49 protein-coding genes, 2 tRNA genes and 2 pseudogenes are annotated in these 55,992 nt (G+C 49.5%); 42 read left to right on the top strand and 11 right to left on the bottom strand.

Annotation, left to right across the window (positions count from 1 at the left end; all coding sequences use genetic code 11):
- Positions 1–419 precede the first annotated feature (419 nt).
- On the top strand, positions 420–761 hold the full coding sequence (locus ACY2VT_RS07320) for a nucleotidyltransferase domain-containing protein (RefSeq protein WP_441140551.1): 342 nt from the start codon (positions 420–422) through the stop codon (positions 759–761).
- A gap of 552 nt (positions 762–1,313) precedes the next feature.
- Complete coding sequence (gene uvrB / locus ACY2VT_RS07315) at positions 1,314–3,296, top strand: excinuclease ABC subunit UvrB (RefSeq protein ID WP_461879433.1); 1,983 nt, start codon at positions 1,314–1,316, stop codon at positions 3,294–3,296.
- Between the two features lie 209 nt (positions 3,297–3,505).
- Here the strand turns inward: uvrB and ACY2VT_RS07310 are convergent, their stop codons facing one another.
- On the bottom strand, positions 3,506–3,724 hold the full coding sequence (locus ACY2VT_RS07310) for a helix-turn-helix domain-containing protein (protein ID WP_055218399.1): 219 nt from the start codon (positions 3,722–3,724) through the stop codon (positions 3,506–3,508).
- A 160-nt stretch (positions 3,725–3,884) separates the two neighbouring features.
- Here ACY2VT_RS07310 and ACY2VT_RS07305 point away from each other — a divergent pair, with 160 nt between their 5' ends.
- The gene (locus tag ACY2VT_RS07305) at positions 3,885–4,262 is read left to right on the top strand and encodes a hypothetical protein (protein WP_461879430.1); all 378 of its coding nucleotides are present in this window, start codon (positions 3,885–3,887) and stop codon (positions 4,260–4,262) included.
- Between the two features lie 77 nt (positions 4,263–4,339).
- Here the strand turns inward: ACY2VT_RS07305 and ACY2VT_RS07300 are convergent, their stop codons facing one another.
- Positions 4,340–4,558 (bottom strand): helix-turn-helix domain-containing protein, encoded by a 219-nt coding sequence (locus tag ACY2VT_RS07300; RefSeq protein ID WP_055218403.1) that lies wholly within the window; start codon positions 4,556–4,558, stop codon positions 4,340–4,342.
- Between the two features lie 285 nt (positions 4,559–4,843).
- Between ACY2VT_RS07300 and hrcA the strand changes: the two genes are divergently transcribed.
- From hrcA to ACY2VT_RS07235, 13 genes are all read left to right on the top strand, one after another.
- Complete coding sequence (gene hrcA / locus ACY2VT_RS07295) at positions 4,844–5,902, top strand: heat-inducible transcriptional repressor HrcA (protein ID WP_461875064.1); 1,059 nt, start codon at positions 4,844–4,846, stop codon at positions 5,900–5,902.
- Positions 5,903–5,951: 49 nt separating this feature from the next.
- Complete coding sequence (gene grpE / locus ACY2VT_RS07290; RefSeq protein WP_461879432.1) at positions 5,952–6,563, top strand: nucleotide exchange factor GrpE; 612 nt, start codon at positions 5,952–5,954, stop codon at positions 6,561–6,563.
- A gap of 66 nt (positions 6,564–6,629) precedes the next feature.
- Complete coding sequence (gene dnaK, locus ACY2VT_RS07285; protein WP_461875062.1) at positions 6,630–8,504, top strand: molecular chaperone DnaK; 1,875 nt, start codon at positions 6,630–6,632, stop codon at positions 8,502–8,504.
- A gap of 225 nt (positions 8,505–8,729) precedes the next feature.
- Positions 8,730–9,938, top strand: coding sequence for a molecular chaperone DnaJ (gene dnaJ / locus ACY2VT_RS07280; RefSeq protein ID WP_117761695.1), 1,209 nt, complete (start codon positions 8,730–8,732; stop codon positions 9,936–9,938).
- Between the two features lie 167 nt (positions 9,939–10,105).
- Complete coding sequence (gene hisA, locus ACY2VT_RS07275; RefSeq protein ID WP_461879429.1) at positions 10,106–10,882, top strand: phosphoribosylformimino-5-aminoimidazole carboxamide ribotide isomerase; 777 nt, start codon at positions 10,106–10,108, stop codon at positions 10,880–10,882.
- A 219-nt stretch (positions 10,883–11,101) separates the two neighbouring features.
- A complete protein-coding gene (gene hpf / locus ACY2VT_RS07270; RefSeq protein WP_055218411.1) occupies positions 11,102–11,629 on the top strand; it encodes a ribosome hibernation-promoting factor, HPF/YfiA family in 528 nt (175 codons plus the stop codon).
- A 189-nt stretch (positions 11,630–11,818) separates the two neighbouring features.
- Positions 11,819–14,389 (top strand): preprotein translocase subunit SecA, encoded by a 2,571-nt coding sequence (gene secA, locus ACY2VT_RS07265; RefSeq protein ID WP_461879428.1) that lies wholly within the window; start codon positions 11,819–11,821, stop codon positions 14,387–14,389.
- Between the two features lie 141 nt (positions 14,390–14,530).
- Positions 14,531–15,638 (top strand): peptide chain release factor 2 gene (gene prfB / locus ACY2VT_RS07260; protein WP_117509617.1). Its coding sequence is split into 2 segments (ribosomal slippage): positions 14,531–14,581 and positions 14,583–15,638, totalling 1,107 coding nucleotides; the frame shifts between segments, so codons are not numbered across the junction.
- A 97-nt stretch (positions 15,639–15,735) separates the two neighbouring features.
- On the top strand, positions 15,736–16,989 hold the full coding sequence (locus ACY2VT_RS07255; protein WP_461879427.1) for an SPFH domain-containing protein: 1,254 nt from the start codon (positions 15,736–15,738) through the stop codon (positions 16,987–16,989).
- Positions 16,990–17,047: 58 nt separating this feature from the next.
- Positions 17,048–18,139 (top strand): TFIIB-type zinc ribbon-containing protein, encoded by a 1,092-nt coding sequence (locus tag ACY2VT_RS07250; RefSeq protein WP_461879426.1) that lies wholly within the window; start codon positions 17,048–17,050, stop codon positions 18,137–18,139.
- Positions 18,136–18,984, top strand: a complete 849-nt coding sequence (locus ACY2VT_RS07245) for a TPM domain-containing protein (protein ID WP_461879425.1) — start codon at positions 18,136–18,138, stop codon at positions 18,982–18,984. The genes ACY2VT_RS07250 and ACY2VT_RS07245 overlap by 4 nt, the downstream gene beginning before the upstream one ends.
- Positions 18,985–19,077: 93 nt before the next feature.
- Positions 19,078–19,524: an ACT domain-containing protein gene (locus ACY2VT_RS07240; protein WP_022461318.1), complete on the top strand. Its 447-nt coding sequence runs from the start codon at positions 19,078–19,080 to the stop codon at positions 19,522–19,524.
- Positions 19,525–19,554: 30 nt separating this feature from the next.
- Entirely contained in the window at positions 19,555–20,772 is a 1,218-nt protein-coding gene (locus ACY2VT_RS07235; protein WP_055228305.1) for a homoserine dehydrogenase, read from the top strand.
- A gap of 89 nt (positions 20,773–20,861) precedes the next feature.
- Here the strand turns inward: ACY2VT_RS07235 and ACY2VT_RS07230 are convergent, their stop codons facing one another.
- Positions 20,862–21,680: a DUF975 family protein gene (locus ACY2VT_RS07230; protein ID WP_461879424.1), complete on the bottom strand. Its 819-nt coding sequence runs from the start codon at positions 21,678–21,680 to the stop codon at positions 20,862–20,864.
- Between the two features lie 19 nt (positions 21,681–21,699).
- Entirely contained in the window at positions 21,700–22,176 is a 477-nt protein-coding gene (locus ACY2VT_RS07225) for a DUF4190 domain-containing protein (protein WP_022461315.1), read from the bottom strand.
- A gap of 209 nt (positions 22,177–22,385) precedes the next feature.
- Here ACY2VT_RS07225 and ACY2VT_RS07220 point away from each other — a divergent pair, with 209 nt between their 5' ends.
- From ACY2VT_RS07220 to ACY2VT_RS07205, 4 genes are all read left to right on the top strand, one after another.
- Entirely contained in the window at positions 22,386–24,530 is a 2,145-nt protein-coding gene (locus tag ACY2VT_RS07220) for a Tex family protein (protein WP_461879423.1), read from the top strand.
- Between the two features lie 66 nt (positions 24,531–24,596).
- The gene (locus ACY2VT_RS07215; RefSeq protein WP_461879422.1) at positions 24,597–25,361 is read left to right on the top strand and encodes a YlmH family RNA-binding protein; all 765 of its coding nucleotides are present in this window, start codon (positions 24,597–24,599) and stop codon (positions 25,359–25,361) included.
- A 164-nt stretch (positions 25,362–25,525) separates the two neighbouring features.
- Positions 25,526–26,611, top strand: a complete 1,086-nt coding sequence (gene trpS / locus ACY2VT_RS07210; RefSeq protein WP_461879421.1) for a tryptophan--tRNA ligase — start codon at positions 25,526–25,528, stop codon at positions 26,609–26,611.
- 102 nt (positions 26,612–26,713) lie between these two features.
- The gene (locus tag ACY2VT_RS07205) at positions 26,714–27,409 is read left to right on the top strand and encodes an anaerobic ribonucleoside-triphosphate reductase activating protein (RefSeq protein WP_118641115.1); all 696 of its coding nucleotides are present in this window, start codon (positions 26,714–26,716) and stop codon (positions 27,407–27,409) included.
- 8 nt (positions 27,410–27,417) lie between these two features.
- Here ACY2VT_RS07205 and ACY2VT_RS07200 read toward each other — a convergent pair whose 3' ends face one another.
- A complete protein-coding gene (locus tag ACY2VT_RS07200; protein ID WP_461879420.1) occupies positions 27,418–28,599 on the bottom strand; it encodes a DUF6128 domain-containing protein in 1,182 nt (393 codons plus the stop codon).
- Between the two features lie 108 nt (positions 28,600–28,707).
- Between ACY2VT_RS07200 and tadA the strand changes: the two genes are divergently transcribed.
- From tadA to ACY2VT_RS07170, 6 genes are all read left to right on the top strand, one after another.
- On the top strand, positions 28,708–29,256 hold the full coding sequence (gene tadA, locus ACY2VT_RS07195; RefSeq protein WP_461879419.1) for a tRNA adenosine(34) deaminase TadA: 549 nt from the start codon (positions 28,708–28,710) through the stop codon (positions 29,254–29,256).
- A 317-nt stretch (positions 29,257–29,573) separates the two neighbouring features.
- Positions 29,574–29,659: transfer RNA gene (locus ACY2VT_RS07190), tRNA-Ser, on the top strand.
- Between the two features lie 114 nt (positions 29,660–29,773).
- A complete protein-coding gene (locus tag ACY2VT_RS07185) occupies positions 29,774–31,207 on the top strand; it encodes an RsmF rRNA methyltransferase first C-terminal domain-containing protein (RefSeq protein ID WP_461879418.1) in 1,434 nt (477 codons plus the stop codon).
- A gap of 229 nt (positions 31,208–31,436) precedes the next feature.
- Positions 31,437–32,699 (top strand): PcsB-like coiled-coil domain-containing protein, encoded by a 1,263-nt coding sequence (locus ACY2VT_RS07180; RefSeq protein WP_461879431.1) that lies wholly within the window; start codon positions 31,437–31,439, stop codon positions 32,697–32,699.
- Between the two features lie 236 nt (positions 32,700–32,935).
- A tRNA-Pro gene (locus tag ACY2VT_RS07175) sits at positions 32,936–33,009 on the top strand.
- A gap of 145 nt (positions 33,010–33,154) precedes the next feature.
- Positions 33,155–33,940 (top strand): Cof-type HAD-IIB family hydrolase, encoded by a 786-nt coding sequence (locus ACY2VT_RS07170; protein WP_461879417.1) that lies wholly within the window; start codon positions 33,155–33,157, stop codon positions 33,938–33,940.
- A gap of 567 nt (positions 33,941–34,507) precedes the next feature.
- Here ACY2VT_RS07170 and ACY2VT_RS07165 read toward each other — a convergent pair.
- Positions 34,508–34,633, bottom strand: a pseudogene (locus ACY2VT_RS07165) (IS91 family transposase); the annotation flags it as partial.
- A gap of 93 nt (positions 34,634–34,726) precedes the next feature.
- Here ACY2VT_RS07165 and ACY2VT_RS07160 point away from each other — a divergent pair.
- The 3 genes from ACY2VT_RS07160 (at position 34,727) to ACY2VT_RS07150 (ending at position 37,125) form a co-directional block, all read left to right on the top strand.
- Positions 34,727–35,191 carry a MarR family winged helix-turn-helix transcriptional regulator gene (locus ACY2VT_RS07160; RefSeq protein WP_461879416.1) on the top strand — a complete coding sequence of 155 codons (465 nt, stop codon included), beginning with the start codon at positions 34,727–34,729 and terminating at the stop codon, positions 35,189–35,191.
- The gene (locus ACY2VT_RS07155; protein ID WP_461879415.1) at positions 35,175–36,524 is read left to right on the top strand and encodes an MATE family efflux transporter; all 1,350 of its coding nucleotides are present in this window, start codon (positions 35,175–35,177) and stop codon (positions 36,522–36,524) included. The genes ACY2VT_RS07160 and ACY2VT_RS07155 overlap by 17 nt, the downstream gene beginning before the upstream one ends.
- A gap of 163 nt (positions 36,525–36,687) precedes the next feature.
- Positions 36,688–37,125: a MarR family winged helix-turn-helix transcriptional regulator gene (locus tag ACY2VT_RS07150; RefSeq protein ID WP_461879414.1), complete on the top strand. Its 438-nt coding sequence runs from the start codon at positions 36,688–36,690 to the stop codon at positions 37,123–37,125.
- A gap of 88 nt (positions 37,126–37,213) precedes the next feature.
- On the opposite strand, the gene ACY2VT_RS07145 is transcribed toward ACY2VT_RS07150, so the two are convergent.
- Positions 37,214–37,855 (bottom strand): endonuclease III domain-containing protein, encoded by a 642-nt coding sequence (locus ACY2VT_RS07145; protein WP_055265078.1) that lies wholly within the window; start codon positions 37,853–37,855, stop codon positions 37,214–37,216.
- Between the two features lie 45 nt (positions 37,856–37,900).
- Positions 37,901–38,776 carry an AraC family transcriptional regulator gene (locus ACY2VT_RS07140; RefSeq protein ID WP_461879413.1) on the bottom strand — a complete coding sequence of 292 codons (876 nt, stop codon included), beginning with the start codon at positions 38,774–38,776 and terminating at the stop codon, positions 37,901–37,903.
- A gap of 167 nt (positions 38,777–38,943) precedes the next feature.
- Here ACY2VT_RS07140 and ACY2VT_RS07135 point away from each other — a divergent pair, with 167 nt between their 5' ends.
- The 3 genes from ACY2VT_RS07135 to ACY2VT_RS07125 all read left to right on the top strand — a co-directional run bounded on the left by ACY2VT_RS07135 (position 38,944) and on the right by ACY2VT_RS07125 (position 42,985).
- On the top strand, positions 38,944–39,894 hold the full coding sequence (locus ACY2VT_RS07135; RefSeq protein ID WP_461879412.1) for an MraY family glycosyltransferase: 951 nt from the start codon (positions 38,944–38,946) through the stop codon (positions 39,892–39,894).
- 277 nt (positions 39,895–40,171) lie between these two features.
- Positions 40,172–42,490: an alpha-xylosidase gene (gene yicI / locus ACY2VT_RS07130; RefSeq protein WP_461879411.1), complete on the top strand. Its 2,319-nt coding sequence runs from the start codon at positions 40,172–40,174 to the stop codon at positions 42,488–42,490.
- Positions 42,491–42,691: 201 nt separating this feature from the next.
- Positions 42,692–42,985, top strand: a complete 294-nt coding sequence (locus tag ACY2VT_RS07125; protein ID WP_461879410.1) for a hypothetical protein — start codon at positions 42,692–42,694, stop codon at positions 42,983–42,985.
- Positions 42,986–43,033: 48 nt separating this feature from the next.
- On the opposite strand, the gene ACY2VT_RS07120 is transcribed toward ACY2VT_RS07125, so the two are convergent.
- Together ACY2VT_RS07120 and ACY2VT_RS07115 are read right to left on the bottom strand one after the other, a co-directional pair.
- A complete protein-coding gene (locus ACY2VT_RS07120) occupies positions 43,034–44,620 on the bottom strand; it encodes an AAA family ATPase (protein WP_461879409.1) in 1,587 nt (528 codons plus the stop codon).
- A 66-nt stretch (positions 44,621–44,686) separates the two neighbouring features.
- Positions 44,687–44,923, bottom strand: coding sequence for a kinase (locus ACY2VT_RS07115; RefSeq protein ID WP_461879408.1), 237 nt, complete (start codon positions 44,921–44,923; stop codon positions 44,687–44,689).
- 262 nt (positions 44,924–45,185) lie between these two features.
- On the opposite strand from ACY2VT_RS07115, the gene ACY2VT_RS07110 reads away from it, so the two are divergent.
- From ACY2VT_RS07110 to tnpA, 10 genes and pseudogenes are all read left to right on the top strand, one after another.
- Complete coding sequence (locus tag ACY2VT_RS07110) at positions 45,186–47,852, top strand: glycoside hydrolase family 3 protein (RefSeq protein WP_461879407.1); 2,667 nt, start codon at positions 45,186–45,188, stop codon at positions 47,850–47,852.
- A 107-nt stretch (positions 47,853–47,959) separates the two neighbouring features.
- On the top strand, positions 47,960–48,223 hold the full coding sequence (locus tag ACY2VT_RS07105) for an IreB family regulatory phosphoprotein (RefSeq protein ID WP_022461716.1): 264 nt from the start codon (positions 47,960–47,962) through the stop codon (positions 48,221–48,223).
- A gap of 12 nt (positions 48,224–48,235) precedes the next feature.
- A complete protein-coding gene (gene ruvX, locus ACY2VT_RS07100) occupies positions 48,236–48,679 on the top strand; it encodes a Holliday junction resolvase RuvX (RefSeq protein WP_118719618.1) in 444 nt (147 codons plus the stop codon).
- Between the two features lie 15 nt (positions 48,680–48,694).
- Complete coding sequence (locus tag ACY2VT_RS07095; RefSeq protein ID WP_118719616.1) at positions 48,695–48,955, top strand: DUF1292 domain-containing protein; 261 nt, start codon at positions 48,695–48,697, stop codon at positions 48,953–48,955.
- Positions 48,956–49,095: 140 nt separating this feature from the next.
- A complete protein-coding gene (locus ACY2VT_RS07090) occupies positions 49,096–50,760 on the top strand; it encodes a ribonuclease J (protein WP_461875021.1) in 1,665 nt (554 codons plus the stop codon).
- A gap of 5 nt (positions 50,761–50,765) precedes the next feature.
- Positions 50,766–51,101 (top strand): YlbF/YmcA family competence regulator, encoded by a 336-nt coding sequence (locus tag ACY2VT_RS07085; protein ID WP_461878166.1) that lies wholly within the window; start codon positions 50,766–50,768, stop codon positions 51,099–51,101.
- Positions 51,102–51,127: 26 nt separating this feature from the next.
- Positions 51,128–51,541, top strand: coding sequence for an endolytic transglycosylase MltG (locus ACY2VT_RS07080; protein WP_461879406.1), 414 nt, complete (start codon positions 51,128–51,130; stop codon positions 51,539–51,541).
- A gap of 30 nt (positions 51,542–51,571) precedes the next feature.
- Positions 51,572–52,237 (top strand): O-methyltransferase, encoded by a 666-nt coding sequence (locus ACY2VT_RS07075; RefSeq protein WP_461879405.1) that lies wholly within the window; start codon positions 51,572–51,574, stop codon positions 52,235–52,237.
- Positions 52,234–53,463 carry a peptidase U32 family protein gene (locus tag ACY2VT_RS07070; RefSeq protein ID WP_461879404.1) on the top strand — a complete coding sequence of 410 codons (1,230 nt, stop codon included), beginning with the start codon at positions 52,234–52,236 and terminating at the stop codon, positions 53,461–53,463. The genes ACY2VT_RS07075 and ACY2VT_RS07070 overlap by 4 nt, the downstream gene beginning before the upstream one ends.
- A gap of 239 nt (positions 53,464–53,702) precedes the next feature.
- Positions 53,703–54,026: pseudogene (gene tnpA / locus ACY2VT_RS07065) on the top strand (IS200/IS605 family transposase); the annotation flags it as partial.
- 499 nt (positions 54,027–54,525) lie between these two features.
- Here tnpA and ACY2VT_RS07060 read toward each other — a convergent pair.
- Positions 54,526–55,527 (bottom strand): alpha/beta hydrolase, encoded by a 1,002-nt coding sequence (locus ACY2VT_RS07060; protein ID WP_461879403.1) that lies wholly within the window; start codon positions 55,525–55,527, stop codon positions 54,526–54,528.
- Positions 55,528–55,992 lie beyond the last annotated feature (465 nt).

Genomic DNA, 55,992 nt, shown 5'->3' with positions numbered 1-55,992 from the left:
ACCCGAAAATAATGCAAAAAAGGCAGTGCTGCAGAGCGCGAATTGCAAGGAACAGATTTGAAGGCGTACCGGGGTACGACGAAAATCTGTGACGCAGTAATTCACACTCTGCGGTGCTGAATTTTTTGCATTATTTTCGGGGATTGCTATAGTATCTTGATATTAATTTGCATACCATATATTGATTTGGAAAGGTAAAATAATACTATATAAAGCATAATAAACGATGCGTTAAAAGTAAATGGACATGATGGATTGGCTATAACGGTGAACAAAATTCGTCGAAGAAAGTAGTAAAATTGATACATGGAAAATACTGATTGAGAAACGAAGGTAAACTGGTTATAATAAAATCAAGAAGAAAGATTTGTGAATCGAGAAACTTATAGTATTATCAGCAGAAAATGAGGTGATGATGTATGCCAAAGATTATGCAGGATTTAATTAAACAGTATGTGGAAGAGGTCAAGAAGATTTATGGTTCCCATGTACGTCAGATAATCCTTTATGGTTCTTATGCAAGGGGTGACTTCCGTCCGGATTCTGATGTGGACATTATGATTCTGGTAGATATGTCAGATCTGGAATTAAAGGCATATGCACAACAGCTCTCGTACATGACCTATGACTTTAATATGGATTATGACACGGATATTAAGCCTATTGCAAAAAGTGAAGCACATTTTAACAAGTGGATTGTGAACTATCCCTTTTATTCCAATATTCATAAAGAAGGGGTAGTTTTGTATGGAGCAGCATAATCAGGAAATCGGTACTAGACGGGATCTGGTGTTATATTGTATGGAACAGCTTGAAAAACAAAAGGAAAATTGAAATGAACGAGGATGCCCCTCAGGGTTTGAAGCCCTGAGGGATATTTTTATGTAAAAGTATATTATTCTAATAAGCGCAACGGATGATCCCCATACCACAATGGAAATATTATAGCTGAGGAGATTCCGCCGGAATTGCTTTCTTATATGGAAGAAGTATTACCGGAAGAGAAGGAGCTGGATACGGAAATTGTTCTGGATACAATGATAAATGTAAATGAATTTTTGAAGAACTAATGTTCGCATCATATATACAATTTTAAATTTCCATGATATAATATCTCTTGCATTTGAGTGTTAATTCGTCCACGTTAGTTTTACTACTTTTTATCAGTCTATAAAATATCGGGTGGTGAACAGAATTCGTCGAGAGGCATATTCGGCTAAAATCAGAGAATGTGCTTCGACGAATTTCTGACTGATAGACGAACTTTTTTGATATAAAAACCAGGAGGTGCTTTTTTGCAGAATTCACAACAAATATTCAAATTACACTCCGAATACCAGCCTACAGGCGACCAGCCCCAGGCAATCGAAAAACTGGTCAAAGGCTTTCAAGAAGGCAATCAATGCGAGACTTTGCTGGGCGTTACAGGCTCCGGCAAGACCTTTACAATGGCAAATGTTATTGCACGGTTAAATAAACCAACATTGATCATAGCGCACAATAAAACACTTGCAGCGCAGCTGTACGGTGAGTTTAAGGAATTCTTCCCTGAGAACGCAGTAGAATATTTTGTCTCCTACTACGACTACTACCAGCCGGAGGCTTACGTGCCGTCTTCGGATACGTATATTGCGAAGGACTCTGCGCGGAACGATGAGATTGATAAGCTGCGGCTTTCCGCGACTTCTGCACTGAGTGAGCGGAACGATGTCATTGTGGTTTCCAGTGTTTCGTGTATCTATGGAATCGGAAGCCCGAAGGACTACATGGAGATGATTATTTCGCTCCGCCCGGGAATGGAAAAGGACCGGGACGATGTGATCCGGCAGCTGATTGATATTCAGTATGACCGGAACGATATGGATTTCCACCGCGGTACGTTCCGCGTGCGCGGGGATGTACTGGAGATTTTTCCGGCGGAGGAGACGGACAAGGCGGTGCGCGTCGAGTTCTTCGGGGATGAGATTGACCGCCTGGTGCAGATCGATACACTGACGGGAGAAATCTTATGTGAACTGAACCACATTGCAATCTTCCCGGCCTCCCACTACGTTGTGCCGATGGACACGATCCTGAAAGCAACGGGCGAGATTGAAAAGGATATGGAAGACCAGGTGAAGTTCTTTAAGCGCGAGGGAAAACTGATTGAGGCCCAGCGCATCGAGGAGCGGACCAATTTCGATATCGAGATGCTCAAAGAAACCGGCATCTGTTCCGGCATTGAAAACTATTCGCGCTATCTCTCCGGATTAAAGCCGGGCGAGCCGCCCTACACGCTGATGGACTACTTTGGAGATGATTTCCTCATCATCGTCGATGAGTCGCACAAAACCGTTCCGCAGATCCGCAGCATGTATGCCGGCGACCAGTCGCGGAAATCGACGCTGGTGGACTATGGATTCCGTCTGCCGTCCGCCAAGGACAACCGCCCGCTGAACTTCGGCGAGTTCGAGGACCGGATCGATCAGATCCTCTTCGTATCTGCCACGCCGGGCGACTACGAGGCAGACCACGAGCTGCTGCGCGCCGAGCAGATCATCCGCCCGACCGGCCTTCTCGACCCGGATGTCGAAGTGCGCCCGGTGGAGGGACAGATCGACGATCTGATTTCGGAAGTAAAGAAAGAAACCGCAAAACACAACAAAGTTCTCGTGACGACGCTGACGAAGCGTATGGCAGAGGATCTGACCGACTATATGAAAGAGGCCGGCATCCGCGTGCGCTACCTGCACTCCGATATCGACACCCTGGAACGGACCGAGATCATCCGTGATATGCGTCTCGATGTATTCGATGTGCTCGTCGGCATCAACCTTCTGCGTGAGGGTCTCGACATCCCGGAAATCACACTCGTGGCGATCCTGGATGCCGATAAAGAAGGTTTCCTGCGTTCCGAAACCTCCCTGATCCAGACCATCGGTCGTGCCGCACGAAACAGCGAGGGCCATGTTATCATGTACGCCGATGTGATGACCGATTCCATGCGCCTGGCCATCGACGAGACGAAGCGCCGCCGTGCCCTGCAGGAAGCCTACAACAAAGAACACGGCATCACTCCGACCACCATCAAAAAAGCCGTCCGCGATCTCATCAGCATTTCGAAAGAAGTGGCAAAGACAGAAGAAAAGATGGAAAAAGACCCGGAGTCCATGAGCCGCGAAGAACTGGAAAAACTGATCGGCCAGGTACAGAAACAGATGAAAGCCGCTGCCGCCGAACTCAATTTCGAAATGGCCGCCGAGCTGCGTGACAAAATGATCACACTGAAGAAGAGCCTGGATGACATGGAAGAATAAAAAATCAGAAATAAAAAAGAAGAAAAGAGCATGAAAAAAGCGTGCCGGAAAAGCGACAGAAAACTTTCCGGCACGCTTTTTTGCGTCCGATTTTGATTCCTTCTTGTTCAGAATTGACGCAAAATAAGAATACCATTATAATATAAAATACGACCAAACAGTCGTATCAAAACGCAAACACAAAAATAAAAAAGACAACAATAAAAAAATCAATCGCCGAATTTTCTCTTTTTACTGGAGACACCCAGCAGATAGTCGACCGAGCAGTCATAGAACCGTGCAAGCTGGATCACATAGTCGATCGGGATGTCGCGGATTCCTTTTTCGTAGCGGGAATAGACGTCGCGGTTGCATTCGAGCAGGGCAGAAATCTCTTTGATGGTGAGATCCTGATCGATCCGCATATCTTCAATTCTCTGGTATTTCATACGTTGTACCATCCTTTCAGATTCAAACCCATACTACCAAACGGTTGGATGGACAAAGTTAAATCAGATCATATGGTCGCAAATTGGAGAATGGGGCAGGAGAGAGAAATGGCGGGTGAAGACAGCCTGTGCAGAAAACAGAAAAATATGTACGGCAGAAATGGGGGAACGAATGGGAAAAGCAGAAAGAATAGAAATAGAAGATTTTGTCCAGAATATAGTGGAACGGATGGAGACGCCGGAAGCGTTTGAAAAAATGATCAGCCGGGAGGAAAGCTGTGAAGCGCAGGGGCAGGAGAACCGTCTGAGGGATGTGCTGAAGAAGGAATGGCCGGTGGACGAAAAGGGAGAGCGCATCTATCAGATCACTAATATATATGAAGAAAAAGCGGAAGAACTCCTCATTGTAGAACTGTATACCGGCATCCACCTGGAAAACGGAGTCCCGTGCGGGCATTTTACGCTGTATCTCTGCGGGGAGCCGGACGGATGGAAACTCAGCGAAACGCGGATGATGGAATATCTGCAGAATCTGTAAACGAAAAAGCAAAACAGGGAGGACAGGGAAAAGAAAAACTGTCCTCCTGCTTTTGCTGCGGCGGAGACACCGGAAAGTCAGGATCCATACGGTCGCTTCTCATCGCTGATGCCGACCAGATAATCCAGACTGACCTGATACAGCTCCGCCAGACGGATGGCAATGGAGATCGGCAGCTGCCGGACGCCTTTTTCATATCGGGTATACACATCGCGGTTGCAGCCGAGATAGTCGGCAACCTGGCGGATCGTCAGATCGTGGTCCGTGCGCAGATCCTCCAGTCTCTGATATTTCATGATTCATCACCTCTGAGAAAATGCTACTAAATGGTCGCATCGAAATGGCGGAATCCTACCATACGGCTATAGCGCCTTTGAAACAGCAGAATGCAATAAAAAAGAAAAGTCAGATTCCTTTTCAGAAAGAAAACGGTTTATACTTTTTTCACAATTTCTTCATAGAAAAACCGGGAAAAGGTGTTGACAAACAAAAGGCGGAGTGCTATCTTAAGAGCATAGATGTTAGCACTCCACTGAAACGAGTGCTAACAGGACTATACAACAGGAAGGAGCTTATCGTAAGTGGATACAGAATTGGATGAAAGAAAAAGAAAAATATTAAAAGCGATCATCCAGACGTATCTGGAAACGGGCGAGCCGGTCGGCTCAAGAACGATTTCCAAATACACGGATTTGAATTTAAGCTCCGCCACAATCCGGAATGAAATGTCCGATCTGGAAGAGATGGGTTACATCTTACAGCCCCACACTTCCGCAGGACGCATTCCTTCCGATAAAGGCTACCGCCTCTATGTAGATGAGCTGATGCGGGAAAAAGAACAGGAAGTTGCAGACATCAAAAACATGGTCATTGAAAAAACGGACCGCATGGAGAAAGTTCTGCAGCAGGTTGTCAAAGTCCTCGCTTCATCTACCAACTATGCAACGTTGATTACAGGACCGGAATATCACAGAAATAAAGTGAAATTCATCCAGCTCTCAAAAGTCAATGAAGAGCAGCTCCTGGCCGTCATCGTCGTAGAAGGCAACCTGGTGAAAAACCAGATGATCGACCTCGACGAGACCATCAACGATGAACAGATATTAAAGCTGAACCTGCTTCTGAACACACAGCTCAATGGTCTGACCATTGAAGAAATCAATCTTGGCATGATCAGGAAAATGAAAGAGCAGGCAGGCATCCACTCCGGCATCATCAGCAAAGTGGTCGATACCGTAGCGGAAGCCATCGCAGTCAGCGAAGAAGATGTGCCGGTGTACACCAGCGGCGCAACCAACATTTTCAAGTACCCTGAGCTTTCCGACAGCAGCAAAGCCAGCCAGCTGATCTCCACATTCGAGGAACGGCAGAAACTGGTCGATATGATCAAAGGAGCTGCCGAGGAGCAGGACGGAGAGGAAAATACCGGTATTCAGGTATACATCGGAAATGAATCTTCGATGGAACCCTTACGGGACTGCAGCGTGGTCACCACCACATACGATATGGGAAACGGTATGCGCGGAACAATCGGTATCGTGGGACCAAAGCGGATGGATTACGAAAATGTGGTAGATAACCTGAAAACATTAAAAGTTCAACTGGACGCCGTCTTCAAAAAGCCGGACACAGGTGAGTAGAAAGGTGGAATGATCCGTGAGCGAAGAAAATAGAAAGAAAGAGGAAACCATGGAAGAACCTACACGCGAGATGGAAAAAGAAACCGGAGCAGAGACCGATCTGCCGGAAACCGAACCGGCTGCGGAGCAGGAAGAAGCAAAGAGAGCAGCAGAGGCAAAAGAAGCGGAAGCTGCAGAAGAAACTGCTGAGGATGGCAAAGAACGAAAGTTCTTCAAAAAGAAAAAAGATAAAAAAGATGAGAAAATCGAAGAGTTGACTGACCGCCTGACCCGTCAGATGGCAGAGTTCGATAACTTCCGCAAACGCACCGAAAAAGAAAAAGCAAATATGTATGCCATTGGAGCAAAAGACATCATCGAGAAGATTCTTCCGGTTGTTGACAGCTTCGAGCGCGGACTTGCAACGGTGGAAAACCCGGAGGAAGATCCGTTCGCAGAAGGCATGAATAAAGTATACAAACAGTTTACCACAGCACTCGATGAACTCGGTGTAACCGTGATCGAGGCCGTTGGAAAGGAATTCGATCCGAACCTGCACAACGCGGTGATGCATGTGGAGGATGAGGAAGCCGGCGAGAACATCGTCGTAGAAGAATTCCTGAAGGGCTACATGTACAAAGGTTCCGTAGTCCGTCACAGTATGGTCAAGGTGGCTAACTAAGCCTTGAAGATAAATAAATAGAAATTAAACCATTTTTTAGCATAATTCATTGAGGAGGAAACAACAATGGGCAAAATTATTGGTATTGACTTAGGAACAACAAACAGCTGTGTAGCCGTTATGGAAGGTGGAAAACCAACCGTTATCGCAAACGCAGAAGGTGAAAGAACAACTCCATCTATCGTAGCATTCACAAAAACAGGTGACCGTCTGGTCGGCGAGCCGGCAAAACGTCAGGCTGTAACAAACGCAGACAGAACCATCCGTTCCATCAAACGTGAGATGGGTACTGATTATAAAGTAGACATCGAAGGAAAGAAATACTCTCCGCAGGAGATCTCCGCTATGATCCTTCAGAAACTGAAAGGTGATGCAGAGAACTACCTTGGTGAGAAAGTAACAGAAGCAGTTATCACAGTTCCGGCTTACTTCAATGACGCACAGCGTCAGGCAACCAAAGATGCCGGTAAAATCGCAGGTCTTGATGTAAAACGTATCATCAACGAGCCTACCGCAGCAGCTCTGGCATACGGACTGGATAACGAGAAAGAGCAGAAGATCATGGTATACGACCTTGGCGGCGGTACTTTCGATGTTTCCATCATCGAGATCGGTGACGGTGTTATCGAAGTTCTTTCCACAGCAGGAAACAACCGTCTGGGCGGCGATGACTTCGACCAGAAAGTAACAGATTACATCCTCGCTGAGTTCAAGAAACAGGAAGGCGTCGATCTTTCCAACGATAAGATGGCTCTGCAGAGAATCAGAGAAGCAGCAGAGAAAGCAAAGAAAGAGCTTTCCAGCGCAACCACAACCAATATCAACCTGCCATTCATCACAGCAACGGCAGATGGCCCGAAACATCTCGATATGAACCTGACAAAGGCTAAATTCGATGAGCTGACTCACGACCTGGTAGAGAAAACCGCAGAGCCGGTACAGAGAGCACTCTCTGATGCAGGCCTTCAGGCATCCGAGCTTTCCAAAGTCCTTCTGGTAGGCGGATCTACCCGTATCCCGGCTGTACAGGATAAAGTAAGACAGCTGACCGGACACGAGCCGAGCAAGAGCCTGAACCCGGATGAGTGCGTAGCACTTGGTGCTTCCGTACAGGGCGGTAAACTTGCAGGAGATGCCGGCGCAGGCGACATCCTTCTTCTGGATGTAACTCCGCTGTCTCTGTCCATCGAGACCATGGGAGGTATTGCAACTCGTCTGATCGAGCGTAACACCACAATCCCGACCAAGAAGAGCCAGATCTTCTCCACCGCAGCTGATAACCAGACAGCAGTAGATATCAATGTAGTACAGGGTGAGCGTCAGTTCGCGAAAGACAACAAATCCCTCGGCCAGTTCCGTCTGGATGGAATTCCGCCAGCAAGAAGAGGCGTTCCGCAGATCGAGGTTACCTTTGATATCGATGCCAACGGTATCGTAAATGTATCTGCAAAAGACCTGGGAACAGGAAAAGAGCAGCACATCACCATCACCGCAGGCTCTAACATGTCCGACAGCGAGATCGACAAAGCAGTCAAAGAAGCTGCTGAGTTCGAAGCTCAGGATAAGAAACGCAAAGAAGCAATCGACGCAAGAAACGATGCAGACTCTATGGTATTCCAGACCGAGAAAGCAATCGAGGAAGTCGGCGACAAGCTGGATGCAAACGATAAGACAGCAGTAGAAGCTGACCTGAACGCACTGAAAGACCTCATTGCAAAATGCAATCCGGAAGAGATGACAGATGCACAGGTAGCTGACCTGAAAGCAGCTCAGGAAAAACTGATGACAAGCGCTCAGAAACTGTTCGCAAAACTGTATGAGCAGCAGCAGGGCGGCGCAGCAGGTGCCGGAACAGCTGGTGCAGGCCCGGATATGGGAAATGCAGGAGCAGCAGGCGGCCATGACGACGACGTCGTAGATGCTGACTACAAAGAGGTTTAATTTTCGGCATGTCACACTCCGTGAAAATACCGACTGTGAGTTGAAACAATAAGTAAATAAACGCAAAAAGCCCTGTGAGGCGAATGTTTGCAGGGGACGGAAAACACATTCCGCCCCCTGTATTTATGCTGGTATTGCTTTCGGAAAAGTGCTATACTGGAGCGTGCGGAAAAACATTTCTGCAAAGATGAAATTTGTGGAACAGAAATGAAAAGGTGAACATAAATGGCAGAAAAAAGAGATTATTACGAGGTCCTCGGCGTAGACCGCGGAGCGGACGATGCAACATTAAAAAAAGCATACCGTAAACTGGCCAAGAAATACCATCCGGATATGAACCCGGGCGACAAAGAGGCCGAGGCAAAATTTAAAGAGGCGACAGAAGCCTATGGCGTGCTGAGTGATCCGGACAAACGGCGTCAGTACGATCAGTTTGGCCACGCTGCATTTGAAAACGGCGGTGGCGGCGCAGGAGCCGGCGGATTCGGCGGCTTCGACTTTGGCGGCGGAGATATGGGTGATATCTTCGGCGATATTTTCGGCGACCTGTTCGGTGGCGGCGGAAGCAGAAGAAGAGCAAACAATGGACCGATGAAGGGAGCAAACCTCCGCGCTGTTGTCCACATTACGTTTGAGGAAGCTGTTTTCGGATGCCAGAAAGAGCTCGAGATCAACCTGAAGGATACCTGTACAACGTGCCATGGAACCGGCGCAAAACCAGGAACTTCACCGGAGACATGTTCCAAGTGTAACGGAACCGGTCAGATTACGTACACGCAGCAGACCATGTTCGGCTCTGTGAGAAACGTGACGACCTGTCCGGACTGTAACGGAACCGGAAAGATCATTCGCGATAAATGTACCGCATGCCACGGCACAGGATACACATCCAGCAGAAAACGCATTCAGGTCAACATTCCGGCCGGAATCGACGATGGACAGAGTATCCGGATCCGTGAAAAAGGTGAGCCGGGTGTAAACGGCGGACCGAGAGGAGATCTGCTTGTCGAGGTTCAGGTAACCCGTCATCCGATCTTCCAGAGACAGGATATGAACATCTTCTCCACTGCACCGATTACGTTTGCCCAGGCAGCACTCGGCGGCGATGTGAAGATCAGCACCGTTGACGGAGACGTTCTCTACACTGTAAAACCGGGAACCCAGACCGATACGAAGATCCGTCTGAAGGGAAAAGGCGTTCCGTCCCTTCGCAACAGCAATGTGCGCGGTGATCACTACGTAACACTCGTAGTCCAGACTCCGACGAAACTGAATGAGAAAGCAAAAGAAGCCCTCCGCGCCTTCGATGAAGCCTGCGGAAACCGCCCGGCAGCAGAAGAAAAAGCAGCCGACGGCGAAACCGCAGAGCAGCCGAAGAAGAAAAAAGGCTTTATGGATAAAGTGAAAGAGGCCTTTGAGGACATCGATAAATAAAGAACGGCGGTAAGCCGGAAAAGAAAGAAGAATCTGTGGAAAAAGCAGGTTCTTCTTTCTTTTCTATGAAAGAACCATGAAAATTTGGTGAATTTATACACAGAATGGTCGGATTTTGATATAATGTGGAAAACTTAAGGGGAGAGAAAAGAAAGGAAACGGGGAAAATGAGATTTCGACCATGTATTGATATTCATAACGGAAAAGTAAAACAGATTGTCGGGGGATCGCTGAAGGATCAGGGAAATCAGGCGAGCGAGAATTTTGTCTCGGAGCAGGATGCGTCGTACTATGCGCAGCTGTATGGAGAGCAGGGCATTACGGGGGGCCATGTGATTCTGTTGAATAAGAAAGGCACCGAGTTTTATGAGGAGACCAAGCGGCAGGCTTTACTGGCACTCTCGACGTATCCGGGCGGACTGCAGGTCGGGGGCGGCATTGATGCGGAGAATGCGTGCGAGTTTCTGACAGCGGGGGCAAGCCATGTGATTGTGACTTCGTATGTGTTCCGCGACGGCCATGTGTTCTATGAAAATCTGGACAAGCTGGTGACGACGGTAGGAAAGCAGCGGCTGACACTGGATTTAAGCTGCCGGAAGCGGGACGGAAAATACTATATTGTGACGGACCGCTGGCAGAAGTTCACGGACGAAGAAGTGACGGAGGAACTGCTGCATCACCTGTCAGAATACTGTGATGAGTTCCTGATCCATGCCGTGGATGTCGAGGGAAAGGCTTCCGGCATTGAGACGGAGCTGGTGGAACTGCTTGCGAAGATGAAAGATTTTCCGGTGACGTACGCCGGCGGTGTGGGAAGCTTTGAAGACCTGGAGCTGCTCAAAAAACTGGGAAACAACCACGTCGATGTGACAATCGGCAGCGCACTGGATCTGTTCGGCGGCAAAATGAAGTTTGAAGACGTGCTGGCAGTATGCCGCCGGTAGTGGAAACGGACGTTCACCCGCGCCATTCGCAAAACCGCGCTTTCAGCGATCTCCGCTGCTGCGCAGCTCCTTTTTGTTCATAAGTAACAGAAAAAACTCTAAAATATTCATGAATTTTCTAAATACTATTGCAAATAGAGACAACTATTGCTATAATTAGAGTTACTTACAGGGGAAGTGAAAAACCTGTAAAATTTGAAAGCAAAGGGGTTGGGCATAATGAAAATTACCATCAGCGGAAAAAATATTGACGTGACAGAGGGATTAAAAGCCGCGGTCAATGAAAAACTTGGCAAACTGGAGAAATATTTTACGCCTGACACAAATGTCATTGTAACCTTAAGTGTAGAGAAAGAAAGACAGAAAATTGAGGTTACCATTCCGGTAAAAGGAAACATCATCCGTTCCGAGCAGGTAAGCAACGATATGTACGTATCCATCGATCTGGTCGAGGAAGTCATCGAACGCCAGCTTCGCAAATACAAAAACAAAATTGCCGACAAACAGCAGGAAGCAGGAAACTTCCAGAAAGAATATCTGGAGCATGACTATCTGGAGGACGAAGATATCCAGATCATCCGTACCAAAAAATTCGGCATGAAACCAATGTATCCGGAAGATGCCTGCGTACAGATGGAACTTCTTGGACACACCTTCTTCGTATTCCGCAATGCAGAGACCGACGAAGTAAACGTTGTTTACAAGAGAAAGAACAACACCTACGGTCTGATCGAGCCGGAGTGCTAAAAGTAAATAAAGAGTGAACAGTCACCCTGTTTCCAGCTTGGAAAAGCTGCGAAACAGGGTGATTTTTTCGCATCCCGGCCGGGCGGGGAAATGTTTACGAAAAATTCATTGTTATCTTGTGCCAGAAGTGGTAGAATAATACCATATGTTAATATGGCAATTAATAGAGAAAGCAGGAGCAAACATTCTATGAAATTCACAGAAAAACTTTTTGGTACGCACAGTGAGCGCGAGCTGAAACGAATCTATCCAATCGTAGACAAAATCGAAGCTCTCCGCCCGACCATGCAGGCGCTGACCGATGAAGAGCTGCGTGCCAAGACAAAGGAATATAAAGACCGCTACAACGGAGGCGAATCCCTGGATTCCATTCTCCCGGAAGCATTCGCAACCGTCCGCGAGGCAGCAAAACGTTCCCTCGGTATGGAGCACCACCGCGTACAGCTGATCGGTGGTATTATCCTCCATCAGGGACGTATCGCCGAGATGAAAACCGGTGAAGGAAAAACACTTGTTTCCACACTTCCGGCTTACTTAAACGCGCTGACCGGACGCGGTGTCCACATCGTTACCGTCAACGACTACCTGGCAAACCGAGATGCTGAGTGGATGGGCAAAGTTCACAGATTTCTCGGCCTGACCGTCGGTGTTGTCTTAAACGATATGAAGAACGATGAGCGCCGCCAGCAGTACGCATGCGACATCACCTACATCACCAACAACGAACTTGGTTTCGATTACCTGCGTGACAACATGGTCATCTACAAAGAGCAGCTCGTACAGAGAGAGCTTGCTTACTGCATCATCGACGAGGTTGACTCCGTCCTGATCGACGAGGCAAGAACACCTCTTATCATTTCCGGACAGAGCAGCAAATCCACGAAGCTGTACGAGACCGCGGATATTCTGGCACACCAGATGCAGCGCGGTGAGGCAAGCGGTGAGATGACCAAGATGACCGCCATCATGGGCGAGGAGATCGAGGAGACCGGAGACTTCATCGTCAACGAGAAGGACAAATTTGTTACCCTGACCGATGACGGTGTGAAGAAAGTCGAGAACTTCTTCCATATCGAGAACCTTTCCGATCCGGAAAACCTGGAGATCCAGCACAATGTGATCCTGGCGCTGCGTGCCAACTATCTGATGCACCGCGACAAGGACTATGTAGTCAAAGATGACGAGGTTCTGATCGTCGATGAGTTCACCGGACGTATCATGCCGGGCCGCCGCTATTCCGATGGTCTGCATCAGGCAATCGAGGCAAAAGAGCACGTAAAAGTAAGAAGGGAGAGTAAGACTCTGGCAACGATCACGTTCCAGAACTTCTTTAACAAATACGAGAAAAAAGCCGGCATGACCGGTACTGCCCTCACCGAGGAGCAGGAGTTCCGTGATATCTACGGTATGGACGTTATCGAGATCCCGACCAACCGTCCGGTCATCCGTGTGGATATGGACGATGCCGTATACATGACGAAAAAAGAGAAATTCCACGCAGTCGTAGAGGAAGTCAAAGAGGCACATGCCGTGAACCAGCCGGTTCTGGTCGGCACCATCACCATCGAGACTTCCGAACTGCTCAGTAAAATGCTGCGCCGTGAGGGAATTCCGCATCAGGTTCTGAATGCAAAATTCCATGAACTTGAGGCCGAAATCGTGGCTCATGCCGGAGAGGCAGGAGCTGTTACGATCGCAACCAACATGGCCGGCCGTGGTACCGATATCAAGCTGGATGATGTGGCAAAGGCAGCCGGCGGCTTAAAGATTATCGGTACCGAGCGTCATGAGTCCCGCCGTATCGATAATCAGCTCCGCGGTCGTTCCGGCCGTCAGGGAGATCCGGGTGAGTCCCGTTTCTACATCTCCCTGGAGGATGATCTGATGCGACTCTTTGGTTCCGAGAAGCTGATGGGTATTTTCAAATCCCTTGGTGTACCGGAAAATGAGCAGATCGAGCACAAGATGCTTTCTTCTGCAATCGAAAAGGCGCAGAAGAAGATCGAGGGCAACAACTACGGAATCCGTAAAAACCTTCTTGACTACGACCAGGTCAACAACGAGCAGCGAGAAATTATTTATAAAGAGAGACGCCGCGTGCTGGACGGCGAGAGCATGAGAGATACCATCTTCAAGATGATCGCCGATACCATCGACAATATCGTAGATCTCTGCATCGGCGAGAATACCGAGCAGTCCGAATGGGATCTGACGGAACTGAATGAGATGCTGCTTTCCGTCATACCGGTGAAGGCAGTGACAAAAGAGCGCGTAGAGAAGCTGTCAAAAAATGAACTGAAGCAGAAGTTAAAAGAGGAAGCTGTCAAGCTCTATGAGGAAAAAGAAGCAGAATTCCCGGAGGAGGAGCAGATTCGTGAGCTTGAGCGTGTCGTTCTCCTGAAAGTAATCGACCAGAAGTGGATGGATCATATCGATGATATGGATCAGCTCCGCGAGGGTATCGGCTTGCAGGCATACGGTCAGAGAGACCCGAAGGTTGAGTACAAGATGGCAGCTTACGACATGTTTAACGAAATGCTCGAGTCCATCCAGCAGGATACCGTCCGTCTCCTGTTCCATGTACGTGTTGAGCAGAAAGTAGAACGTGAGCAGGTGGCAAAAGTGACCGGAACCAACAAAGACGAGTCCGGCCCGAGAAAACCGGTACAGCGCGCAGAGCGTAAGATCTATCCAAACGATCCATGCCCGTGCGGAAGCGGCAAGAAGTACAAACAGTGCTGCGGAAGAAAACCGGTTTGATAAAAGCAGAACAGCAGTGAGACGGATGAGCACGATCCGTTTGACAAAGCACGCAGCTTCCCTACCAGAAGCTGCGTGTCATACAAAATATAAAACAGAAAGCAGGTGAAGCTTGTGGTAGTTGAATTAGACCAGTTCAAAATGGAACTTGGCACATACGATAAACCATTAGTGGAAGTGAGGGATTCACTTTGACCTCGCTAACAAAGAGCAGAGGATCGAAGAATTAGAGCGTAAAATGGAGGAACCCAATTTCTGGGACAATCCGGAAGAAGCGCAGGAGCAGATGAAACAGCTGAGCAGCATGAAAGAGGACAGAGATACGTATCAGAAACTGGTATCCGCCAAAGAAGATATGGAAACTCTGATCGAGATGGGACAGGAGGAGGATGACGATTCCGTTGTTCCGGAAATCGCGGAAATGATGGAAGAGTTCAAGGCATCCTTCGATGCCATCCGCATCAAAACCCTGCTGTCCGGCGAATTTGACAAGGACAATGCGATCATCAAACTGAACGCAGGTGCAGGCGGAACCGAGGCGTGCGACTGGTGCGGCATGCTGTACCGTATGTACACCAGATGGGCAGAACGCAAAGGCTTTACGATCGAGGAACTCGACTTCCTGGACGGTGATGAGGCCGGTGTGAAGTCCGTGACATTCCAGGTCAACGGCGAAAACGCTTACGGTTATCTGAAATCCGAAAAAGGCGTTCACCGTCTCGTCCGTATTTCTCCGTTCAACGCGGCAGGAAAACGCCAGACATCGTTCGTATCGTGCGATGTTATGCCGGATATCGACAAAGAGATCGATGTTGAGGTTCGTGATGAGGATATCCGTATCGATACGTACCGTTCCAGCGGTGCCGGCGGACAGCACATCAATAAGACGTCATCGGCGATCCGAATCACGCATATGCCGACCGGCATCGTGGTTACATGCCAGAATGAGCGTTCCCAGTTCCAGAATAAGGACAAGGCAATGCAGATGCTGAAAGCAAAACTGTATATGCTGAAACTCCAGGAGCAGGCAGACAAGCTGAGTGACATCCGCGGCGAAGTAACCGAGATCGGCTGGGGCAACCAGATCCGTTCTTACGTTATGCAGCCATACACCATGGTCAAAGACCACCGTACCAACGCAGAGACCGGAAATGTCGATGCAGTTATGGATGGCGGAATCGACCTGTTTATCAACGCATATCTGAAGTGGATTGCACTCGGAACCGGAGCGAAAGAGGAAGAAGCATAATTCGGCTGTGGGCAGAGCACAGTGACAAGTAAAATAAGGAGCATTTTCACCAATGGGGACGGAAATGCTCCTTTCATGTTTACAGGAGGTAAAACATATGGGTATTATCAGAGCAGCAGTCAACGCAGTGCACGGCGGTCTCGCCGATCAGTGGCTGGAGACCGTGGAGCCGTATGAGATGGGGGAGCATACGGTATTTACAGAAGGAATTCTGGTCAGAAAAGGCCAGAACAGAAAGGGAAGCCAGACGATTTCCAACGGATCGGTGATCCATGTCTATGACAATCAGTTCATGATGCTGGTGGACGGCGGAAGGATTATTGATTACACCGCAGAGCCGGGCTACTTTACCGTAGACCAGTCATCGTCTCCGTCGATGTTCAGCGGATCGCTTGACGCAGCCGTAAAAGATACGTTTGAGCGCCTGAAATTCGGCGGCCAGACCCCGCATGAGCAGAGAGTTTTCTATATTAATCTGCAGGAAATCAAGGGAATCAAATTCGGAACGAGAAATCCGGTCAACTATTTCGACCAGTTCTACAATGCCGAGCTGTTCCTTCGGGCACACGGTTCCTATTCCATCCGCATCGTCGATCCGCTCCGCTTCTACGCAGAGGCTGTGCCGAGAAACGCATCCCGCGTGGAGATCGAGGATATCAACGAGCAGTATATGAACGAATTTTTAGAGGGCCTGCAGTCCTCGATCAATCAGATGGCAGCCGACGGCATCCGCATTTCGTTCGCAGCATCCAAGAGCGCAGAGCTGTCCCGCTACATGGCAGATGCGATGGATGAGAGCTGGCGGGCAATGCGCGGCATGGAGATCCAGTCCGTGGCAATCGCAAGCCTTTCCTACGATGAAGCCTCCCAGAAACTGATCCAGATGCGCAACGAAGGTGCGATGATGTCTGATCCATCGATCCGTGAGGGCTATGTACAGGGAGCGATGGCACGCGGTATGGAGAAAGCAGCAGCCAACCCAAACGGAGCCATGAACGGCTTTATGGGTGTTCAGATGGGCATGAATGCCTTCGGTTCCTCGTTTGCATCGGCGTCCGCTTCGAATCAGCAGCAGATGCAGCAGCAGGCGGCAGCCAAGGCACAGCAGGAAGCTGCAAAAGGAGTATGGAAATGCGCATGCGGAACGGAGAACACCGGCAATTTCTGCTCAAACTGCGGAAGTGCAAAGCCGATGGTGTGGATCTGCGGCAAGTGCGGAACCGAGAACAGCGGTAAATTCTGTTCGAACTGCGGCAGCCCGAAACCGGAAGCGGCAGGAAAATGGGTCTGCGCATGTGGAACTGAGAATACCGGCAATTTCTGCTCGAACTGCGGAAAACCAAGACAGTAAAAGAAAAAACAGATAACCATCCAATACAACAGCGGCTCCGGGGAAGGAGGGATAGAATATGGAGGTTATTACATACAAATGCCCGAACTGCGGAGGCGATCTGACCTTCGATCCGGCAAGCGGAAAGTATAAATGCGAGTACTGCCTGTCCTCGTTTACACAGGAAGAAGCCGAAAAGGCGAACCCGAAAGCAGCGGAAGCGCTGAACGGGGAGGACGATGCTGCCGGTGCACAGAAGGAAAGCAGTACGGAGGAAACAAAAGGGGAAACAGAGCAGGGCGAAGCAGTTGTCTACACCTGCCCGAACTGCGGCGCCGAGATTGTGACCGATGCGACGACGGCAGCGACATACTGTTTCTACTGCCACAACCCGGTGGTGCTTTCCGGCCGGCTCTCGGGAGAATATATGCCGGATTTCGTGCTGCCGTTTAAGATCAGCAAGGAGCAGGCAATCGAGAAATTTTTGTCATTTGCGCGGAAGAAACGCTTTATTCCGAAGGACTTTTTCGAGAAAAACCAGGTACAGAAGATGACGGGTGTCTATTTCCCGTACTGGATTTACGGCGGAGAATTTGAGACGGATTACATGGCACGCGGCCGGAAGGTGAGAGTCTGGCAGACCGGTGATGTGGAGTACAAAGAGACCAGCATTTACGATGTCCGCCGGGAGGGCGAGGTCCGCGTGGACGGTCTGTCGCGCAATGCACTGAACAAGGCCGACCGCGATCTGATCGAATGCGTGCAGCCCTATCGTCTGGAGGAGATGCAGCCGTTTTCCATGGGCTATCTTTCCGGATTTCAGGCGGAAAAACGTGATATCGAACAGGCGCAGATCGCACCGGAACTGAAAAAAGAACTGGAACAAATGGCGCGCGGCGCAATGCGGAACGAGGCGAACGAGTATCTCTCCCTCGAGCAGGAGAAAATGAAGCTTTCTCCAAAGCGGGAGGACTGGCGTTACGTACTGTTTCCGGTCTGGACACTGACGTATCCGGGAAAAGACGGAAAGGTTTATTACTACGCGATGAACGGCCAGACCGGCACGATCAACGGTGATTTTCCGTTTGAGCGGAAAAAAGCGCTGCTGACGTCGGTTGTGAGTACACTTTTCGTACTGATCTTTATGCTGGTGGGAGGGTATTTCTCATGAGAAGAATGAAAAAAGCGAGACAATATCTGCTCGGCATTTTTGCAGCCCTTCTGCTGTGCGGGATTTTTTCTGTGAATACCGTAAAAGCGGACACCCAGTATGTCTACGACAACGCATCGCTTCTTTCGGATGAGGAGGAGCAGGATCTCGAGCGGTCCTGTGCGGAGTTTGAGAGTAATACGGACACTCATATGGTGATCCTGACCGAGTACAGCAGCGGCTCCGAGGACTGCCAGGCGATTGCGGATGATTTCTATGATAAAAAGTATCCGAAGGAGCCGAACGGCGTCTGCTTCCTCATCGACATGGGACAGCGCCAGATTGTGATTTCAACGTCGGGCATTATGCAGTATTATGTGTCGGACGCGGAAATCGATGACATTCTGCAGGCAGCGCAGAGCTATGCAAAAGAGGGCGACTATGCGGGGACGTTTGCAAAAATGATTACGATGACGCAGGAGTGCTTCGAACGCGGTGTTTCCGAGGCGGACTATCTGATTACAGAAGACGGCTCGATCATTCATTACCGTAAAATTAACAGTACCGAGGCAATGATTGCTGTCCTTTTAGCTGCTGTGACAGGATTTGGTGTTTATTTTGGAATCAGGAAGAGCTACAGACGAAAGAAAAACCGCGGTGCAAAGGGCTATGCGGATCTGAAACGTGTAAAAATCCGGGACAGAAGGGATGCACTGATTGACCGCCATGTGTCGATGCACAAGATCCCGAGGGACGATGGAAACCACGGAGGCGGCGGTTCCGGCGGCGGAGGAGGCGGTGGCGGAAGCCACGTTCACACATCCTCCAGCGGAAACAGCCATGGCGGCGGAAGTATCGGATTCTAAAAAATCCCTTGCGTTCTGTGTCGGAATATGGTACGATCTTTCCTGTGAAAACAAATGTATTTCCTGGAAAGAATGTAAAGATAGAGGATTGCCATGAGAGAAGAGAAAACAAAGTATTATGTTATTAAAGAAAAAGCGGTTCCCGAGGTCCTTTTGAAGGTCATCGAGGCCAAGCGGCTGATGGATATGCAGGAGCTTACCGTGCAGCAGGCAACGGAAAAAGCAGGAATCAGCAGGAGCTCTTTCTATAAATACAAAGATGATATTCTTCCTTTTCATGACAATGCAAAAGGAAAAACGATTACGTTTATTCTGCAGATGGACGATGAGCCGGGACTGCTTTCCGATGTGCTGAAGATTATCGCCGAGTTTCACGGAAACATTCTGACCATTCATCAGACGATTCCGTTAAACGGCGTGGCGTCACTGACGATCAGTGTGGATATCGCGGAAGACCGGGGAGACGCCTCGGAGATGATCAACGAGATTGAGTCCAGACAGGGAGTTCATTATTTTAAAATCTTAGGACAGGAGTCCTGAAAAAGAAAAAGCAAGAGAGGAACAAAAGAGATGATTCAGATTGCAGTATTAGGATATGGCACCGTTGGTTCCGGCGTGGTAGAAGTCATCAACACGAACCATGACAGCATCAACAAGAGAGCAGAGAACGAGATTAATATCAAATACGTTCTGGATTTAAGAGATTTCCCGGGAGATCCAGTAGAAAAAGTGCTGGTACACGATTACGAAGTGATCGCAAACGATCCGGAGGTTGATATTGTTGTCGAGGTCATGGGCGGCGTTGAGCCGGCTTACACCTTCACAAAACGTGCGCTGGAGGCTGGAAAGAGCGTCTGCACATCCAACAAAGAGCTGGTGGCAAGACACGGTACCGAGCTTCTTGCAATTGCAAAAGAGCACGGCGCAAACTATCTGTTTGAGGCAAGCTGCGGCGGCGGTATCCCGATCATCCGTCCGTTAAACTCCTCCCTGACTGCAGATGAGATCGATGAAGTAACTGGTATCTTAAATGGTACCACGAACTATATCTTAAGCAAAATGGCAAGCGACGGTTCCGATTTCGCGGATGTATTAAAAGAGGCACAGCGCCTCGGATACGCAGAGCGCAACCCGGAAGCAGATGTAGAAGGCTACGATGCGTGCCGTAAAATTGCGATTCTTTCTTCTCTTGCTTATGGAAAAGAAGTCAATTACGAAGAGGTTTACACCGAGGGAATCACAAAGATCACCGCAGAGGATATCAAATATGCGACCTCGATGGGAACCGCAATCAAACTGCTCGCAACAAGCCGTAAGGTGGGTGATCAGTATTACGCCATGGTAAGCCCGGTGATGATTGACGCGAAGAACCCGCTGTACAGCGTAAACGGTGTATTCAACGCCATCTTCATCCACGGAAATGTACTGGGTGATGCCATGTTCTACGGAAGCGGAGCAGGAAAACTCCCGACCGCAAGTGCCGTTGTTGCCGATGTTGTAGACTGCGCAAAGAACAAAGGCAGAAACATCATGATGAGCTGGAGCGAGGAGAAACTGAACCTGCTGCAGATCGACGATGTGAAGAGCCGCTTCTTCGTCCGCGTATCCGGCCACGCCGCAGAGCGCCAGAGTGAGATCGAGGAGCTGTTCGGGAAAGTAGAAATCGTAGCAGTTCCAAGTCTGTCCGAGGAGTTCGCATTCATCACAGGCGAAATCACAGAGCAGGAGTACAGAGAAAAAGCAGAGAAACTCGACGGAATCCAGAGCAGAATCCGCGCGAGAATTTAAGATCTCGAAATAGACATAACTAAAAAGACGTTTCACAGCCGTAAAACAAGGGGTGTGAAACGTCTTTTTAATTATCTTAAGATTTATTTTTAAAGATCTGTGCCGGATCCAAAGGAATCCGTATCATATCCCACCGGTTCCGATGCCGGATACAGGATATCTTTCCGTTCCTGATAGAACGCAGCCATCGTGATCTGCATATACGGCATCACCCATAAGAAGCCGATGGCGCAGGAGCAGGATGCAAGGATCTCAAGTCCTAAAAAGCTGAGGAGAAGCAGAATGTAGCGGAAAAAGTTCTTCATCATCATCGCAAAGCTCTGGCGAATTGCCTGGATCGGGCCGATGCCGGGAGCGTCGTTCATCACGAAGGTGGAAAGGGAAAACGGAACCAGCACCAGCGTGGAAACGAGAGAGCCGATCAGCTTATAAACGTAAACATTCATGAGCGAAGAAAGCTCGGCCTCGATGGAAAGGGCTGTTCCAAGCGTCAGGTCAGCACTCGGGGAGGAAAGATACTGGAAGCCCGGAATGCTGGAAATCAGGGCGATCACGGAGCTGATGCCGTTGATGATAAGGAACATCAGCACGTACTGGTCCGGGTGGTGATAGAAAGCGTAGAGCATATCACCGACGGAAATCGGTTCCCCGCGCAGCGTCGAGAGGCAGATTTTTAAGTAGCCTGCCTGGAAGAGGCTGAGGAGCAGGGAAAACAGGAACAGCGTCAGATTCAGGAAAATGATGTCGTACAGCGTTGTGCCTGAAAAAATCAGCGTCGGGATGAGGGAGCAGGAGAAGGTGAGAAACAGGTTGATCGCGGTTGCGCCCACCAGCGTGCCGCATCGGCCTGCCATGGCCTCACGGGCCTGCTTTTTCAGTTCTGAAAATTTCTGTTTTTGTCCGTTCATGAAAAATCCTTTCTGGTACCTAGATGGTATTTCCGTCGGTGGTTGTTCCGTTATCCGGTGTCATCTGGTATTCCTGCATGTACTGATTGTAATACCGCTCGAGCAGGTTGGTGCTGCCGCCGCTGACCATGTTGAAAAGCAGGAAAGCATACATGCAGATACCGACAATTATGCCGATGGTACAGCCCGCCAGACCGGCTTTTGCCGTGCCGCTCATGCGTCCTGCGCCGCGGCTTAAAAGGGCGAAGATCACGCCGAGCGAGCCGAAAAACAGGGAGCCCATGTTGAGCATGAACAAAAAGGAGCAGATCGCCATGACCATCGAAGCGGCCGCAAGGGCCTGCGAACCCGTCCTGCGCGGCGGCTGTACAGGAGGCTGCTGCTGGTAATGCTGATACGGTCCGGGACGCTGGCCCTCAGGCACGCCGTACGGATGGGAGGACTGATAGGAATCGCCGGACTCATTGGTGTTTGGATCGTAATTTTCTGGTGTCATAAAATGTCCTTTCTTCTGCAAAAAAGCGCGGTTTCACACGCAGTCTGTCAAAAAAGCTATAGTAAAGATTTTATCATGTAAGGTTGACAAAAACAAGACCTATTGATAAGGTAATAGAGTGGCTGTTCCGCCAAGGGTCCCGCTTTTTATGCGGGAAAAACAGAGAAGGAACAGCGTGTTTTGTAAGAGACAACAGGAGGAATTTACCTATGGATATGAATCAGGTATTGGCAGCCGAGCTGAACGTGAAACCGTGGCAGGTGGAAGCTGCAGTGAAACTGATTGACGAGGGAAACACGATCCCTTTTATTTCACGATATCGAAAAGAAGCAACAGGTTCGTTAAATGACGAGGTACTGCGAAATCTGTACGACCGTCTGATGTATCTGCGCAGTTTAAATGACCGCAAGGCCGTTGTCCTGGCGAGCATCGAGGAGCAGGGCAAGCTGACCGCAGAACTGAAAAAATCCATCGAAGAGGCCGCAACTCTCGTGGTCGTAGAGGATTTATACCGCCCGTACCGCCCGAAACGCCGGACGCGTGCGACGATCGCAAAAGAAAAAGGACTGGAGCCGCTGGCGAATATCATTCTTCTGCAGATGACAAAAGAGCCGCTCGAAAAAGAGGCAGAGGCTTTTGTTTCCGAAGAAAAGGAAGTCAAAACGGCAAAAGACGCCATTGCTGGTGCCTGCGACATCATCGCTGAGAGCATTTCCGATGAGGCCGATTACCGTATGGAGATCCGCCGTAGAACCGAGGCGAAGGGCCTGATCGTCTCGACAGCAAAGGATGAGAAAGCAGAATCCGTTTACGAGAATTACTATGAGTTTTCCGAGCCGGTATCGAAAATTGCCGGACACCGTGTGTTGGCGCTGAACCGCGGTGAGAAAGGAAAATTCCTGAACGTCAAAATTGAGGCGCCGACGGAAGAAATCCTGCGTTATCTCGAGAAAAAAATCATCACCAAAGAGAATCCGCAGACAAAGCCGGTTCTGCAGGCGACCATCGAGGATGCCTACAACCGTCTGATCGCTCCGGCCATTGAGCGTGAGGTCAGAAATCAGCTCACTGAAAAGGCAGAGGACGGTGCGATCAAGGTCTTTGGAAAGAACCTTGAGCAGCTTCTGATGCAGCCGCCGATCGCAGGCCAGGTTGTCCTTGGCTGGGACCCGGCATTCCGTACGGGATGCAAGCTGGCCGTTGTCGATGCGACCGGAAAAGTGCTCGATACCACCGTGGTTTATCCGACCGCGCCGACGAACGAGAAGAAGATTGCGGCAGCGAAAGCCACTGTAAAAGATCTGATCCACAAATACGGCGTCACCCTGATCTCTGTTGGAAACGGAACTGCAAGCCGTGAGTCCGAGCAGATCATCGTCGAGATCTTAAAAGAGATTCCGGAGAAGGTTGCGTACGTGATCGCCAACGAGGCGGGAGCATCCGTTTACTCCGCAAGCAAGCTGGCAACCGAGGAATTCCCGAACTTTGATGTCGGACAGCGAAGCGCCGCTTCCATCGCACGCCGTGTGCAGGATCCGCTGGCAGAGCTCGTCAAAATCGATCCGAAATCGATCGGCGTCGGCCAGTATCAGCACGATATGAACCAGAAGAAGCTTGGCGAGGCGCTCGGCGGTGTCGTTGAGGACTGTGTCAATAAAGTCGGTGTGGATCTGAATACGGCATCCGCATCGCTGCTGGAATATATTTCCGGTGTCAGCAAAGTGATTGCAAAGAACATCGTGGCATACCGCGAGGAGAACGGCCGTTTCGAGAGCAGAAAAGAGCTCCTGAAAGTGGCAAAACTCGGACCGAAGGCGTTTGAGCAGTGCGCGGGCTTTATGCGCATCACCGGCGGCAAAAATCCGCTGGACGGCACAAGCGTTCATCCGGAGAGCTACGAGGCAGTCGAGAAGCTGTTTGCAAAGTTAAATATGAAGACAGAGCAGATCAGTGAGGGACCGACGGCGTTCTTCATCAAAGATTACAAGAAGATGGCAGAGGAGATCGGTGTCGGCGAGATTACGCTGCGCGATATCATCAAAGAGCTGCAGAAGCCTGGCCGTGACCCGCGTGACGAGATGCCGCGCCCGATCCTGCGCACCGATGTCCTCGATATGAAGGACCTGAAGGTCGGCATGATCTTGAAGGGAACCGTGCGCAACGTCATTGACTTCGGTGCATTCGTCGATATCGGCGTGCATCAGGACGGACTCGTTCACATTTCCCAGATGACGAAACGCTTCATCAAGCATCCGCTGGAGGCTGTGAGCGTCGGCGATATCGTGGAAGTGAAGGTCATCAGCCTTGATCTGGCGAAGAAGCGGATCGGACTGTCGATGCTGCTGGATCAATAAAGTGTGATACGTGGGCTGCCCGAAAGAAAACAGGGGCAGCCCGCGGTGTATCAAAGGGGGATTACCATGAATGAGGAAGAAGTGCTGGTCGGACGGATTCAGGATCTGGCAGAGCAGTGTTATCACAGGGATGTTCCGTCACACACGGAGTTTCTGACGCTGGCGGAGCAGGATCTGTTCTACCGTACGGTAAATAAAATCCCGGGCGTGCGTTACGTGCTGTCCGGCGGATACGAGGCGGCAGAGCGGAAAGCGGCGTTGTTTCTGCCATCCTATGCGGAAGACGGCGATGCGTCGATGCTTCCGATCGCAGTCGTGCGCATCAGCCCGCTGAATGAAAAATTTGCGGATGCGCTGTCACACCGTGATTTCTTAGGATCACTGATGAATCTCGGCGTGGAGCGGTATAAGCTGGGAGACATTCTGATCGATGGAAACCAGGCGTATCTGATCTGTATGGCGGATATGGCGGACTACATCTGTGCGGAGCTGAAAAAAGTGCGCCATACGAGCGTGTACTGTGAAGTCGAGGCGGGACTGCCGGCGGAGCTGACGGAGCCGAAAACCGAGCGGAAAGAAGGCTCCGTCGCTTCCGTGCGGCTCGATGCGGTGCTGTCGCTGGCGTTCAGCAGTTCGCGGAGCAAAATGGTGCCGCTGATCGAGGGCGGCCAGGTGTTTATCAATGGAAAACTGGTGACGTCGCCGAGCGCGTCGCTGAAAGAGGACGATCTCGTGACCGTGCGCCATATGGGAAAATTCCGCTATGTTGGCGTGCAGAATCAGACGAAAAAGGGAAGGCTGTATGTGGCTGTTGAACGATTTGTCTCATAATAGATATTTTGAGGGATTTTACCGGAAAAGACCATTGACAGTGTTTGTAAAAAGACGGTATTATAGAGGGTATGTAGAAGGTCCGCAGTTATGAGAATTTTTATGAAATTTTTCATACAGAAGCGGACTGCGAAGATTACGTATCAGGAAGGCAGGAAGAAAAAATGGGAAAAATTATACTGACCGGCGACCGACCGACCGGCAAGCTGCATGTAGGACATTACGTTGGTTCACTGCGCCGCCGCGTGGAGCTGCAGAACTCCGGTGAATTCGATAAAATTTACATCATGATTGCAGACGCACAGGCGCTGACCGACAATGCGGACAACCCGGAGAAGGTGCGCCAGAACATTCTGGAGGTAGCACTGGATTATCTTTCCTGCGGACTTGATCCGGAAAAGAGCACCATCTTTATCCAGTCTCAGATTCCGGAATTGTGCGAGCTTTCTTTCTATTATATGAATCTCGTTACGGTTTCCAGACTGCAGAGAAATCCAACCGTAAAATCGGAGATCCAGATGAGAAACTTTGAGGCGAGCATCCCGGTTGGATTCTTCACCTACCCGATCAGCCAGGCAGCCGATATCACTGCATTCAAGGCAACGACTGTTCCGGTTGGAGAGGATCAGATGCCGATGATCGAGCAGACACAGGAGATCGTCCACAAATTCAATACGGTTTATGGCGAGGCACTTGTGCAGCCGAAGATTATGCTGCCGGAGAATGATTCCTGCAGACGTCTGCCGGGTATCGATGGAAAAGCGAAGATGAGCAAATCGCTTGGAAACTGCATTTACCTGTCCGAGGAGCCGGATGAGATCAAGAAAAAAGTCATGAGCATGTACACCGACCCGGATCACATCAAGATCACCGACCCGGGCAAGATCGAGGGAAATACCGTATTCACCTATCTCGATGCATTCTGCCGGCCGGAGCACTTCGAGCGCTATCTGCCGGATTACGCAAATCTCGATGAGCTGATAGCGCATTATCAGAGAGGCGGCCTTGGCGATGTCAAAGTGAAGAAGTTCCTGAACAATGTACTGCAGGAGACCTTAGAGCCGATCCGCAATCGCAGAAAAGAACTGGAAAAAGACATTCCGGCGATCTACGATATGCTGAAAAAAGGCAGCGAAGAGGCAGAAAAAGTTGCCGCTCAGACACTGGCGGATGTCAAAGCAGCCATGAAAATCAACTATTTTGATGATCTGGACCTGATCCGTTCCCAGGCAGAGCGTTACGGCAAATAATTACCAATAGAAGATGAATGGAAAAAGCGGACATTATGGTTCCGCTTTTTCTGTTGCAGGGCGGACGAAGGTTCGGAGTCCTGCGGTCGGAGAGGATAGCATATGGTCATACATGGATTTCAAAAGCTGACGCTGCTGGATTACCCGGGCAAGGTGGCGTGCACACTGTTTTCGGGCGGATGTAATTTCCGCTGCCCGTTCTGCCAGAATGGCAATCTCGTGCAGCATCCCGAATGGGAGCCGGTGATTCCGGAGGAGGAGATTTTTGCAGTGCTCGAAAAGCGGCGCGGTGTGCTGGACGGCGTCTGCGTGACGGGCGGCGAGCCGACGCTGGACCCGGATCTGGAACGGTTCGTGACGAAAATCAAGGAACTGGGGTATCTCGTGAAACTCGATACGAACGGATACCGGCCGGAGATTTTGAAAAAGCTGGTGGAAGAGAAGAAAATCGACTACGTTGCTATGGACATCAAAAACGCGCCGTCCCGGTACGGCGAGACGGCGGGCGTGAAAAAGATCGATGTGATGCGGATCAATGAGTCGGTCGAGTTTTTAAAGAGCGGTGTGGTGGACTATGAGTTCCGGACAACGCTCTGCAAGGAGCTGCACGGGCGGGAAGAAATCGAGGCGATTGGAAAGTGGCTTTCCGGGGCAAAACGGTACTTCCTGCAGAATTACCGGGAATCGGATTATGTGATTGATCCGAGATTCTCGGGGTATGCGAGGGAGCAGCTCGAGCAGTTCTGCGAGATCCTGCGCGGAAAGATTGAGACGGTGGAGATCCGCGGCGTGGATTAAAAAACGCTTTAAAGCGTGCGGTACCAGTAGCCGAAGCGGGCATCGGGCGCGAGCTCGGCGGGGCGCATCGCCTGCTTGAAGTGGAAAAAGCCGAAGAGGCCTGCCATGAACTGCTCATTCGGCGTGTAGACGCCGGGGACGCCGAAATACCAGAGTTCCTGCTGGTCGCGGTTCCGGGCGAGGAGCAGATGGCGATAGGACGAGGAGCCATGGAGGACGAAGCGGTTCGCATCTGCCGAAAGACCGGCGGCGCGGAGCTGCGGGAGATCGTCGAGCGAGAGGCGCAGGCAGTCGGTCAGATCATCATCTGGGAACGGATGGAACTCCGGGAACTGGTCCTGAAGCTGGAGATAGAGGGCGGCGCGGGACGGCGGCACGGCTGCTGCGGCGGGAAAATCGGCGGAAGTCATATGTAGCGGCTGGGCGGCAGAATCCGGGAGGGGCTGTGGCGGTTCCGGGTCGGCAGAGGGATAGCTTTCTGCGGTTTTCACAGATTCCGCGGATGCGGGATGGAGTGTGTCGGCGGATGATGGCGGGATCCTGTCTGCGGGAACGGTGTTTACCGTGTCAGTTGGTGTGGATTCTGTGGAATCGGTGGATTCCGGAGCGGAATTTTGTGGATAAAGTTCGGAATTGCTGCTGAATTCTGTGGAAAGTTCAGCGAACTGTGCTTTTGAAGCGTCTGATGATGGCAGGGACTGCGCAGGTACGGCGGGATCCAGAGGTTCGGGTGTTTCGGCAGTTTTCTCTTCGGCCGGTCTGGCACCATTGTCTGCGGATATTTTGGGCTCCTGCGGGAGCGTGGGAGAGAAAAATTCCGGCTGGATTGGGAGATCGTCCCACTGGGTGGCGATGACGCCGGTCTGGCTGCAGAGCAGGATCAGACCGCAAAGCTCGTCGAGCGTGATATCCGTCTGCCCAATGGCATCGGAGTGCGTGAAGAGCTTTCCACTCGTAGAAGAGCGCCCCGCAAGGAGATTTCCGAGCGGAATGCCGTACATCCGCCCTGCCTGACGGATAAATCCATAGACAGTGACCGAGGTTTCCGGCGGAAGCGACGGCGATTTGATCTGGAAATCCATGCGGCAGAAACTGTTCTGCGACTCCACGCGGACAAAGCCGCAGCATCCGCCCTTGCGGTTGTTCGGGTATTCGTATAGATAGGCAATGAAACGCCGGTAATCAGACATAAAAACCTCCTGCATAGAAACAAAAAAGAGTAGAAAAAGATACTGCGCTACAGTTCACGATATGCGGGAAGGACAGAAAATATACGCAGAGAAGAAAGGAAGTGCACAATGGAAGAAGAAACAAAGCTGGAAACGCCGGAGGAAAAAGCGCACCGGAAAGAACGGGAACGCTTCATGCGCCAGGCGATTACGCAGGCGAAGAAAGCGGAAAAGCTGATGGAAGTGCCGATCGGCTGTGTGATTGTGTACGAGGGAAAGGTGATTGCGCGGGGATATAACCGCAGAAATACGGATAAAAACACGCTGTCCCACGCGGAACTGAACGCGATCCGGAAAGCCAGCAAAAAACTCGGCGACTGGCGGCTGGAGGGCTGTACGCTGTATGTGACGCTGGAACCGTGCCAGATGTGTGCCGGCGCGATTGTGCAGGCGAGGGTCAGCGAAGTCGTTATCGGCAGCATGAACCCGAAGGCGGGCTGCGCGGGATCGATCCTGAATATGCTGGAAATGCAGGAATTTAATCATCAGGTAAAGGTCGAGCGCGGTGTGCTGAAAGAAGAGTGCTCGGAGATGCTGAGCGCATTCTTCCGGAGACTGCGGGTGGTGAAAAAGAAGAAAAAAGAAGAGAGGAAGAGGGCGGGAGAAGGGAAAGAATAAAAGAAGAGGCAGCATCGGGGTGGGATGCTGCCTGGGAAAGGTATCTTCAGCACCGCTCGCCGCATAAACCCCTTCTGCCATCCCCGCATCCACAGTAATTACAGGCTTTTCATATGTATGCTTCATTACATTTACCTCCATTTTCTAACTAATTTTATCATAAATAACACGCCCCAAAAGTCAAGATCTCCCCACGCATTTCCCGAAAAATTTCTGTAAAAAAATACAATCCCCGCATTTCCAGCAGAAACCATCGAAAAAATCATTGACGAATCCCCAAAAAAGCACTATAATATATGATGTATTTGACAAAATACGGAGAAGTACCCAAGAGGCTGAAGGGTCTGGCTTCGAACACCAGTAGGTCGGAAACGGCGCAAGGGTTCAAATCCCTTCTTCTCCGCTATGCAAAAAAGAGACAGCAAAAAGATTGAAAAATCGAAAAAGCTGTCTCTTTTTCTGTGAGAAATTATGAAACCGATGCACAACAAAGCAAAATAAAAAGGAGAGACAATACATGGCGCAGTTACCACAGGAATTTCTGACCCGCATGCAGGACATGCTGGGCGATGAATTTGATGCATTTTTAACTTCCTACGACGCACCCCGCACAGCCGGGCTGCGTGTGAATACAAAAAAATGCCGGACCGAAGATTTCCCGCCGCTTGTTCCGGGAACGTGGAAGAAAATCCCGTGGATTCCAAACGGCTATTTCGTGCCGGACGGCATGCGCATGGGCCAGTCTCCGCTGTATGCAGCAGGCGTTTTCTATCTGCAGGAGCCAAGCGCCATGACCCCGGCGTCCCGCCTCACGATCGAACCGGGCGAGCGGGTGCTCGATCTCTGCGCCGCACCTGGCGGCAAGGCAACCGAGCTGAATGCGCGCCTGAAAGGAACCGGCCTTCTCGTGGCAAATGACATCAGCAACGCCCGCGCAAAAGCACTGCTGCGAAATCTCGAACTGTTCGGAAGCGAAAACGTACTCGTCACCAACGAGACACCGGCGGCCCTTGCAGACGTCTTCCCGGGCTTCTTCGATAAAATCCTCGTGGATGCACCGTGCTCCGGCGAGGGCATGTTCCGGAAAGACGAGGCAGTCATCGGCACCTGGACCCCGGAGCGACCGGATTTCTTTGCGGAGCTGCAGCGCGAGATCACCTCGAATGCCGTAAAAATGCTGCGTCCGGGCGGCCTCATGATGTATTCGACGTGTACCTTCGCCCCGCAGGAGGACGAGGGAACCGTTTCTTTTCTTCTGGAAAACTTCCCGGAAATGGAACTGATCGAGATGGAAGGCTACGAAGGTTTTTCAAAAGGCAATCCTGCCTGGGGAAACGGCGATCCGGAGATCGAAAAGACCGTGCGCATCTGGCCGCATAAAATGAACGGCGAGGGCCATTACCTTGCCCTGTTCCGCAAAAAAGGCGAAGCCATTCCTTATGAGACAGAAGAAAAACCGATCGAAAAGAAAAATAAAAAACAGAAAAACCGGAAAAAAGACCGCGGAACGGAAGCACCGGGTCCGTCGAAAGCAGAAAAACAGATCCTTTCGGATTTCCTGTCCCGGATGACAGCACCGATCCCGGTGGAGGAACTGGAAGTCCGCGCCGGAAAAGTATACCATTCCCCGTCCCTGCCGGATGGCGTGCGGAATCTTCATTTCCTGCGGAACGGTCTGTATCTCGGTGAACTGAAAAAAGACCGTTTCGAGCCATCACAGCCGTTTGCCGTGACACTCTCCGCGGACAAGTTCAAAGATTACATGAATTTAAAGGCAGATGACGAGCGTACCGAAAAATATCTCCACGGTGAGACAATTTCCGTAGAGCCGGGAGAGACCGCATCGCCGTCGGGCTGGAAGCTGGTCTGCGTCGATGGATTCGGCCTTGGATGGGGCAAACTGGTCAATGGAACCTTGAAAAATAAGTACCCTGTTGGGTGGAGAAAGTAGAAAAATCATACCAGTTTTTGCAGGAAAAGTGTCGAAATATTACAAAGTTATTAACAGAAATTAAAAAAGACTTTCATTTCAGACATACTTGTGTTATAATGGCAAAGTACGGCGGGAAAAAAGACCCATTTTCCGCAGTAACTTGGAGTGACAATCAGCAACAGAACGTAATAAGTATGAGGTGTACGACATGAAAAAAAAGAAATTATTCAGCCTGGTTTTGGCCACAGTGCTTACGGCAGCGACCGTTCTGCCATGCTATGGTGCCAGTACAAAGGAGAAAATTTCAAATGCTCAGGCAGAACAGGCTGCCGCACAGTCTCAGCTTGACAGCATACAGAGCAGGATTGACGAACTCAATTCCAAAAAGGGACAATCAGAAGAATATCTTTCCGAACTGAACCAGCAGCTGGACGATCTGCAGAACCGTCTGCAGGAGCTTCAGGATCAGTATGATGCGAAGCAGAACGAACTGGTACAGATTCAGGCAGATCTGGAAGATGCAAAAGCAAAAGAAGAAGAGCAGTACGAGGCGATGAAGCTCCGTATCCAGTATATGTATGAAAATTCCTCCGGAAACGGATACATGGCAATGCTCTTTTCTTCCAAAAGCATTTCAGAGCTGATCAGCCGGGCAGAATACATACAGAAAATTTCCGATTTCGACCGCGATCTCATGCAGGAGTATGAGGACACGGTAGACCAGGTAAAAGAAAAAGAAACACAGGTGCAGGAAGAGCAGGCAGCGATCGTGGAACTGCAGCAGCAGAGCAGCGATCAGCAGGAAGCCATTCAGGAGCTGTACGCAGCAGCTTATCAGGAACTCCGTACCTACTCTGCAGAGCTGGACGATGCAAAATCCAGCGAGAGTGCACTGGTAGATGAAATCAACAGCAAAGCAGATGCAATCAACGACCTGATCCGTCAGGCGAAAGAAGAGGAGATTGCAGCGCAGAAGAAAGCAGAAGAGGAAGCCGCCGCTGCCGCCGCCGCACAGCAGGCCGCAGCAGAAGCCGAGGCAGAAGCAGCAAGAAAACAGGCAGCTGAGGCAGAGGCCGCAAGAGTCGCAGCCGCAGAAGCAGCAAATGCCGCAGCGAAAGCAGATACCGATACAAGCAGCAGCTCCGGAAGCAGTTCTTCGGACAGCAGCACATCCTCTACGACAACGGAGAGTCCATCCGCGTCAGATACTTCCAGCAGCTCCTCCAGCGGAACATACCTTGGAAGATTTAAACTGACAGGCTATTGCTCCTGTTCCATCTGTACCGGACAGTGGTCCGGCGGATCCACCGCAAGCGGAACCACACCGACCGCCGGCAGAACGATCGCCATGGGCGGCGTACCATTTGGCACAAAACTGCTGATCAACGGCCAGGTTTACACGGTAGAAGACCGCGGAACCGCTTACGGCCACGTAGACATCTTCTGCAGCAGCCATTCCGAGGCGCTGAGCTTCGGCGTGCAGTATGCAGACGTATATCAGCTGAGTTGAGAAACAAAGATAAGAGATATGCCGGAACAGAACTTCCAGCATATCTCTTTTTTTGACTTTTTCAGAAACTGTCATTTCAAAAGAACATCCAAAACGCCGCAAACCCGCATAAAATGTACCTTTTGAAGCAATAATAAAAAAAATTAAAAAAATTTCAAAAAAGGTGTTGACATTCCTATAGACATCATATATAATAACTATTGTTGACGGACGAGAGTTCAGAAAACAAACAAAATCGAAGCGTGGCTCAGTTTGGTAGAGCGCTGCGTTCGGGACGCAGAGGTCGTGGGTTCGAATCCCGTCGCTTCGACTGAAATGAAAATGCCGAAAGCCTTGACAATCAAGAGCTTCGGCATTTTTTCGTATGTCAGAAAGAGAACAGGAAAACAGGGAAAAATATCTGGTCACGAATTTATCAGACCGATAGGAAAAGAGTACACGAGGAGGAAATTTTTGTGAAAGCATTATTTTTTGATATTGATGGAACGTTACTGAGTGAGATTACAAAAGAAATTCCGCAGAGCGCGCTCGATGCATTGAAAAAGACGGCGGAAAAAGGAAATCTGACGTTTATTAATACCGGCCGCACCTGGTCGGAGCTGCCGGAGGAGATGAAACAGCTTCCGTTTTCCGGATTCCTGTGCGGCTGCGGTACCTATCTGCGCCAGGGCGATGAGATTCTGATGCATCACACCGTTTCCGGAAAGCGATGTGAGGAAATCCCGGTGATTTTAAAAGAGTGTAATGCCGGTATGATCCTGGAAGGCGCGGACAACGTTTATTTCACAGCTGAGCCATCCCGTTTCAAAGATCTCGAGCAGACCCGTGCGCATTTTGCAGCCGTCGGTGTCGGCCTTGCGGAGACGGCAGAGACGAAAGGCATTATCTACGACAAATTATGTATCGTAACCGACACGCAGTCCGACGTAGAACGCATGTACCGCGAATTTGAGCAGGAGTTTGACATCATGGACCGCCGCGGCGGCGTCTACGAGCTGGTCCCGCTTGGATACAGCAAGGGAACCGCAGTAGAGTATGTACTGAAACAGTACGGCCTGACGAAGGAAGATGCCTACGTCTTCGGCGACAGCAGCAACGACCTGGCCATGTTCCAGTGCGGCGCACACACGATTGCGCTTGGAAAGCATGACGAGATTCTGGATCCGTACACCGAGTACGTAACCGACACCGTCGAGCAGGACGGCGTGGCGAAAGCGATGGAGTATTACGGATTGATCTGACAGAAAAACAGAAGAAAAGAAAGCGAAAGGGCGCATTTGAAAAGAAATTTTCAGGTGCGCCCCTTTTGTTGCTTTATAGGAAAGACCGCCTCGGGCGATCTTTTGAACGAAAAAGGCCCGCACGGAGGCGGGCATGAAAACGGGACGGTTGTGAAATTAGAAGATATAAAAACCTTCTGTTCCCCAATCGTCATCATCGTCATCGAATTCATGTAAGAAATAATCCATATCCAGAAGGTCACTCTCGCTCATTTGGCGAATGTCCCTGGGTGTCATTCCTTCCGGTGGATTTTTGATGTATTTATTGCGTAGCTCCTCGATATCAGATTTCATGGCGGCATCCTCCTTTAAGAGGATTGTAGCATAGAAGGATGGAAAAGAGAAGTTATCCATAGCCTCTTTTCCTACGAGCTTTGGACATGGCTTTCTCGTACATTTCTTCGAGGGAGACGCGCTTATGGTTGTAGTAAAGTTCAAGGACGGACATAGTAGAGCCGCAGTCAGGACATTTTTGAATGAGCTTCCAAGCTTATGTTGCATCTCGTTGAGTAGGGCGGTACGGAAAGAGTACATGGCACCGCCGAAGGAGGGGTCACCACAATGGATCATTTTGTCCACATTTTCAATAATGGAATCACGTGGATGCAATGTATAAAGCATTTCTTCATAATGGTCTGTAAAAATTTCTTGCATCAGTTCCCTCTTGACATTTTTTCATTTCCTGCTATACTTATCAAAGATAATTACTAAAGATAACTAAATTTTAAGAAGAAAGGACCACTTTCCATGACACAGGAAAAATTAAAGCAGTTCCTGGATGCGTGTTTTGATGCAAAGCGTCTGATCGAGAAGCTCCCGGACCTGCCGGACGGTATGAAGCCGCGGCAGGTGCATGTGCTGGATGCGGTGAATGAGATTCAGAAAAAGCAGGGTTTCTGCCGCGTCAGCGACATCAGCAGCTATATGAACACAACGATGCCGAGCATCACCAAGCTGGTGCAGGAGCTGGAGGAGAGAAACCTTCTCGTGAAACAGGCGGATGAAAAAGATAAGCGCGTGATCAACCTGACACTGACCGAAGAGGGAAAAGAGTTTGTGGAACTCCGCGTGACGCACTTTCACGGGGAATGGGCATCCCGCCTGCCGGATCTGGACGACGCGGTGGTGGACGAATTTGTGCATGCAATCACGCGGATGCAGGAAACGATGCCGGGAATTGAAGGAGTGAAAAACAATGGCAAAAGAAAATAAGAAAGAAATATCGTTTGTAGAGGGACCGATTTTCCAGTCCCTGATCCGCTTTGCGCTGCCGGTGCTCGGCGCGCTGATTCTGCAGGCGGCTTACGGTGCGGTCGACCTTCTTGTGGTCGGCTGGTTCGGTGATGCGTCGAGTATTTCCGCTGTCGGAACCGGAAGCAACTTCATGCAGATGGTAACATTTATCATCACCAGCCTTGCGATGGGTTCGACCGTTATGATCGGCCAGCACATCGGCGAGGGCAAGCCGGATAAGGCCGGCAAAACCGTGGGAACCTCGATTGTTCTGTTCGCCATCATCGGCATCGCCATGACGGTGATTCTGGAGCTGTTCGCAGGCCCGATCGCCAATATTTTACAGGTCCCGGCGGAGTCTTTTGACAAAACCGTCCTCTACCTGCGGATCTGTTCCGGCGGTATTCTGATCATCATCGCGTACAACGTCATCAGCAGCGTGCTCCGCGGAATCGGTAATGCAAATCTGCCGCTTTTATTCGTCGGCATCGCCTGCGCAGCCAATATTGCCGGAGATCTGTTCTTCGTCGGTGTGCTGAAACTGGACGTTGCGGGAGCAGCACTTGCAACGGTTCTGGCGCAGCTGATTTCCGTGCTTGCTTCTCTTGGCGTGCTGAGAAAAGGCAATCTGCCGATCGAGTTCAAAAAAGAGGACTGCTGCATCGACCATGACGAGCTGAAGAAAGTCCTGAACGTCGGTGTGCCGATTGCGCTGCAGGAGACGACCGTACAGATTTCCTTCCTTGTGATCAACTCGATTATCAACGGCATGGGCCTGATGCCGTCTGCCGGATACGGTGTGGCACAGAAGCTGACCTCATTCATCATGCTGATCCCGTCTTCTGTGATGCAGTCGGTGTCCGCTTTCGTGGCACAGAACACCGGAGCCGGAAAGAAAGACCGCGCGTGGAAGGGCTTCCTCACCGCAATCGCAACGGGCTGCTCTCTTGGAGTTGTGATTTTCTGCATCGGTTTCTTCGGCGGAAGTGTCATCTCCAGAATCTTCACGAGCGATCCGGCCGTTATCGGGCAGAGCGCCGCTTACCTGCGCGGTTTCGCACCGGAATGTATTCTGACCTGTGTGCTGTTCAGCAGCATCGGATACTTCAACGGCCGCGGCATCAGCATCCCGGTTATGATCCAGGGAATCACCTCCGCCTGCCTGATCCGTATTCCGCTGGCGCTGTTCTTCTCACACCTGCCGAATACGAACCTGACCTTCGTCGGCATGTCCACTCCGATTACAACCGTATACGGCATCTGCTTTTTCATGATCTGCTTTGCACGGTTAAAGAAAAAAGGACAGATGTAATTGAATCAAACATAACAGAACTGCCTGGGAAACGGCACGGAGCGATCCGACGTTTCTCAGGCAGTTTTTGGTATTGTTTGTCCGGAACTTTTTTGATACAATACAGACAGAAAGAGCGGAACCCTGTTCAGAAGGGACAGAACAGACGGAAAGGGGAAGAAGAGTGGATAACAGAGAAATCATCAATGAGACACTGGTCCATCTGTTTCAAGAGATACAAAAACTGGAAGAAGAGGCGATCATCACCGAGGATTTCAAGGATCTGACGAACAACGATATGCATATCATCGAGGCCGTCGGCCTGGAGGGCGGCAATATGTCATCGATCGCGGCAAAGCTCGACATCACGGTCGGCTCACTCACAACGTCGATGAACAGTCTGGTGAAAAAAGGCTACACCGAGCGGGAGCGCAGCGAGAAGGACCGCCGGATCGTCTACATCCACCTGACCGGAAAGGGACGGCAGGCATTCCATCATCACGCAAAATTCCACGAGCAGATGACGGATGCCGTGATGGCGGAACTCGGAGAAGAGGAAGTGCAGGTGCTCGGGAAAACGCTGAAAGCGCTGACGGACTTCTTTCGGTCGTATAAAAAATAGAAACAAAAAGGCTTTTGCAGCCGGACAGAATCAAAAAATCTGTCCGGTATGCAAAAGCCTTTTTCGCATGGAAACGCATAGAAAAATGCTATTTTTCTACGCCGTTCTTCTCACAGATATCCGCCAGCACACACCGTTCACAGTGCGGTGTCGTCCGCGCAGTACAGACCTCGCGTCCGTGCTCCACAAACCGGTGGCAGAGCGAGCTTCCTTCTTCCGGCGGCACAATTTTCCAGAGTGCCATCTCCACCTTCTTCGGATCCTTGCAGTCGTGCACGAGTCCGATGCGGTTGCACAGCCGGATGCAGTGCGTATCCGTCACAATCGCAGGCTTTTTAAAAACATCGCCCATAATCAGGTTCGCACTTTTCCGTCCCACGCCCGGGAGCTTCAAAAGTGCGTTAAAGTCATCCGGCACCTGGCTGTGGTACTCGTCGCGCAGCATGCGCATGCAGGCATTGATGTCGCGTGCCTTGCTCTTTCCAAGACCGCACGGCCGCACAATTTCCTCGATTTCCTCCGGTGTCGCATCTGCCAGCGCATCGATATCAGGATACTTTGCGTAGAGATCCTCCACCACAACATTGACCCGCGCATCGGTGCACTGTGCGGCGAGGCGGACACTGACGAGCAGCTTCCACGCCTGGTCATAGTCAAGCGTACAGTCGGCGTCAGGATATTCTTGTTTCAAACGTTCAATGACGGCAAGCGCCAGTTCTTCTTTTGTCATCGTGTTAAACTCCCATTCTCAAAAATGTAAAAATAATAAAATCCATCAGGATCCCTTCTCGCGTGCCGCCTTCCGAAGCTGCAGCGGTGTCGTGTGGAAACGCTCACGGAAGAGGCGGTGAAACAGCTTATCGTTCGTAAATCCATGCTTTTCCGCGAGCGTGCCGACCGGCAGATCCGTGGCAATCAGGTCGCGGTAGATGCGGGAAAGACGGTAGGAATTCAGATATTCCAGATACGTCGTTTCCATGTTCTGGCGGAAGAACCGGCAGAAATATTCCGGCTGCAGCGAGACAACATCGGCAGCCTCCTTCAGCGTAATCGGCCGCTGGTAATTTTCCCGCGTGTACGTCAGAATCGTATCGAGCCGTGTCTGCGTCCGGGAGCTCATCGGGTGGTGCGCAAGCGGGCTCTTCTCAGAAAATTTCGTGTAGAGCAGATCGAGAAACGTAAAAAGCTCCCGCTGGAACGTCAGCAGATAGCCGTCGGGCATTTCCTCATGAAGCTGCATCATCGAAAGCAGAAGACGCCGGAGCAGGCTGATATTTTTCTGCACTTCCGGATTCGTACTGTCGTAGTCAATCGAGAACCAGAGCTGCGACGGGTCAGGCAGATAGTTCGCAAGAAATGCATCCGGAATCTGCATCAGAATCGAGCGGTTTCCCGTGGACGGACAGCGTGCCGTGTGGATACGCCCGGAATTGATCAGCAGAAACTGACCCGGAAGGACGGTCTTGGTGCGGTCCGAGAGCGTGACAATGGAGGAACCCTCCAGAATATAAATAATTTCCAGCGCGTCGTGCCAGTGCGGCGGCGAAAAACTGCCGAAATCGTCAGTCACACGAAATTCGATGCTGCGGTTCGGCTGCAGCGTGATGTGTTCCTGGCGTGTCTGGCGCGGCAGATGATCTTTGCGTGGCATAAAAAACTCCTTTTTTGTTCAACTTAGTGTATCACTATCTTATCACGAAACCCCCGAATTGGGTATAGCAATTTTTGCATGAAGTTGTTATAATAAATGAACACAAAGCCACGTCACATACGGCTTCGTGCAAACTCAATCTAAAGAAAAGTGAAGGAAGAAAACGTATGTATCAAGTATGGAGTAACTTTTTAAATCCCGGCCAGATCGCCATGCTGGGAATCGTGGTCACCTTTCTGCTGACCTTTCTGGCGTTAAAGCATCCATTTTCCTTTCTGCCGAGCGATCACGGCAGAGAATTTGCCGTAAACGGCGGCCTCTCCCGCGGAAAACTGCGCGGCGTCGGCCTCGTGATAGTCATCTGTTTCCTGATCGGAAGCGTATTGTTCCTGCCTCTTAGTGCCGAGTATGTGATCTACGCGATCCTGCTCGTCTGCATCATGCTGAGCGGCTACCTCGACGATGCATCCGAAACTCCGTGGAGCGATTACAAAAAAGGCGCGATTGACCTCGTCATCTCCATTGTGACCGTCATCACCTTCGTGAATTACAATTCCACCACGATCTACTTCGGAAGCATGTCCCTTACCATTCCGAAAATGGTCTACATAATCCTCGGCATCATCCTGATCTGGATTTCGATCAACGTTACAAACTGTTCCGACGGTGTCGACGGACTCTGCGCGAGCCTTTCCTGCGTGGTCATCTTCGCGTTCAGCATGATTTTCCACGATGTCCTCGGAAGCTTCACCGTAGCCAATTACCTGTTCGTGGCAGCGCTTCTCGCGTACCTGTATTTCAACACCTCGCCGAGCAGCATGCTGATGGGAGATGCCGGTTCGAGAGCACTTGGCTTCTACATCGCCATCCTTGCCATGCAGTCCCGCCATCCGTTCTTATATCTGCTGATGGCAGGCGTGATGATCGTCGACGGAGGAATCGGCCTTGTCAAAGTATTTTTACTGCGTTTCCTGAAAATCGCGATCCTCAAAAATACAAGAACACCGCTGCATGACCATGTCCGCCTGAAATACAAATGGTCCGACAGCCAGGTTGTGATCCGATTTGTGATCCTGCAGATCCTGCTGGCCGTCATTGCGTATCTGATTATGGCATAAGAAAAAACAGAAGAGAAACGGGAGTGTGTCTTTTGCAGACGTCTGCGGGGCACACTCCCGTTTTGCATCCCATCCGCTGAAAGTACCTTAAAAGATAGAAAAAGATAATATCGCCGTATTTTTTCACAGAATCCGCCCTGTTTTCGAAAGCAAGAGTGTGGTAGTATAAAATTACCAAAAAACGTCAGCCTGAAACAATAATTCTGTAAAGATTGATGAAAAGAAAATGCTTTCCGCTATCTGTTTCAGGCCCATCCAATCAGGAGGTAATGAAAAAATGAAATTCACAGAAGGTTACTGGCTTCCGAGTGAAAAAGCAAATGCATCCCATGCAATGCAGGCTTATGAAGTAGAGCAGATCCCAGGCGGTATGCGTATCCTGGCAACGACCCGTCCGATCGAGCACAGAGGTATGACCCTGAACCTGCCGACCATCACCGTTGAGTTCGTGGCGCACACACCGGATACCATCTCCATGGAAGCATGGCACTACGAAGCATACGACAACAAAGTTCCGTCCTTCGACAAAACAGAGAGCGTATACGAGGACGTAACCGTTACCATCAACGACGATGAGGCAGTTCTCGACACCGGAAGCGTACTGGTACGCGTACAGAGAAAAGGAATCTTCGCTTACACCTTCGAGGCAGACGGAAAAGTCCTGACCGGAAGCGGATTCCGCAACCTTTCCTATATCAGATGGGATCGCAAGCAGAGTACCATGCTGCCGGCACCGAACTACATGACCGAACAATATCAGCCATATATGGTAAGTGAGCTGTCCCTTGGCGTAGGTGAGTGCGTATACGGCCTTGGCGAGAGATTCACCCCATTCGTGAAAAACGGACAGGTTGTCGATACCTGGAATGAAGACGGCGGTACTGCATCCGAGATCGGATACAAATGCGTACCATTCTATATGACAAACAACGGCTACGGTATTCTCGTTGACAGCACCGACAACGTTTCCTTCGAAGTAGCAAGCGAAAAAGTGGAGTATGTCGGCTTCTCCGTACCGGGCGAGAGAATCAAATACTATCTGTTCCACGGCCCGTCACCGAAGAAGATCATGAACGAGTACACCGCACTGACCGGACGCCCGGCACTTCCTCCGGCATGGTCCTTTGGTCTGTGGCTGTCCACATCCTTCACAACCAACTACGATGAGGAGACCACCACATCCTTTATCGAGGGAATGGAGAAGAGAAATATTCCGCTCAGCGTTTTCCACTTCGACTGCTTCTGGATGCATGAATTCCACTGGTGCGATTTCGAGTGGGATAAGAAATGCTTCCCGGACATCCGTGCAACCTTAAAGAAATATCATGACAAAGGCCTGCACATCTGCGCATGGATCAACCCGTACATCGCACAGGGAACCGCATTCTTCAAAGAGGGTGCAGCAAACGGCTATCTCCTTCAGAGAGCAGACGGCAAGGGCGTATGGCAGACCGATAACTGGCAGGCCGGTATGGGGCTGGTAGACTTCACCAACCCGGATGCCGTAAAATGGTACACAGACAAACTGAAAACCGTTCTGGACTGCGGCGTAGACTGCTTCAAGACCGACTTCGGCGAGAGAATCCCGGTTGATGTTGTATACCACGACGGAAGCGATCCGCAGGCAATGCACAACTACTATACGTACCTGTACAACCAGGCCGTATTCAACCTGTTAAAAGAAGTAAAAGGCGAAAATGAAGCAGTTCTGTTTGCAAGAAGTGCAACAGCAGGAAGCCAGAAGTTCCCGGTACACTGGGGCGGCGACTGCTCCGCAAACTATCCGTCCATGGCAGAAACCCTGCGCGGCGGCCTTTCCTTCGCTATGAGCGGATTCTCCTTCTGGAGCCATGATATCTCCGGCTTCGAGAGCACCGCAACACCGGATCTGTACAAGAGATGGTGCGCATTCGGACTGATGTCTACCCACAGCCGTCTGCACGGATCAGGAAGCTACCGTGTGCCGTGGCTGTTCGATGACGAAGCATGCGACGTTGTAAAATTCTTCACCAACCTGAAATGCTCTCTGATGCCGTACATCTTCCAGAAATCCGTAGAGGCACACGAGGAAGGAACCCCGGTGATGCGCCCGATGGTATTCGAGTTCATGAACGACCCGGCCGTTCCGTATCTGGATCAGCAGTACATGCTGGGTGATGCCCTTCTTGTAGCTCCGGTATTCCGTGAGGACAAGGTAGCACAGTACTATCTGCCGGAAGGCACCTGGACAGAGCTTCTGACCGGCGAGACAAAAGAAGGCGGCAGATGGTTCAAGGGAACCTATGACTACTTCTCCATGCCGCTGTATGTAAGAGAAAACAGCATCGTAGTCAGAGGAAACTGCGACACCAAACCGGATTACGACTACGCTGACCACGCAACTGTTTGCGTATACCAGTTAAAAGACGCAGCCGAGACAAAAGTTTCAGATATCCACGGAAACACCGTATTCACCGTGAAAGCAGTCAAAGACGGCGATGCAGTGAAAGTATCCGTAGAAGGCGCACATACCGAACTGAAAGTAGAAGTATTCGTCGGAAATGAGAAGAAAGAGGCTGTACTCGCAGCAGATGCGAACGAAGTTGTAGTTGCATAAAGACAGCGGAACTACATAAAGAAATAAAGAAATAAAGAAATCCCGGGGCCGGAGGTGCTCCGGGATTTTTGATGGCTTGACAGAAAAAACAAATCTGGAGTAAAATAAAAAAGCAGTACAGAGAGGCACGCGCACCGTGGATTTCCTGTGCTGTTTTTTCGTTTTATCCATTCATTATAAAGAAAAGGGGAGGTTTTCACCATGAACAATTTAGTCGATCTCTTAGACCAATTACAAAAAGAAGCCAAAGCAGACCCGGCCCTTCGAGAAGCACTCCTGCGGACCCGGAACGATCCAAACCCGATCCGCGCCTTCTGCACTATCTGCCGCGCCCGTGGCTATGCAATCTACGAAATGGATCTCGCCATGGCCGGTGAAGAATTCTACGCCGAAATCAAACGCAGCACCAACGGCGGCGGCGAAAACTCCCCGGCGCTGGAAGGGGAGGATGATTTTTATGAATTGTTTCTGGCGGCGCTGGAGAGTGGGAAGTAAAAGAAAATCTCCCAAAAGCGAGAGTAAAAATGCTTTTGGGAGATTTTGTTATTTTGTATATTGCTTGATGATACATTGATGTTCTTTTGATTTGCGGTTGTAAGTAATTCCCACAAGAAGAATATCACCGGTATAATCTACGATAGAAGCAGGATATTTTCTATCTATAATCTGATCTAATGCAGTATGCACCGTTTTATTCCACTTTAATTCAACGACGAGAGCTGGATAATATGGCAGATACTCCGGTTTCGGCAGGAAAACAAAGTCTGCAAATCCGCGTCCGGCAGGAAATTCGCGGATCGGTTTAAAATAATACTGCATCGCCGAGAGATAAGCAATCGAAAGCACACTGCTCAGAGAATTTTCATCATGGTACGAAATAGAAGAAGCATATTCCATATGAATCTTCTCAATTCCCGCAGCAACTGCGTCAGAATCCATTGCTAAAGTAGCATCCAGCAAAGCTGAAGATTCCTGCTGGAAAGCCAGAAGTTCATTCCATTTTGTGGTTTCTACCGCATCTGAGAGCTCCTGCCGGATTTCTTCATTCGGCACAAAAGCGCTCTGCGTAAGCTGGTCATAGCCCAGATAGCCAAGGTGGATCAGATACGTAAGCACATCGTCTTTATTTCCAAAACTTATGGTATCATTCTGAAAAAGCCGTGTATTGACTTTGACGGAAGATCCCGACAGCATTTCGATAATAGATGTTTTCAAGCCATCAAAATCCTTATTGATCAGCGGAACAACAACTTCATAGGAGCTGGTTTCAGACCAGTAGCTCTTAAATTTTCCTTTCAGCATAACGCTCACCACGGCACGCGGATTATAAACCTGATATTCTTCCAGCAGATAGCCATCATACCAGTTTTTTACCTTATAGAAATCACGATGATACTTTTCACAGAGGTTCCGTACCTCGTCTTCTGTAAAACCGATATAAGGAGCGAGGATTCCGGCATCCAGCATCGTGAATTCATCAAAATTGTTCAGCGTAGACTGTGTTTTTACTTTCTTGATCGGGAGAATTCCCGTCAGATAGGCGAGCTGGATATATTTTGTTGGCTCCGTTCCCTTAAACATGGCGCGAAGAAAATGAATGTACTCGTCCTGAACCACCTTGTTCGCAGCTTCATCACGAATCAGCACATCCCATTCATCAATGATGATAATAAATTTTCTGCCGGTTGCAGTGTTAATATAAGATAAGGCATCTGGCAGCGAATTTAATTTTTCCGGAAGGATATTGGGATAGTATTCCCGCAGCTCGCGAATCGTTTCCGTGGTAATAAAAGAAACCACAAGCCCGGCCCCGCCGGCAGGCTCCAGACACCATTGAATATCAAGGTGAATCACATCATACTGATTCAGGTGCTTTTCAAAATCAGGATTCTGCCCAATCGAAAGATCCGAAAACATGGCGTGTGAGTCGCAGCCTCTGCTGTAATAAGCAGTAAGCATATTCGCCGTAATTGATTTTCCAAACCGCCGCGGACGACTGTTGCAGATATAACCCTGCAGGGTATTCATAACCTTGTTTGTATAGGTCAGCAGTCCGGTTTTGTCAATATAAATTTCTGAATTTAATGCGATTTGAAACGCACTGTTCCCAGGATTCACAAATCTGCCCATAAAGTCCGTCCTTTCTGAAAAATTAAAGATCTAACAGCTCTGAAATCTCCGCAAAGTTACTAAACATTAAAATTCCTTCCTCAAATGCTCCGCAAGCAAACGGTCATAATCTCCTTCGATCTCTTCATCCCGTCCCGCATACCGAAGATTCGTCTCCACGCCGACCGGATCCGCCTCGTCAGCGTATTCCCAGATATGGTAGCGGAGTCCGCGGTGCTCGAAGTCGATGCTTCCGCAGTTGTCCTCTTCAACATAAGAAAAAGCGATATTTTTTTCATTCAAAACAGCCTGAATTTTTGGCATATGCATAAAACAATAATCCTCCGAATCGTTGTTACTTATCTGTTATCAGTATAGGGCAATGGCGGAAAAAATTCAATCGAAAACTCCGGAAGAGCCGTATTGTTGCCTTGGTCAGAATCTACCCAGAAAAGATCAAAAAGAAATCTATCAAAAAGTGGAAAACAAAGCTATAATGGAGGATAAATGAGGCAAATATATTTGTTATTGTGGAAAAAATCAGACAACAGATCTGCCAGTGGGGATAAAGGAGGATTTTTACGAGATGAAACTGCGAACAAGAGGAATTTCCGGAACAAGAAATCAGGCGGAGTCAGAGCGTGAGCGTGCGCACCGCGTCATTGCAAGAAAAGCAGCTGCAGAGGGTATCGTGCTGCTGGAAAACAACGGTGTTCTGCCGTTGAAAAAAGAAAGTAAAGTGGCACTGTACGGGGGCGGCGCCCGCCACACCATCAAAGGCGGCACAGGTTCCGGTTCCGTGAATAACCGAAGCAACGTCAGCATCGACGAAGGCCTGCGAAATGCCGGCTTTACCGTCACAACCGATGCATGGCTTGACGCATACGATGCTGCGTACGAGAAAAGCTATGAGGAATGGAAAGATTACATCTATGAGATTTCCGAGCCGGGCAATTTCGATTCCCTCTACCGTGCACACGCCAGCCATCCGATGCAGATGCCAAAGGGCAGCGCCATCACAAAAACGGAGGCGGCAGATGCCATCTACGTGATCAGCCGCGTTTCCGGCGAGGGCGCAGACCGAAAGGCAGAGCCGGGAGACTATTACCTGTCGGAACAGGAAGAGGAAGAACTGAAAGCCATCACAGAGTGCTATGACAACACGATTGTCGTTTTAAACGTCGGCGGTGTGATGGATGTCTCCTTCCTGGAAAAATACAACATTGCTGCACTGGTTATGCTCTCTCAGGCGGGCATGGAGGGCGGCAATGCGCTTGCGGATATTTTATCCGGTGCCGTCACCCCAAGCGGAAAGCTGACCGACACCTGGGGCTGCCGTTACGAGGATTACCCGTCCAGCGCGACATTCAGCCATAACAACGGAAACATCATCGAAGAAAAATATTACGAAGGCATTTACGTCGGCTACCGTTATTTCGACAGCTTTGAGGTGGAACCGCGCTATCCGTTCGGATATGGAATGTCCTACACGACCTTTGCGGTAACAACAGAAAATGTAGCGTGGAAGCCGGATGCAGAGCCAAAAACAATCACAGTAACCGTAAAAGTAACAAATACTGGCTCCTGCGCCGGAAAAGAAGTCGTACAGGTTTACGCCGCCTGCCCGTCCGGAAAACTGAAAAAAGAGCGGAAACGTCTGGTGGCTTTTGGAAAAACAGCGCTGCTGCAGCCGGGAGAATCCGAGATACTGCACCTGGAGATACCAACTGCCCTTCTGGAATCCTACCGGACCGGAAAAGCTGTATACTGCATGGAAGCCGGAAACTATGATTTTCTGGTCGGAACCTCAAGCCGGGATGTAACTCTGGTTGCGAGACTGATTCTGGACGAAACCGTGGAAACCGAGCATCTGACCAACATCTGCCCACTGCTCGACGCATTAAAGGAAATTCAGCCGGAAGAGGAAAAAGAGGAGCGTTGGAGAGCAGAACGGGAGCAGATGTGGGAAGAAAAGAAAGCAGAAATCCCGCTGCTGTTCCTTGACGAAAAAGGACTGATCCGCGATGGAAAGAGTGCCGAAGAAATGTATAAAATTCTGAAATTCGGAGAAACAAACGCAGCGGAAGCAAAGGAAGGCGATGTCAACGGCTGTGAATTTGAAGCGGAAGCAACGGAAGCCAAAGAGGATGCCGGAAACTGCAGATGTGGAGCAGAACAGCCAAAATGGGAAGAAAGACGGCGTCTGGCAAAAGAAAAAGCCACCGAACTCGTTCAGAAGCTGACACCGGAAGAAAAAACGGCGCTTGTCTGCGGCCGCAGCAGCAGCGGAAGTAAAGAAATCATCGGAGCCGCTGCCGTTACCGTACCGGGTGCAGCCGGGGAGACAACCGCCTCATTGCTGGAAAAATACGGTGTTGCCAATGTCATTCTGGCTGACGGCCCGGCAGGCATCCGCATCACCTCACATTATCAGAAAAATCCGTCGGACGGCAGTGTTTACAAAATGAACATGTATCAGCGTCTCGAGAACCGTATTTTCGGAATCGAATTCCTCCACGACGACGGCGAAGATTACTATCAGTACTGCAGTGCGATCCCGGTCGGAACGCTTCTGGCGCAGACGTTCGATGCGGCGCTTCTCGAGGAAGTAGGACGCATGATCGGCACAGAGCTGGAGGAGTTCGGCGTGACTCTCTGGCTTGCTCCGGGCATGAATATCCACCGCAATCCGCTCTGCGGACGCAACTTTGAATACTATTCCGAGGATCCGCTCGTCAGCGGAAAAATGGCGGCAGCCCTCACAAGAGGCGTCCAGAGCCGGTACGGGGTCGGAACGACCATTAAACATTACGCCTGCAACAATCAGGAAGAAAACCGCCGCGGCGTATCGAGCATCGTCTCCGAGCGCGCGCTGCGTGAGATCTATCTGAAGGGCTTCGAAATCGCCATCAAAGAATCTCAGCCAAAGGCGATCATGACCTCCTACAACAAGGTAAACGGTGTCCACACCGCCAACAGCTACGATCTGTGCACGACCGCTGCAAGAAAGGAATGGGGCTTTGCCGGCATCATCATGACCGACTGGACCACGACAAATGCCGATGGAGGCTCCTCCGCCGCAAAATGCATTGCCGCCGGAAACGACCTTGTCATGCCGGGAACCGACAGCGACCGCCGCGAAATCCTGGATGCGCTGACGGCCGAGCATGACCAGTATCTCGAGGAAAAAGACCTGACCGCCTGTGCCGAAAGAATGCTGGAAATGATCTTTTCCTCCAATTTATATGAATAATGAGACTGTATCAGGGATAAAATAAGTTAGGCAATTTCACGATTGAAATTTCCCATAACATGTATTAGAATATAAATGATATCAATAAATACGAGGACGTGAAAAGAATGTCAGGATTAAGCAACACACAATATTTTAAAGTAAAAACAGAGCCGGAGATTCAGGTAAAAGAAGTGCTCGAAACCGTTTACAACGCCATGGTAGAAAAAGGGTATAATCCGGTCAACCAGATCGTAGGATATATCATGTCAGGCGACCCGACCTATATCACAAGCTTCAAGGGCGCCAGAAGTCTGATCATGAAAGTTGAGCGTGATGAACTGGTAGAGGAACTGTTAAAAGAGTACATCAAAAATGAATCCTGGAAGTGAGCGTAACTACTTATGAGAATAATGGGATTAGATTACGGCTCAAAAACAGTAGGGGTGGCGGTGAGCGACCCTCTGGGTCTTACTGCGCAGGGAATCGAAATTGTCCGCAGAAAATCGGAGACTAAGCTGCGCCAGACGCTGGCCCGGATTGAAGAGATAGCAAAAGAATACAGTGTGGAAAAGATTGTACTCGGCTTCCCGAAACACATGAACAACGACATCGGAGAGCGGGCTGAAAAATCTCTCGAGTTCAAAGAAATGCTGGAGAGACGGACAGGCCTGCCCGTTGTCATGTGGGACGAGCGGCTGACCACCGTCGAAGCAGACCGCACCATGATGGAAACCGGAATCCGCAGAGAAAACCGCAAGGAGTACGTGGATATGATTGCGGCTGTCTTTATCCTGCAGGGATATCTGGACTATCTTTCCAACCACAAAGAATCACAGGAAAACTGAACAAAGGAATATTGTATGGAAAAAATAACATTTGTAACAGATGATGGCGGCAAAGAAGAATTTTACGTGGAGGAGCAGACCAGAATCAACGGAGTCAACTACATTCTGGTATCCGATTCCCAGGACGACGAGGCAAACGCCTACATCCTGAAAGACATCTCCACAGACACCGACGCAGAGGCAGAGTATGTCATGGTAGAAGACGACACCGAGTTCGATGCCGTTTCCGGCGTATTCGCTTCCATGTTGGACGACGAGGCAGACATCACCTATTAAACAATGACATCCGAAGGATTTGAACCCAAATCCTGCAGGTGCGGGACATGCCACGCCAGCCTGGGGTGACGCTCAGGGGACGAGTGCGTGAAGCCACACCGGTAACGGAATCGTTTCGAAAACATGCGCGGAGGTGCTATTTGAAAAAGAATAATGGAAGTAAATTAAAAATTATACCGCTTGGCGGTCTGGAACAGATCGGTATGAATATCACCGTCTTCGAGTATGAAGACAGTATCATCGTCGTAGACTGCGGACTCGCATTCCCGGAAGACGACATGCTCGGTATCGACCTGGTCATCCCGGATGTAACATATCTGAAAGAGAACATCGACAAAGTCAAAGGCTTCGTCATCACCCATGGCCACGAGGACCACATCGGTGCGCTGCCGTACATCTTAAAAGAAGTCAACGTGCCGGTCTACGCCACCAAACTGACTATCGGCCTGATCGAAAACAAATTAAAGGAGCACAACCTGCTCCGTACCACAAAACGGAAAATCATCAAACACGGACAGTCCATCAACCTGGGTGCATTCCGTATTGAGTTTATCAAAACAAACCACAGTATTGCAGATGCAGCAGCACTGGCAATCTATTCCCCGGCGGGCATCATCGTCCACACCGGAGACTTCAAAGTCGACTACACACCAGTCTTTGGTGATGTCATTGACCTGCAGAGATTCGCCGAGATCGGAAAGAAAGGCGTTCTGGCGCTGATGTGCGACAGTACCAACGCAGAGCGTCCCGGCTTTACCATGTCCGAGCGGACTGTAGGAAAGACGATCGACAGCCTGTTTGCCGAGCATCAGAATTCCCGCATCATCATCGCAACCTTCGCATCGAACGTCGACCGTGTACAGCAGATCATCAACTCCGCTTACAAATACGGCCGTAAAGTAGTCATCGAAGGACGAAGCATGGTCAACATCATCTCCATCGCGCAGGAGCTGGGCTACATCAATATCCCGGAAAACACCCTGATCGATGTCGAGCAGATGAAAAACTACACCGGCGAGCAGCTTGTCCTGATCACCACCGGAAGCCAGGGCGAGTCCATGGCAGCGCTGTCACGTATGGCGGCACACCTGCATAAAAAGATCTCGATTCTGCCGGGTGACACCGTTATCTTCAGTTCCCACCCGATCCCGGGAAATGAAAAAGCCGTTTCGAACGTCATCAACGAACTGTCCGCACAGGGCGCAAACGTCGTATTCCAGGATGTTCACGTATCCGGACATGCCTGCCAGGAAGAAATCAAGCTGATCTACTCCCTGGTAAAACCGAAATACGCCATTCCGGTACACGGCGAGTACCGCCACTTAAAAGCACACGCAGAAGTTGCACAGAGCCTCGGCATCCCGAAAGAGAACATTTTCCTCATGTATTCCGGCGATGTCATGGAGCTTGACGAGGACGGCGCAGCAGTGACAGGCAAAGTCCACACCGGAGCCATCATGGTAGACGGACTCGGCGTCGGCGACGTTGGAAACATCGTCCTGCGAGACCGTCAGCATCTGTCCGAGGATGGTATCATGGTTGTGGTACTGACCCTCGAAAAGAGAACAAACCAGCTTCTGGCCGGTCCGGATATCGTGTCCCGCGGTTTCGTCTATGTACGCGAATCCGAGGATCTGATGGGCGAGGCAAGAGAAGTTGTAGAAGAGGCACTGGATGGCTGCCTTTCCAAAAATATCTCCGACTGGGGTAAGATCAAATCCACGATCAAAGATGCCCTCGGCGATTATGTATGGAAGAAAACAAAGAGAAGACCGATGATCCTTCCGATCATCATGGAGGCATAAATACCATGGACAAAGTAACAGAATGTCTGGACACGCTCATCGAAGAGATGAGGGAGAGCAGGGCATATCAGAATTACTTGTGGATGGAAGAGGAACTTGAAAAAGACCCGGACTTAAAAAGCCGGGTCGATGACTATCGAATCCGCAATTACCGACTGCAGCAGTCCGAAAACGTAGACCTTTACGAGGCGGTAGATTCCCTGGAACGGGATTCCTATGCACTCCGCAAAAGCGAGAAGGCAAACGCTTATCTTGAGGCGGAGCTTGAGGTCTGTAAGATGGTACAGAAGGTGCAGGACCGCATTTCCGAAGCAATCCGCATCGGCGTACCGGAAATCTAAACCCGAAAATCAAAAGGAGAGCGCCCATGTCCGAAAAGAAAAGTGATGCCGGATACCGAGCAGCGCTGACAGGTGCGAAAGGAACCGTGCGCCTGCTCATTTACGTCTGCGTGATTCTTGTGATCATTCTGGCGGCAAAAACTTCATATCAGTTCGGACATGATGTATTTGCCGAGGAACCGGTCAGCCTGAAGGGAAAAGGAAAAGAAGTCACCGTACAGGTACGTTCCGGCATGGAGGCAAAAGAACTCGGTGAGCTCCTGAAAGACAACGGACTGATCGACGAAAGCCTGCTGGTTTTCGAAGTCCAGTACCGTCTGTCCGGCTACTACGGCGGCATCAAGGACGGCACGTATGTGCTGAACACCGCGCAGACCGTCGATGAAATGCTGGAAATCCTGGCGGGCATCAACACCGAAGGACAGCCGTCCGCGGAATAACGCATGTTTGCAAAACAAGAGGAATCTTACATGATAATAGACGAACGAATGGTAACCTACATCAATTCCCTGGATACCGGGCACACCCCGTTTCTGGAAAATCTGGAGCGGACGGCCAAACAGGACCGGGTACCGATCATTCGCCGTGAAATGCAGAGCTTTTTAAAAGTATTCTTAAAGATGAAACAGCCAAAGAGAATCCTGGAGGTAGGAACTGCCGTAGGATTCTCTGCTGTTTTCATGGCACAGTACGGCGAACCGGATGCAGAGATTACCACAATAGAAAATTACGAAAAACGCATCCCGATCGCGCGAGAAAACTTCGAAAAATCCGGCTTTGCCGACCGCATTACCCTGATTCCGGGAGATGCCGCCGAAGTGTTGAAAACCCTGGACGGGCCGTATGATTTTATCTTTATGGATGCGGCGAAGGGACAGTACATTCATTTTCTGCCGGAGGTTTTGCGCCTGCTCGATGAAAAAGGCGTGCTGATTACCGACAATGTGCTGCAGGACGGAGATGTCATCGAATCCCGCTTCTCCGTGGAACGCCGGAACCGCACGATTCACAAACGGATGCGGGAATACTTATTTGAACTGACACACAAAGAAGGGCTGCTGACATCCGTCGTGCCGCTGGGAGATGGAATCGCGATTACGATGAAAAGCCACGAGAACAGAAAGGAAACAATATGAGAAAACCGGAATTACTGGTTCCAGCCAGCAGTCTGGAAGTATTAAAAGTAGCAGTGATCTTTGGCGCAGATGCCGTGTATATCGGCGGAGAAGTCTTCGGACTTCGGGCGAAGGCGAAGAACTTTTCGATGGAAGATATGAAAGAAGGCGTGGAGTTTGCGCATGCACATGGAGTGAAAGTGTATGTTACCGCGAATATTCTGGCACATAACCAGGATCTTGAGGGGGTGCGGGCTTACTTTGCCGAATTAAAAGAGATTGGGCCGGATGCGCTCATTATTTCGGATCCGGGCGTGTACCGGATTGCCATGGAGGTGTGCCCGGAGATTGAGCGGCATATCAGTACGCAGGCGAACAATACGAACTATGGGACGTATCAGTTCTGGTATGAGCAGGGGGCGAAACGCGTCGTGACGGCGCGGGAATTGTCGCTGGCGGAGATTAAAGAGATCCGGGAACATATTCCGGAGGAGATGGAGATCGAGACGTTTATTCATGGGGCGATGTGTATTTCGTACTCGGGGAGATGTCTGCTGTCCAACTACTTTACAGGAAGAGATGCGAATCAGGGGGCTTGTACACATCCTTGCAGATGGAAATATGCGGTTGTGGAAGAGTCACGTCCGGGGGAGTATCTGCCGGTGTATGAGAATGAGAGAGGGACGTATATCTTTAACTCGAAAGACCTCTGCATGATTGAGCATATTCCGGATTTACTGGATGCGGGGATTGACAGTTATAAGATTGAAGGAAGAATGAAGACGGCGCTGTATGTGGCGACGGTGGCGAGGACGTATCGGAAGGCGATTGATGATTATCTGGAGAGTCCGGAGAAATATGAGAAGAATATGGAGTGGTATAAGGATCAGATTTCGAATTGTACGTATCGACAGTTTACTACGGGATTTTTCTATGGGAAGCCGGATCATGAGAGCCAGATTTATGACAGTAATACGTATGTGAAGGAGTATACGTATCTGGGGATTGTTGGGGAGAAGGATGAACTGGGGAGGTATACGATTGAGCAGAGGAATAAGTTTTCGGTTGGGGAAGAGATTGAAGTGATGAAACCGGATGGGGAGAATGTCTGCGTTACTGTGAAGGGGATCTGGGATGATGAAGGGAACCAGATGGAGAGTGCGCCGCATCCGAAACAGAAATTGTGGATTGATCTTGGTGTGGAATTGGATAGGTTTGATATTTTGAGAAGGAAAGAAATGGAATAAAGAAAATGAAAAGGGATTAGAAACGTGTCATTTTGGAACGGTTGCTAATCCTTTTTTATGGGAATTGGGATTATGTAAAAAATGGTAATGATAAAAGAAATAAATGAAAAGTCTAATCCCCCAGCTATGCTGGGGAGAATAGAGTAGTCGGAAGTGGTGAGGATAACAAAATAAAGCCTCCTGTGATAAAATGAGAATGGTGTCGCAAGCCAAACTCAAAATCAAAGGAGGCGGTCCAAATGGACAATAAAAGTTTATCACATACTCGTTGGAAATGCCAGTATCACATTGTGTTTATTCCTAAATACCGAAAGAAGGTATTGTATGGGAGAATACGCAGAGATGTCCGGGAGATAATAGCAACTTTATGCCAGTATAAAAATGTAGAGATAATAGCAGGAGCAGTATGCATAGATCATGTACACTTAAGCGTAGCAATTCCGCCAAAACTCAGAGTATCAGATTTTATGGGATATCTGAAAGGAAAAAGTACATTAATGATTTATGACAGACATCCGGAGCTGCAAAATAAATGGGATAAAGCGTTTTGGGCCAGTAAAAGTGCTTGCGATACCGCCCTTTGGGGCGAGCAGTAACAATAGCCCTTTGGAGGGCTAATAATAAACCACCAGTTGAACTGGTGGTTGCTAACTTTGTCAGAAAAAAATGGTGTTATTAAAAGAATTATAAATTCAATGACTGGCATCTTACGATGCAGTAAAAAAATAGCACAACGCTTTAACAAGTTAATTTGAAGAAGCGAAGTAAGGAATAGACATAATAAAAGTAAACGGTAGATAGTCCGTACCTAGACTGTAAAGGAAAAGTGTGTGACAATAGACTATATTTCTAATACGAGTATCAAAGGTTGAGTCTCAACTTTTGATACCACTACATGGAGGTAAGTCTATGAGTTCAGAAACATCTATGGTGGCAGCTAAAATATCCGGGGTCTCCTAAGAGGTGTGCAAAGTTTCGAGCAGCAATGGGAACTTTCCTGCTCTCAGTATATCACAATTTCATCCACAACCACGTCGCCTGCTTCTGCTCCGGCTGCTGTCTTTATGATGTTCTTTGGAAAGCTCCAGAATGTTCTCCCACAAACTGTACTATTACATTCTCATAGCCTTCCGGATCTTTTTTATAGTTCTCTGCATGATTAGCTCCATGAACTATATAAATTTCTTTATTACTTTTACAACTATTATAAATTTCTTTTGCCATGTATAGTGGTACTAAGTTATCCATGTCTCCATGAATAATTAAAATTGGAATTTTTGTCTGTGATACCGCCTTACAAGCATCAGCCTCTTTTAAATTAAATCCTCCCCAAAGCTTTGTTCCCACATCTGCAAAAATTTTGAATACCTCTACTGGCATTCCTTTAGGCAAATGGCTCTTACAATTTAACTCTAACATTTTTGTTGACGTTGTAAATCCACTATCTTCAATGATTCCACAAACAGAATCTGGAAAATCCAAATCACTACTCATTGTGACCACTGCTCCACCCATTGAAATTCCCATAAGAAATATCGGTGTTTCTCTTCCAAAATGTTTTGCAGCCCAATTAGCCCAATCTACACAATCATAACGTTCCTTCACTCCCAAAGTGAAAATATTTCCTTCACTTTCATCATGCGCACGCATACTAACAAGCAAAACATTCCATTTTTCTTTCTGCGCAATTTTATAAATCGGCACACCATCCACATAACTATGACCTCTAAATCCATGAAAGAAAATCACCAATGGAGCATTCTTCTTTCTCTCATAATAATGACCTTCCAGCTTTGTTCCATCAGAAGCCATAATAACAATTCTTTCATTATTTTTTCGTTTTATTTTATATGCTTCGGTAAGCCGCTCATACTGCTCATCATCTGCTGTTCCCAAATCTGGCCATGCTGTTTCTCTTCGTTCACAAATTTTTGAGAACACTAATTTACTTCCTTCCCCCCAAATTATTATCGAAAAAATAAACATTATAATAACTACTGCAACAATCTTTTTCATTTTCACTAATCTCTCAGTTATTGCAAGTTGTTTTACTCTTTGCTTCATAAGCATCACTTTCCTTCAATATTTATCACATCTCATCCGATTACAAGAGATCGTTGCCTGTTGCTCACCACGGAGAGATGTGTAATTGTTCGAGCAACGCAGGAAACTTACTGTTCCCCTTATTTTGTTTACGAATTCTTTAGAAATGTTTATTTTTTTCTTTATGGAGTCAGACCCCAATGTGGTCAACTTAAGGAATTTATAAAAATTTTACATGTTTTTTCAAAAAAACTATTGACAAAACCTCCTAAAAGTGCGGTCGCTTCGCGACCTGTTAATCAAGGAATTGTTCGTTTCGCCGCGAACCTTGATTACACTTTAGGAGGTATGATGTTGTCAAGATTGGTTGACACATTTTTCTCAAGGACATCATGGACTATGCTACCATACGTAGAGAATCATAGTATCTCTGTCGCTTGATCATGGGAGGAAGACCACCGTTGGTGGTACAAATCCTCCGATTGT

Origin of the sequence: Fusicatenibacter sp., from assembly GCF_050872605.1 — a bacterium.
Taxonomy (GTDB): Bacteria; Bacillota; Clostridia; order Lachnospirales; family Lachnospiraceae; genus Fusicatenibacter.
This window is presented reverse-complemented; position numbering and strand designations above follow the sequence as displayed.

What these genes read in the sequence shown, in the direction of transcription:
- ACY2VT_RS07220 (WP_461879423.1), top strand. Translation starts at nt 22,386, where the DNA reads ATGGATATGAATCAGGTATTGGCAGCCGAGCTGAACGTGAAACCGTGG.
- ACY2VT_RS07255 (WP_461879427.1), top strand. Translation starts at nt 15,736, where the DNA reads ATGGGTATTATCAGAGCAGCAGTCAACGCAGTGCACGGCGGTCTCGCC.
- ACY2VT_RS07120 (WP_461879409.1), bottom strand. Translation starts at nt 44,620, where the DNA reads ATGGGCAGATTTGTGAATCCTGGGAACAGTGCGTTTCAAATCGCATTA.
- dnaK (WP_461875062.1), top strand. Translation starts at nt 6,630, where the DNA reads ATGGGCAAAATTATTGGTATTGACTTAGGAACAACAAACAGCTGTGTA.
- ACY2VT_RS07225 (WP_022461315.1), bottom strand. Translation starts at nt 22,176, where the DNA reads ATGACACCAGAAAATTACGATCCAAACACCAATGAGTCCGGCGATTCC.
- yicI (WP_461879411.1), top strand. Translation starts at nt 40,172, where the DNA reads ATGAAATTCACAGAAGGTTACTGGCTTCCGAGTGAAAAAGCAAATGCA.
- grpE (WP_461879432.1), top strand. Translation starts at nt 5,952, where the DNA reads ATGGAAGAACCTACACGCGAGATGGAAAAAGAAACCGGAGCAGAGACC.
- ACY2VT_RS07200 (WP_461879420.1), bottom strand. Translation starts at nt 28,599, where the DNA reads ATGTCTGATTACCGGCGTTTCATTGCCTATCTATACGAATACCCGAAC.
- hisA (WP_461879429.1), top strand. Translation starts at nt 10,106, where the DNA reads ATGAGATTTCGACCATGTATTGATATTCATAACGGAAAAGTAAAACAG.
- ACY2VT_RS07115 (WP_461879408.1), bottom strand. Translation starts at nt 44,923, where the DNA reads ATGCCAAAAATTCAGGCTGTTTTGAATGAAAAAAATATCGCTTTTTCT.
- ACY2VT_RS07070 (WP_461879404.1), top strand. Translation starts at nt 52,234, where the DNA reads ATGAGAAAACCGGAATTACTGGTTCCAGCCAGCAGTCTGGAAGTATTA.
- ACY2VT_RS07185 (WP_461879418.1), top strand. Translation starts at nt 29,774, where the DNA reads ATGGCGCAGTTACCACAGGAATTTCTGACCCGCATGCAGGACATGCTG.
- secA (WP_461879428.1), top strand. Translation starts at nt 11,819, where the DNA reads ATGAAATTCACAGAAAAACTTTTTGGTACGCACAGTGAGCGCGAGCTG.
- ACY2VT_RS07125 (WP_461879410.1), top strand. Translation starts at nt 42,692, where the DNA reads ATGAACAATTTAGTCGATCTCTTAGACCAATTACAAAAAGAAGCCAAA.
- hpf (WP_055218411.1), top strand. Translation starts at nt 11,102, where the DNA reads ATGAAAATTACCATCAGCGGAAAAAATATTGACGTGACAGAGGGATTA.
- ACY2VT_RS07080 (WP_461879406.1), top strand. Translation starts at nt 51,128, where the DNA reads ATGTCCGAAAAGAAAAGTGATGCCGGATACCGAGCAGCGCTGACAGGT.
- ACY2VT_RS07230 (WP_461879424.1), bottom strand. Translation starts at nt 21,680, where the DNA reads ATGAACGGACAAAAACAGAAATTTTCAGAACTGAAAAAGCAGGCCCGT.
- ACY2VT_RS07105 (WP_022461716.1), top strand. Translation starts at nt 47,960, where the DNA reads ATGTCAGGATTAAGCAACACACAATATTTTAAAGTAAAAACAGAGCCG.
- ACY2VT_RS07075 (WP_461879405.1), top strand. Translation starts at nt 51,572, where the DNA reads ATGATAATAGACGAACGAATGGTAACCTACATCAATTCCCTGGATACC.
- ACY2VT_RS07245 (WP_461879425.1), top strand. Translation starts at nt 18,136, where the DNA reads ATGAGAAGAATGAAAAAAGCGAGACAATATCTGCTCGGCATTTTTGCA.
- dnaJ (WP_117761695.1), top strand. Translation starts at nt 8,730, where the DNA reads ATGGCAGAAAAAAGAGATTATTACGAGGTCCTCGGCGTAGACCGCGGA.
- ACY2VT_RS07250 (WP_461879426.1), top strand. Translation starts at nt 17,048, where the DNA reads ATGGAGGTTATTACATACAAATGCCCGAACTGCGGAGGCGATCTGACC.
- ACY2VT_RS07140 (WP_461879413.1), bottom strand. Translation starts at nt 38,776, where the DNA reads ATGCCACGCAAAGATCATCTGCCGCGCCAGACACGCCAGGAACACATC.
- ACY2VT_RS07160 (WP_461879416.1), top strand. Translation starts at nt 34,727, where the DNA reads ATGACACAGGAAAAATTAAAGCAGTTCCTGGATGCGTGTTTTGATGCA.
- ACY2VT_RS07145 (WP_055265078.1), bottom strand. Translation starts at nt 37,855, where the DNA reads ATGACAAAAGAAGAACTGGCGCTTGCCGTCATTGAACGTTTGAAACAA.
- ACY2VT_RS07110 (WP_461879407.1), top strand. Translation starts at nt 45,186, where the DNA reads ATGAAACTGCGAACAAGAGGAATTTCCGGAACAAGAAATCAGGCGGAG.
- ACY2VT_RS07310 (WP_055218399.1), bottom strand. Translation starts at nt 3,724, where the DNA reads ATGAAATACCAGAGAATTGAAGATATGCGGATCGATCAGGATCTCACC.
- trpS (WP_461879421.1), top strand. Translation starts at nt 25,526, where the DNA reads ATGGGAAAAATTATACTGACCGGCGACCGACCGACCGGCAAGCTGCAT.
- ACY2VT_RS07060 (WP_461879403.1), bottom strand. Translation starts at nt 55,527, where the DNA reads ATGAAGCAAAGAGTAAAACAACTTGCAATAACTGAGAGATTAGTGAAA.
- tadA (WP_461879419.1), top strand. Translation starts at nt 28,708, where the DNA reads ATGGAAGAAGAAACAAAGCTGGAAACGCCGGAGGAAAAAGCGCACCGG.
- ACY2VT_RS07135 (WP_461879412.1), top strand. Translation starts at nt 38,944, where the DNA reads ATGTATCAAGTATGGAGTAACTTTTTAAATCCCGGCCAGATCGCCATG.
- ruvX (WP_118719618.1), top strand. Translation starts at nt 48,236, where the DNA reads ATGAGAATAATGGGATTAGATTACGGCTCAAAAACAGTAGGGGTGGCG.
- ACY2VT_RS07215 (WP_461879422.1), top strand. Translation starts at nt 24,597, where the DNA reads ATGAATGAGGAAGAAGTGCTGGTCGGACGGATTCAGGATCTGGCAGAG.
- ACY2VT_RS07305 (WP_461879430.1), top strand. Translation starts at nt 3,885, where the DNA reads ATGGGGGAACGAATGGGAAAAGCAGAAAGAATAGAAATAGAAGATTTT.
- ACY2VT_RS07235 (WP_055228305.1), top strand. Translation starts at nt 19,555, where the DNA reads ATGATTCAGATTGCAGTATTAGGATATGGCACCGTTGGTTCCGGCGTG.
- ACY2VT_RS07095 (WP_118719616.1), top strand. Translation starts at nt 48,695, where the DNA reads ATGGAAAAAATAACATTTGTAACAGATGATGGCGGCAAAGAAGAATTT.
- ACY2VT_RS07085 (WP_461878166.1), top strand. Translation starts at nt 50,766, where the DNA reads ATGGACAAAGTAACAGAATGTCTGGACACGCTCATCGAAGAGATGAGG.
- ACY2VT_RS07320 (WP_441140551.1), top strand. Translation starts at nt 420, where the DNA reads ATGCCAAAGATTATGCAGGATTTAATTAAACAGTATGTGGAAGAGGTC.
- ACY2VT_RS07155 (WP_461879415.1), top strand. Translation starts at nt 35,175, where the DNA reads ATGGCAAAAGAAAATAAGAAAGAAATATCGTTTGTAGAGGGACCGATT.
- ACY2VT_RS07300 (WP_055218403.1), bottom strand. Translation starts at nt 4,558, where the DNA reads ATGAAATATCAGAGACTGGAGGATCTGCGCACGGACCACGATCTGACG.
- ACY2VT_RS07240 (WP_022461318.1), top strand. Translation starts at nt 19,078, where the DNA reads ATGAGAGAAGAGAAAACAAAGTATTATGTTATTAAAGAAAAAGCGGTT.
- ACY2VT_RS07205 (WP_118641115.1), top strand. Translation starts at nt 26,714, where the DNA reads ATGGTCATACATGGATTTCAAAAGCTGACGCTGCTGGATTACCCGGGC.